49 protein-coding genes and 1 riboswitch (2 of these 50 cut by a window edge) are annotated in these 57,255 nt (G+C 66.5%); of the genes, 35 read left to right on the top strand and 14 right to left on the bottom strand.

The genetic code is table 11. The features are described from left to right. The 11 genes from rfaP to IB261_RS27235 all read left to right on the top strand — a co-directional run. Window positions 1-599 carry the 3' portion of a lipopolysaccharide core heptose(I) kinase RfaP gene (rfaP, locus tag IB261_RS27285; protein WP_192383715.1) on the top strand. It extends 208 nt beyond the left edge of the window, so only the last 599 of its 807 coding nucleotides appear in the window; the start codon falls outside the window, past its left edge; its stop codon occupies window positions 597-599. Beyond that, entirely contained in the window at window positions 599-1,333 is a 735-nt protein-coding gene (locus IB261_RS27280; protein WP_081515473.1) for a lipopolysaccharide kinase InaA family protein, read from the top strand. Before rfaP ends, IB261_RS27280 begins: the two co-directional genes overlap by 1 nt. Then, window positions 1,330-2,085 (top strand): lipopolysaccharide kinase InaA family protein, encoded by a 756-nt coding sequence (locus IB261_RS27275; protein WP_081515474.1) that lies wholly within the window; start codon window positions 1,330-1,332, stop codon window positions 2,083-2,085. Before IB261_RS27280 ends, IB261_RS27275 begins: the two co-directional genes overlap by 4 nt. Continuing rightward, window positions 2,082-3,569 carry a lipopolysaccharide kinase InaA family protein gene (locus IB261_RS27270; RefSeq protein ID WP_192383716.1) on the top strand — a complete coding sequence of 496 codons (1,488 nt, stop codon included), beginning with the start codon at window positions 2,082-2,084 and terminating at the stop codon, window positions 3,567-3,569. The genes IB261_RS27275 and IB261_RS27270 overlap by 4 nt, the downstream gene beginning before the upstream one ends. A 5-nt stretch (window positions 3,570-3,574) precedes the next feature. Continuing rightward, window positions 3,575-5,332 (top strand): carbamoyltransferase family protein, encoded by a 1,758-nt coding sequence (locus IB261_RS27265; protein ID WP_138213989.1) that lies wholly within the window; start codon window positions 3,575-3,577, stop codon window positions 5,330-5,332. Next, window positions 5,316-6,449 carry a glycosyltransferase gene (locus tag IB261_RS27260; RefSeq protein WP_192383717.1) on the top strand — a complete coding sequence of 378 codons (1,134 nt, stop codon included), beginning with the start codon at window positions 5,316-5,318 and terminating at the stop codon, window positions 6,447-6,449. The genes IB261_RS27265 and IB261_RS27260 overlap by 17 nt, the downstream gene beginning before the upstream one ends. Before the next feature lie 85 nt (window positions 6,450-6,534). Beyond that, entirely contained in the window at window positions 6,535-7,431 is an 897-nt protein-coding gene (locus tag IB261_RS27255) for a WaaZ-like lipopolysaccharide core biosynthesis protein (protein WP_192383718.1), read from the top strand. A gap of 33 nt (window positions 7,432-7,464) precedes the next feature. Further along, window positions 7,465-7,713, top strand: coding sequence for an LbetaH domain-containing protein (locus tag IB261_RS27250; protein WP_081515479.1), 249 nt, complete (start codon window positions 7,465-7,467; stop codon window positions 7,711-7,713). 142 nt (window positions 7,714-7,855) lie between these two features. Further along, window positions 7,856-8,812 (top strand): glycosyltransferase family protein, encoded by a 957-nt coding sequence (locus IB261_RS27245; RefSeq protein ID WP_192383719.1) that lies wholly within the window; start codon window positions 7,856-7,858, stop codon window positions 8,810-8,812. 35 nt (window positions 8,813-8,847) lie between these two features. Continuing rightward, window positions 8,848-9,714 (top strand): glycosyltransferase family 2 protein, encoded by an 867-nt coding sequence (locus IB261_RS27240; protein WP_318653093.1) that lies wholly within the window; start codon window positions 8,848-8,850, stop codon window positions 9,712-9,714. An 11-nt stretch (window positions 9,715-9,725) separates the two neighbouring features. Next, window positions 9,726-10,946: an O-antigen ligase family protein gene (locus IB261_RS27235; RefSeq protein WP_225606193.1), complete on the top strand. Its 1,221-nt coding sequence runs from the start codon at window positions 9,726-9,728 to the stop codon at window positions 10,944-10,946. Here IB261_RS27235 and IB261_RS27230 read toward each other — a convergent pair. Further along, on the bottom strand, window positions 10,930-11,580 hold the full coding sequence (locus tag IB261_RS27230; protein ID WP_192383720.1) for a lipopolysaccharide kinase InaA family protein: 651 nt from the start codon (window positions 11,578-11,580) through the stop codon (window positions 10,930-10,932). The genes IB261_RS27235 and IB261_RS27230 overlap by 17 nt on opposite strands. Before the next feature lie 100 nt (window positions 11,581-11,680). Between IB261_RS27230 and msbA the strand changes: the two genes are divergently transcribed. The 6 genes from msbA (at window position 11,681) to IB261_RS27200 (ending at window position 20,181) form a co-directional block, all read left to right on the top strand. Next, window positions 11,681-13,513, top strand: coding sequence for a lipid A export permease/ATP-binding protein MsbA (gene msbA, locus IB261_RS27225; RefSeq protein WP_192383721.1), 1,833 nt, complete (start codon window positions 11,681-11,683; stop codon window positions 13,511-13,513). A gap of 22 nt (window positions 13,514-13,535) precedes the next feature. Beyond that, window positions 13,536-14,432 carry a GNAT family N-acetyltransferase gene (locus IB261_RS27220; protein ID WP_081515485.1) on the top strand — a complete coding sequence of 299 codons (897 nt, stop codon included), beginning with the start codon at window positions 13,536-13,538 and terminating at the stop codon, window positions 14,430-14,432. 38 nt (window positions 14,433-14,470) lie between these two features. Next, on the top strand, window positions 14,471-15,883 hold the full coding sequence (locus IB261_RS27215; protein WP_192383722.1) for a PIG-L deacetylase family protein: 1,413 nt from the start codon (window positions 14,471-14,473) through the stop codon (window positions 15,881-15,883). A gap of 87 nt (window positions 15,884-15,970) precedes the next feature. Continuing rightward, complete coding sequence (gene hldE, locus IB261_RS27210; RefSeq protein WP_081515487.1) at window positions 15,971-17,395, top strand: bifunctional D-glycero-beta-D-manno-heptose-7-phosphate kinase/D-glycero-beta-D-manno-heptose 1-phosphate adenylyltransferase HldE; 1,425 nt, start codon at window positions 15,971-15,973, stop codon at window positions 17,393-17,395. Between the two features lie 286 nt (window positions 17,396-17,681). Next, window positions 17,682-18,965, top strand: a complete 1,284-nt coding sequence (locus IB261_RS27205) for an acyl-CoA dehydrogenase family protein (protein ID WP_192383723.1) — start codon at window positions 17,682-17,684, stop codon at window positions 18,963-18,965. 10 nt (window positions 18,966-18,975) lie between these two features. Further along, complete coding sequence (locus IB261_RS27200) at window positions 18,976-20,181, top strand: acyl-CoA dehydrogenase family protein (RefSeq protein ID WP_151188515.1); 1,206 nt, start codon at window positions 18,976-18,978, stop codon at window positions 20,179-20,181. 279 nt (window positions 20,182-20,460) lie between these two features. Here IB261_RS27200 and IB261_RS27195 read toward each other — a convergent pair whose 3' ends face one another. The 4 genes from IB261_RS27195 to IB261_RS27180 form a co-directional block, all read right to left on the bottom strand. Then, window positions 20,461-21,372, bottom strand: a complete 912-nt coding sequence (locus IB261_RS27195) for an NUDIX hydrolase (protein WP_081515490.1) — start codon at window positions 21,370-21,372, stop codon at window positions 20,461-20,463. Window positions 21,373-21,713: 341 nt separating this feature from the next. Next, the gene (locus tag IB261_RS27190; RefSeq protein WP_192383724.1) at window positions 21,714-22,517 is read right to left on the bottom strand and encodes an aldo/keto reductase; all 804 of its coding nucleotides are present in this window, start codon (window positions 22,515-22,517) and stop codon (window positions 21,714-21,716) included. Then, window positions 22,514-23,689 carry an NAD(P)/FAD-dependent oxidoreductase gene (locus tag IB261_RS27185; RefSeq protein ID WP_081515492.1) on the bottom strand — a complete coding sequence of 392 codons (1,176 nt, stop codon included), beginning with the start codon at window positions 23,687-23,689 and terminating at the stop codon, window positions 22,514-22,516. The genes IB261_RS27190 and IB261_RS27185 overlap by 4 nt, the downstream gene beginning before the upstream one ends. A 78-nt stretch (window positions 23,690-23,767) precedes the next feature. Further along, the gene (locus IB261_RS27180) at window positions 23,768-24,100 is read right to left on the bottom strand and encodes a DMT family transporter (protein ID WP_151188513.1); all 333 of its coding nucleotides are present in this window, start codon (window positions 24,098-24,100) and stop codon (window positions 23,768-23,770) included. 135 nt (window positions 24,101-24,235) lie between these two features. On the opposite strand from IB261_RS27180, the gene IB261_RS27175 reads away from it, so the two are divergent. Then, complete coding sequence (locus tag IB261_RS27175) at window positions 24,236-25,120, top strand: LysR family transcriptional regulator (RefSeq protein WP_081515494.1); 885 nt, start codon at window positions 24,236-24,238, stop codon at window positions 25,118-25,120. 127 nt (window positions 25,121-25,247) lie between these two features. Beyond that, window positions 25,248-26,528, top strand: a complete 1,281-nt coding sequence (gene waaA / locus IB261_RS27170) for a lipid IV(A) 3-deoxy-D-manno-octulosonic acid transferase (RefSeq protein WP_192383848.1) — start codon at window positions 25,248-25,250, stop codon at window positions 26,526-26,528. Here waaA and IB261_RS27165 read toward each other — a convergent pair. The 3 genes from IB261_RS27165 to IB261_RS27155 form a co-directional block, all read right to left on the bottom strand. Then, entirely contained in the window at window positions 26,509-27,102 is a 594-nt protein-coding gene (locus IB261_RS27165) for a helix-turn-helix domain-containing protein (RefSeq protein ID WP_192225214.1), read from the bottom strand. The genes waaA and IB261_RS27165 overlap by 20 nt on opposite strands. Window positions 27,103-27,210: 108 nt before the next feature. Beyond that, window positions 27,211-29,160 carry an oxidoreductase gene (locus tag IB261_RS27160; protein ID WP_081515497.1) on the bottom strand — a complete coding sequence of 650 codons (1,950 nt, stop codon included), beginning with the start codon at window positions 29,158-29,160 and terminating at the stop codon, window positions 27,211-27,213. 83 nt (window positions 29,161-29,243) lie between these two features. Next, the gene (locus IB261_RS27155; protein ID WP_081515498.1) at window positions 29,244-29,594 is read right to left on the bottom strand and encodes a EutQ-related cupin domain-containing protein; all 351 of its coding nucleotides are present in this window, start codon (window positions 29,592-29,594) and stop codon (window positions 29,244-29,246) included. 348 nt (window positions 29,595-29,942) lie between these two features. On the opposite strand from IB261_RS27155, the gene IB261_RS27150 reads away from it, so the two are divergent. After that, the gene (locus IB261_RS27150) at window positions 29,943-31,016 is read left to right on the top strand and encodes an ABC transporter substrate-binding protein (RefSeq protein WP_151188510.1); all 1,074 of its coding nucleotides are present in this window, start codon (window positions 29,943-29,945) and stop codon (window positions 31,014-31,016) included. Between the two features lie 65 nt (window positions 31,017-31,081). Continuing rightward, the gene (locus IB261_RS27145) at window positions 31,082-31,876 is read left to right on the top strand and encodes a class II aldolase/adducin family protein (protein ID WP_081515500.1); all 795 of its coding nucleotides are present in this window, start codon (window positions 31,082-31,084) and stop codon (window positions 31,874-31,876) included. Window positions 31,877-31,973: 97 nt separating this feature from the next. On the opposite strand, the gene IB261_RS27140 is transcribed toward IB261_RS27145, so the two are convergent. After that, window positions 31,974-33,428: a TolC family outer membrane protein gene (locus tag IB261_RS27140; protein ID WP_081515501.1), complete on the bottom strand. Its 1,455-nt coding sequence runs from the start codon at window positions 33,426-33,428 to the stop codon at window positions 31,974-31,976. A gap of 172 nt (window positions 33,429-33,600) precedes the next feature. Next, window positions 33,601-33,708: riboswitch (TPP riboswitch) on the top strand. A 113-nt stretch (window positions 33,709-33,821) separates the two neighbouring features. On the opposite strand from IB261_RS27140, the gene thiC reads away from it, so the two are divergent. Continuing rightward, window positions 33,822-35,702, top strand: coding sequence for a phosphomethylpyrimidine synthase ThiC (gene thiC, locus IB261_RS27135; protein ID WP_081515502.1), 1,881 nt, complete (start codon window positions 33,822-33,824; stop codon window positions 35,700-35,702). 89 nt (window positions 35,703-35,791) lie between these two features. Then, a complete protein-coding gene (gene cytX, locus IB261_RS27130; protein ID WP_192383725.1) occupies window positions 35,792-37,078 on the top strand; it encodes a putative hydroxymethylpyrimidine transporter CytX in 1,287 nt (428 codons plus the stop codon). A 155-nt stretch (window positions 37,079-37,233) separates the two neighbouring features. Here the strand turns inward: cytX and IB261_RS27125 are convergent, their stop codons facing one another. After that, window positions 37,234-37,986, bottom strand: coding sequence for an RsiV family protein (locus IB261_RS27125; protein ID WP_192383726.1), 753 nt, complete (start codon window positions 37,984-37,986; stop codon window positions 37,234-37,236). Between the two features lie 228 nt (window positions 37,987-38,214). Between IB261_RS27125 and IB261_RS27120 the strand changes: the two genes are divergently transcribed. From IB261_RS27120 to IB261_RS27070, 11 genes are all read left to right on the top strand, one after another. Further along, window positions 38,215-38,832, top strand: coding sequence for an NUDIX domain-containing protein (locus IB261_RS27120; protein WP_017520423.1), 618 nt, complete (start codon window positions 38,215-38,217; stop codon window positions 38,830-38,832). Next, window positions 38,823-39,281 carry a DUF1249 domain-containing protein gene (locus IB261_RS27115; protein ID WP_045216166.1) on the top strand — a complete coding sequence of 153 codons (459 nt, stop codon included), beginning with the start codon at window positions 38,823-38,825 and terminating at the stop codon, window positions 39,279-39,281. The genes IB261_RS27120 and IB261_RS27115 overlap by 10 nt, the downstream gene beginning before the upstream one ends. 169 nt (window positions 39,282-39,450) lie before the next feature. Next, the gene (gene cpdA, locus IB261_RS27110; RefSeq protein WP_151188506.1) at window positions 39,451-40,260 is read left to right on the top strand and encodes a 3',5'-cyclic-AMP phosphodiesterase; all 810 of its coding nucleotides are present in this window, start codon (window positions 39,451-39,453) and stop codon (window positions 40,258-40,260) included. Window positions 40,261-40,335: 75 nt separating this feature from the next. Further along, entirely contained in the window at window positions 40,336-40,965 is a 630-nt protein-coding gene (locus IB261_RS27105) for a YqiA/YcfP family alpha/beta fold hydrolase (protein ID WP_081515507.1), read from the top strand. Between the two features lie 11 nt (window positions 40,966-40,976). Further along, a complete protein-coding gene (parE, locus tag IB261_RS27100) occupies window positions 40,977-42,872 on the top strand; it encodes a DNA topoisomerase IV subunit B (protein ID WP_081515508.1) in 1,896 nt (631 codons plus the stop codon). After that, a complete protein-coding gene (locus tag IB261_RS27095) occupies window positions 42,872-43,924 on the top strand; it encodes an esterase-like activity of phytase family protein (RefSeq protein ID WP_151188504.1) in 1,053 nt (350 codons plus the stop codon). Before parE ends, IB261_RS27095 begins: the two co-directional genes overlap by 1 nt. Next, the gene (locus IB261_RS27090; RefSeq protein ID WP_081515510.1) at window positions 43,921-44,445 is read left to right on the top strand and encodes a retropepsin-like aspartic protease family protein; all 525 of its coding nucleotides are present in this window, start codon (window positions 43,921-43,923) and stop codon (window positions 44,443-44,445) included. The genes IB261_RS27095 and IB261_RS27090 overlap by 4 nt, the downstream gene beginning before the upstream one ends. 7 nt (window positions 44,446-44,452) lie before the next feature. Next, complete coding sequence (gene parC / locus IB261_RS27085; RefSeq protein ID WP_081515511.1) at window positions 44,453-46,717, top strand: DNA topoisomerase IV subunit A; 2,265 nt, start codon at window positions 44,453-44,455, stop codon at window positions 46,715-46,717. A 151-nt stretch (window positions 46,718-46,868) separates the two neighbouring features. After that, a complete protein-coding gene (locus IB261_RS27080; protein WP_081515787.1) occupies window positions 46,869-47,591 on the top strand; it encodes a PqiC family protein in 723 nt (240 codons plus the stop codon). A gap of 245 nt (window positions 47,592-47,836) precedes the next feature. Then, a complete protein-coding gene (locus IB261_RS27075) occupies window positions 47,837-49,393 on the top strand; it encodes an ArnT family glycosyltransferase (RefSeq protein ID WP_192383849.1) in 1,557 nt (518 codons plus the stop codon). Then, entirely contained in the window at window positions 49,393-50,631 is a 1,239-nt protein-coding gene (locus IB261_RS27070) for a metallophosphoesterase family protein (protein ID WP_192225220.1), read from the top strand. The genes IB261_RS27075 and IB261_RS27070 overlap by 1 nt, the downstream gene beginning before the upstream one ends. Window position 50,632: 1 nt before the next feature. On the opposite strand, the gene IB261_RS27065 is transcribed toward IB261_RS27070, so the two are convergent. Further along, window positions 50,633-51,169, bottom strand: coding sequence for a metal-dependent hydrolase (locus IB261_RS27065; protein WP_151188502.1), 537 nt, complete (start codon window positions 51,167-51,169; stop codon window positions 50,633-50,635). A gap of 33 nt (window positions 51,170-51,202) precedes the next feature. Beyond that, complete coding sequence (locus IB261_RS27060; RefSeq protein WP_081515515.1) at window positions 51,203-52,768, bottom strand: AhpA/YtjB family protein; 1,566 nt, start codon at window positions 52,766-52,768, stop codon at window positions 51,203-51,205. A 234-nt stretch (window positions 52,769-53,002) separates the two neighbouring features. Here IB261_RS27060 and serB point away from each other — a divergent pair, with 234 nt between their 5' ends. Further along, window positions 53,003-54,214 (top strand): phosphoserine phosphatase SerB, encoded by a 1,212-nt coding sequence (serB, locus tag IB261_RS27055; protein WP_138524114.1) that lies wholly within the window; start codon window positions 53,003-53,005, stop codon window positions 54,212-54,214. Window positions 54,215-54,284: 70 nt separating this feature from the next. Here the strand turns inward: serB and IB261_RS27050 are convergent, their stop codons facing one another. Then, entirely contained in the window at window positions 54,285-56,357 is a 2,073-nt protein-coding gene (locus IB261_RS27050) for an EAL domain-containing response regulator (protein WP_192383727.1), read from the bottom strand. Between the two features lie 65 nt (window positions 56,358-56,422). Then, window positions 56,423-57,255, bottom strand: the final stretch of a protein-coding gene (locus IB261_RS27045) for a cyclic-di-GMP receptor FimW-related protein (RefSeq protein ID WP_192383728.1). It continues 988 nt past the right edge of the window; the window shows 833 of its 1,821 coding nt (coding positions 989-1,821); its start codon lies off the right edge, out of view; the stop codon is at window positions 56,423-56,425.

The raw sequence follows: 57,255 nt of genomic DNA, 5'->3' as shown, positions 1-57,255 counted from the left end.
TTCCCGTGCTCGGTGCGGGCCAGGAGCAGTGCGCGCTGGAGCGCCTGCACCAGGCCGGCGTGGCGACCATGACCTCGGTGGCCTATGGCGAGCGCGGCGGTAATCCGGCCGCGCAGCATTCCTTCATCATCACCGAGGAACTGGCGCCGACCACCGACCTGGAAGTGCTCTCGCTGGACTGGCTGCAGACACCGCCCGAGCCGCGCCTGAAGCGCGCGCTGATCGCCGAAGTGGCGAAGATGGTCGGCACCATGCACCGCGCCGGGGTAAATCATCGCGACTGCTACATCTGCCATTTCCTGCTGCATACCGACCGCCCGATCAGCGCCGATGACCTGCGCCTGTCGGTGATCGACCTGCACCGCGCCCAGACCCGGGCCGCCACCCCGCGCCGCTGGCGCGACAAGGACCTGGCGGCGCTGTACTTCTCCGCGCTGGACATCGGCCTTACGCGCCGTGACAAATTGCGCTTCCTGCGCGGTTACTTCCTGCGCCCGCTGCGTGACATCCTCCGCGAGGAAGCCGCGCTGCTGGCGTGGATGGAGCGCAAGGCGGCCAAGCTCTACGACCGCAAACAACGATACGGAGACCTGCTCTGATGGCCGGCTGGGTACTCGAAGCCGACTACCAGCATCTCGCCGCCGATTTCGGCAGCCTGGATGCCGTGTTCGCCCTCGAAGGCGAGCGCATCACCAAGGATGCGATGTCCGACGTCGTGCGCATCGAGCGCGACGGCGTGCGCTACTACGTCAAGCGCTACCGCAAGCCGGGCAAGGGCTTTCGCCGCTACCTGCCGCGCCCGCGGGTGAAGGCCGAGTGGCAGAACCTCAAGCAGTTCGCCAAGTGGGGCATACCGACCGCGAAGGTGGTGGCCTACGGCCTGGAGCGCGTCAACGGCGCCTTCGCCCGTGGCGCGATCATCACCCGCGAGCTGGTCGGCACCGAAGACCTGCACGCCCTGGCCAAGCAGGACGATCCGCGTCTGAAGGATCGCGCCTGGGTCGAGCACGTCATGCGCCAGTTGGCCGGCTACACGCGGACCATGCACGACCACCACTTCACCCACAACGACCTGAAGTGGCGCAACATCCTGGTGGACGGCGAGGGTACGGTGTACTTCATCGACTGCCCGATCGGTGATTTCTGGGTCAGCTTCATGCTGCGCTACCGCATCACCAAGGACCTGGCCACCCTCGACAAGGTCGCCAAGTACCACCTCTCCTACACGCAGCGCCTGCAGTTCTACCTGCTGTACCGTCGCCGCGAGCGACTGAACGCGTCGGACAAGAAGCGTGTCCGGCAGATCGTCCATTTCTTCGAGGGACGCGAGTGAAGGATTTCATTGCCGAGGGCGACCAGGCCCTGCTGGAAAACAACGCCCTGGCCGATTTCGACGCCCTCTGGGCCCTGCAGCTGGAAGCCGTGGACGAGCCCAACACCGAGCGTGGCGGCTGGAGCAGCGTGTACCGCCTGGAGCTGGACGGCACCGCCTACTACCTCAAGCGCCAGAGCAACCACCTGACCCGCAGCCTGAAGCGTCCACTCGGCGAGCCGACCTTCAGTCGCGAGTTCCGCAACATCCAGCGCTACCACCAGCTCGGCATTCCGTCGATGCAGGCGGCCTTCTTCGGCGCGCGGCAGGTCGGCGGCGAGCGCCGGGCGATCCTGATGACCCGCGCCCTGGACGGCTGGCGTGACCTCGACAGCCTGCTGCAGGGCTGGTCGAACCTGCCCGCCGAGCGCCGCCAGGCCATCCTGCGCGCCTGCGGCATGCTCGCCCGCCGCCTGCACGAGGCCGGGCAGATGCATGGCTGCTTCTATCCCAAGCACATCTTCCTGCGCGAAACCGACGACGCCTTCGAGGCGACCCTGATCGACCTGGAGAAGACCCGCCCGCTGTGGTTCGGCCAGCGCGACCGCGTGCGCGACCTGGAGCCGCTGCTGCGCCGCGCGCCGGACTGGAACGAAACCGACGTGCGCAACCTGCTGGCGGCCTACCTGGGCACCGCTTCCGGCGGCCCGGAGGTCGACGACTGGTATCGCCGCCTGGGTGCGCGCCGCAAGAAGAAGGAAAACCGCGCATGAGGCTGTCTGCCCTGCGCGATGCCGGCCGCGCTCCGGCGCTGCCCCTGCGCATCGAGCTGGAAGACGGCGCCGGCCCGGCCGAGCTGCGCCTGGACAGCCTGCTGCGCGTCCTGCCCGGCCAACGCTACGTCGGTGCGGCCAATTGGCGCGGCCGCCCGGTGCTGGCCAAGCTGCTGGTGGGCGGTCGTGCGGCAAAGCAGTTCCAGCGCGAACGCGACGGTGTGCGACTGCTCGCCGAACAGGGCCTGACCACGCCGCAGTTGCTGGCCGACGGCCTGAAGGACGGCGAGGGTGGCTGGCTGCTCTTCGAGTTCCTCGACAACGCCGAGAGCCTCTGGGATGCCTGGCGCGCCGTGGAGGGCGAGCCGCTGCTCTCCGACGGCCAGACCGCTGTCATCGCCGAGGCGCTGACGGCCATCGCCCGGATGCACGCCAAGGGCCTGTGGCAGGAAGACCTGCACCTGGACAACCTGCTGCGCCACGCCGGCCAGCTGTACCTGATCGACGGCGCCGGCATCCGTGCGGAAACCGCCGGTCAGCCGCTGTCGCGCAAGCACGTGCTGGAAAACCTCGGGGTGTTCTTCGCTCAGTTGCCAGCGAGCCTCGATCCGTATCTGGAAGAACTGCTGATTCACTACCTGCTGGCCAACGGCGAGCACGCACTGCCGCTGGAGGCCTTGCAGAAGGAAATCGCCAGGGTTCGACGCTGGCGGGTCGGCGACCTGATGAAGAAGATCGCTCGCGACTGCAGCCTGTTCAGCGTGTTCAAGGGGCCGTTCGGCCTGCGCGCGGTGCGCCGCGAGGAAGAGGAGGGCCTGCAGCCCCTGCTGGCCGATCCGGATTCCTACATAAATCGCGGACACCTCTACAAGACCGGCGGCGCCGCGACTGTTGCCCGCGTAGAGCTGAATGGCCGGCCTCTGGTGGTCAAGCGCTACAACATCAAGAACCTGCTGCACTGGTTCAAGCGCTTCTGGCGCCCCAGTCGCGCCTGGGCTTCCTGGCGCGAAGGCAACCGCCTGGACTTCCTCGGCATCGCCACGCCCAAGCCGCTGGCGGTGATCGAGCGGCGCTGGCTGTGGCTGCGCGGCCCGGCCTTCCTGATTACCGATTACCTGGCGGGTCAGGATATAATCGCCCGTTTCAAACCCTACCTGGACCATCCGGAGGGGGGCGGCCTGCCGCCGGAATCGGATCTTGTGGCCCTGGACAGACTGTTCGCGGCGCTGGTGCGCGAGCGCATCAGCCACGGCGACCTGAAAGGGCACAACCTGTTCTGGCAGGAGCAGGGCGAAGGCGGGCAGTGGTCGTTGATCGACCTCGATGCCATGCAGCGCCACTCGCGAGAAGCGAGCTTCGCCCGCGCCTATGCCCGCGACCGTGCGCGCTTCCTGCGCAACTGGCCAGAGGGCAGCGCACTGCATCGGCTGCTCGACGAACGTTTACCGCGGGTGCCTGGCACCCGCCCAGATGAAAGAGGCTAGACCCTGTGGCATTGACCATCCTCGGCCTGTCCGGCGCCGTAAGCCATGACCCTTCCGCCGCCCTGTACATCGACGGCAAGCTGGTCGCGGCCGTCGAAGAAGAGCGCTTCGTCCGCGACAAGCACGCGAAGAACCGCATGCCCTACGAGTCGGCCAAGTTCTGCCTGGAGCAGGCCGGGATCAAGCCGTCGGACGTTGACGTGGTGGCCATTCCCTTTGCCCCCATCAGCATCTTCGACAAGGCCCGCTGGCACTACGCCAAGCGCTACGCCTACGCACCGGACCGCGCGCTGGACGCCATCCTGCTCGGCAACCGCCGCTACAAGCGCTACTACAAGCGCATCGAGTGGTGCCTGCAGCAGTTGGGCTTCGACCTGAAGAAGACCAAGATCCAGCCGGTCGAGCACCACCTGGCCCACGCCTCCAGCGCCTACCACTGCTCGGGCTTCAAGGAGAAGACGGCGATCCTCGGGATCGACGGCAAGGGCGAGTACGCCACCACCTTCTTCGGCTACGGCGAGAACGGCAAGATCCACAAGATCAAGGAGTTCTACGATCCGGACTCCCTGGGCGGCCTGTACGGGGCGCTGACCGAGTACCTCGGCTTCGACATGCTCGACGGCGAGTTCAAGGTCATGGGCATGGCGCCTTACGGCGATGCCAGCAAGTACGATTTCTCCCGTCTGGCCAAGTTCGAGAACGGCGAGCTGATCATCAACACCGAGTACGCCAACGTCATCGGCTTCCGTCGCTACAAGGAAAAGGGCAAGGGCTACTACTTCTCGCCCAAGCTGATCGAGTGGCTCGGTCCGAAGCGTGAAGGCGACATCGCCGACGATCCGTATATCCATTACGCCGCCAGCATCCAGGCCCTGTTCGAGAAGCTGTCGCTGGAGATGATGGATTACTACCTGGGCGACATCATCCGCGAGACCGGCAAGATCGCCTTCGCCGGCGGCTGCGCGCTGAACGTCAAGCTCAACCAGAAGATCATCGCTCGCCCCGAGGTCAAGGAACTGTATGTGCAGCCCGCGGCCAGCGACGCCGGCACCGCTGTTGGCGCCGCCGCGTACGTGTCCTGGGAGCGTGGTGTGCCGGTCGAGAAGATGGAACACGTCTACCTCGGCCCGGAATACAGCAACGAAGACGTCATCGCCGCCTGCGCCCGCCACGAGGCCAAGCCGACCTGGCGCAAGATCGACAACCTGTCCGAGCTGATCGCCAAGGTGCTGGTGGACGGCAACCCGGTGGCCTGGTTCCAGGGGCGCCTGGAGTTCGGCCCGCGCGCACTCGGTGGCCGTTCGATCATCGGCTGCCCGAGCGTTCCCGGCGTGGCTGACCGCATCAACGCGCAGATCAAGTTCCGCGAGCGCTGGAGGCCCTTCTGCCCGTCGATGCTCGATACCGTCGGCCCGCAGATGTTCAAGATCGACCATCCGGCGCCTTTCATGACCTTCACCTTCGAGGTCAACGAAGAGTGGAAGACCCGCGTGCCGGAAGTCGTCCATGAAGACGGTACCTCCCGCGCCCAGGTGCTCAAGCGCGAATTCAACCCGCGCTACTACGACATGATGAAGGAGCTGGAGCGGCTCACCGGCAACGGCGTGGCGCTCAACACCTCGCTGAACCGCCGTGGTGAGCCGATGGTCTGCTCGCCGACTGATGCCCTGAACATGTTCTACGGCTCGGACCTGCAGTACCTGATCATGCAGGACATCCTGGTGGTCAAGGATGGCGCGGAGCCCTATGACTCGCTCGGCTGAACCGCGCGTCCTGCAGTTCTGCCACGGCTATGACGGGCCGTTCCTCGACTGTGCCCGTCAGTACGCCAGCCTGTTCGCCGGCACCGGTTACCGGGTTACCACGGTGTTCCTCACCGGTGCGCCCGATCCGGAAGTCGTGGCCGGTTGCGCCAGCGACGAGGTGCTTTTCCTCGACTACAGCTCGCGGGACATCCGCGGGCTGAAGCTCAAGGCAATCCGCGACCTGCGCGAGATCGCCCGTTCCCGCGATTTCCGCTTCTGCATCGCGCACCGTTTCAAGCCGACCTGGATCGCCATGCTCGGCACCAGGCTGCCGATCATCGGTGTGCACCATGGCTTCGGTGACTTCCAGCGCCTGGGGCGCAAGCTGTTCGCGCGCCTCTTCGCCGAACGCCTGAGCCTGCTGGGCGTTTCCAACGCGGTGCGCGACGAAATCCGTGCCTGCCTGCCGGCCTGGCCGCAGGATCGCATCGAGACGCTGTACAACCGGGTCGACGTCGACGCCCTCATGGACCAGCAGGTCGAGCGCTATCCGGCCCGCCAGCACCTGGGGCTGGCGGACAACGCCTGGGTGGTCGGCAACGTCGGTCGCCTGCATCCGGACAAGGACCAGGCCACCCTGCTGCGCGGCTTCGCCCGCGCTCTGCCGCGTCTGCCGCACAACAGCCTGCTGGCGATCCTCGGCAAGGGGCGGCTGGAGGAGGACCTCAAGGACCTCGCGCGCGAACTGGGCATCGCCGACCGCGTGCTGTTCCTCGGCCAGGTCCCGGATGCCAGGCGCTACTTCAAGGCCTTCGACGTATTCGCCCTGACTTCCGACCACGAGCCATTCGGCATGGTCCTGCTGGAAGCGATGGTGGCGGGTGTGCCGCTGATCTCGACTTCTGGCGGTGGTGCCGGGGAAATCGTCGAGGGGTTGGGCATTCTCTTCCCGCTGGGCGACGATGCCGCGCTGGCCGAAGGGCTGCGCCATCTGTCGGTGCTGGACCGCGAGCAGCGGGTGATGTGCGCGCAGCAGATGGAGCAGCGTCTGCAGACGCGCTTCTGCGATGAGGCGGTGCGCCGGGAGTTCTGGAGTCTGCCGCTGGTGAAGGCGTTACTCGCCCCATCCCGCTGACGGCCCTGCGTTTCTCCCTTCATTTTTACTGGCCTGGACGCTGGATGCGCCCTTGGGCGATTCATTGACGAGCGCGCGATTGCAAATGCTGGAACTCAAACAGGAAGGTGGTCGACGCTGGCTGGGCGATGGGAGCATGCAGGTTCCCCTAGCCGAGTTTGGGGAGTGCCGTGGGCGATACCAGGGGAGTGTGTTCCTGCTCGCTTCCGGACCTTCCGCCGGGGAGTTCCCGCTGGCGCGCTATGCGGACTGGCCGTTCATCGCGATGAACGGCTCCATCGTTCGCTGCGTCGACCAGAAGATCACGCCGTTCTTCTATATCTGCGATGACCCCGGGTTCGTGCGTGATCGCCCTGACCTCGCCTGTCTCGGCGCGCGCAGCGCTACGCACCTGGCAATGAGCCTGAACTGCTTCCAGGCGCTGCATCGTCATGACCCGACCTTGCTGCCGGGCAGGGCGAATGTCTTTTTGCTGGAGAGGGTCAACCGCCGGCATGGCATGGCGGTGCTGTCGGATCGTTCCTATGCCTGGTCCGTCCGCCGTGATCCCGACCTGATCTGCGGGTTCTCGCTGTTGCGCAGGAAGACCAATCGGATCGGCTTCAGTCGCAACATGAGCAAGGGCTATTTCGGTGGGCGCACCATCCCCTACGCCGCGACGCAACTGGCCTGTCACCTGGGCTTCAGCCAGGTGTTCATCATCGGGATGGACCTGAACAAGAGTATCGGGCGCTTCTACGAAACAGGGACGGCTGCTCTGCCCAGCAGCCTCGACGAAGATTTCGAGGATTACATCCTGCCCAGCTTCCGGATCGTCGCCGAGAAGGTTTCGCCGCGTTTCCCGCTGAGGCTGTTCAATCTGTCGCCAGACAGTCGGTTGCCGGCCAGTGTGGTGCCAAAAGTCGAACCTACCCAACTCGATGCATTGCTCGAAGCAGAAATGGCAGCGACGGGTGGGAAACACCTGCGAGTGAGCTCGTGATGGCTCTGCCGCAACATCCGGCAGAGCTCCACGGTGGGTATCAAGACATTGGGGCTGTCGCGTTATTCGCTGGTGATCGGTGACGATTTGAGCCTTGGTGCGCACAGCTGCAACATCGCCGATGAACTCGAGATTGGCAGTGGTGTCACCATTGGGGCGATGCCGTTGGTCATCAAGGACCTCCCCGCGGGTTGCACCTATTACAACGTCCGTCAGAGCCAACTCCTGCTTCTGCATCCTGAGACGGCCATCGTCTTGACCGGGTTGTTCAGCGTCCCCTAATCTTCGCGGCGCATTGTCCTTGTCGCCGCTTTCCTTGTGGAGGGTGACGGGGCGGGGCGCATGGAAGCTGGGCGATTGCCGTATCCGGCCCAGGATGCACGTTAATTCGATTGCCCGCACTCTGCGATGCAAAAGGTGAGTCTTGAAAGTTCTGTTCCTGGTCCAGAAAGAACAACGCGCCATCCTCGATCGCCTGTACGACGGAATCGCCGAGCATTGCGAGTGTGACCTGCGCTGGCTGTCCAGTGACGAGCAGGCCAACCTGCGCCGTTACTTCCGTGAGCACGTGGATGTGTCGAAGTACGATCGCATCCTGTTCTTCCTGCGCTTCAAGAAGGAAATGCGCCAGGCAGCCTTCATCCGCAGCGTGCCCAACCTGGTCATTCTCGAGCACGACGCCTACCAGAACTATATTTCCTGCAAGTACACCGGGAAGTTCAGCGCGCATTATCGTCGCCTGCCCTGGGCGCGGGTGATCAGCTCGGGCTACATGGTCAGCGAGCGCCTGCGCCAGGAAGGCTTCGATGCGGTCTTCGTGCCCAAGGGCTATGACCAGAACCTGCTGCATGACCTGGGGCGGGGGCGGGATATCGAACTGGCCTTCGTCGGCAGCACCGGTAGCGTGGCCTACAGCGGCCGCAAGGCACTGCTGGATGAACTGGGACAGGTGGAAAACCTGCTGGTGACCAAGACCAACTCCGGCGAGGACTACCTGAATACGCTCAACCGTATCCGCTTCTTCGTCAGTGCCGATGTCGGCATGGGCGAGTACATGATCAAGAATTTCGAGGCCATGGCCTGCGGCTGCGTGCTGCTGGCCTATGACCAGGGTGAGGCGGAGAATCGCGCGCTGGGGTTGCAGGACATGCACAACGTGGTGCTTTACCGCGATGTCACCCAACTGCGCAGCAAACTGCAGCAGTTGCGGGATGACCCGCAGCGCGCGTCGCGCATTGCCGAGGCCGGCCGGATGCTGGCCGTGGAAGGTTTCGGGTTCAGCCAGATCGGGGCAAGGATTGTCCAGGCCATGGCGGCCCCGCTGCGTGAGAGGCCGCAGCCCGGTATGCTGGAGCGCTGGCGACTGGCTTTGGGGTTCTGACCTGTGGCCACTATCTGCCGGTTATTGAGGTGTCTGTGGAAAACCCGCTGATTTCCGTGCTGGTGCCTTGCTATAACCGCGAGCGTTATATCGAAGAGACACTGCTGAGCATTCTTGGGCAGGACTATCCCAACTTCGAGTTGATCGTGGTGGATGACGGGTCCCAGGATCGCAGTGCGGAGAAGATCCAGGTGCTCCAGCAGGAGCATGGCTTCCAGTTCTACCGCCAGGCCAACCAGGGCGTCAGTGCCGCGCTCAACACGGCGTTGAGCCATGCGCGGGGCGAACTGGTGGCCACGCCGGACTCCGACGACATCATGATGCCGGGGCGTCTGCGCCTGCAGGCGAACTACCTGCGCGAGCACCCGGAGGTCGGTTGCCTCGGCGGGCGCGCCGTCTATATCGACGCCGACGGCAAACACCTGAAGGGCGGGCCGGGCAATGCCGTGCGCCAGTACAGCTTCGACGAGTTGCTGGGGCAGGCCATCGCCGTCGGCGCGACCGTCGCGATGTACCGGCGCGAGGCCATGGACCGGGTTGGCGGCTACGATCCGCAGATCCGTATCCAGGACTTCCAGATGACCCTGAAGATCGCCCACCTGGGCTACCGGGTCGAAGTCCTGCCGGAAGTAGTCAGCGGCTACCGCCGCCACGAAGGCAACCTGTCGCGGACGGCCTACAAGAACCAGCTGAATTATGATCGGATGGCGGTCGCTCCTTACCGTGACCACCCGGCGTACGGCGCTGGCATGACCTGTATCCTCAACAAGGCGCTCAAGCAATCCGTGGTCGGTGACAAGGGCTACGCCTGGTCGCTGCTCTTGCAGCTTCCGCCATGGCGGTGGAATCGCATCACCCTGCGGCGGATTCGCCATCTGCTGTTCAAGTTCGGGCGGGAATAAGACGTTTGCCGATGAAAGATGTAATTGCTTCCGCCTGGAAGTCCTGGTGCCCCACTGTGACCCCCACTGGCGTGTCGCAGCGCCGGGGAAGCCGGATAGCCGAGGCGATGCTGGGCATTGGCGTGCTGTGGAGCATCGCCGGGGTGATGCTGACACCCAGCATGAAGTTCTATTTCCAGATGGTCGCGCTGTTTGTCTACCTGCCATCGTTGTGGTTGTGCATCACCCGCCGGCAGGAGCTCGGCCACCTGCTTCGGGCTCACCGGGAGTTGTGGCTTCTGCTGGCGCTGTTTGGCTGGGCGGTGCTTTCTCTGCTGTGGTCCAAGACGGGCAAGCCGGCGGGCAACCTCAAGAGTGTTTCGTTGTTCATGCTGTTCATCTTCGGCTGGGTGCTCTGGGCCCGCGCGGATGAGCGTCGGCTGCGCCTGACGATGCTGTCGCTGGCTCTGGTGGTCGGCCTCTACAGCGTGGCGGCACTCCTGTTTGCCCCTGCTTATGGGATGGGGCGCCTGAACGGGTTTGGCGGCTTCCTGGATAACCCCAACGCGGCGGCTTACTCGATCGCCTTCGTCACGGTGTTGTGCGTGCCGTTGCTGCCGCGCCGCGGCTGGTCGCAACTGCCCTGGGTGCTCCTGCTGGCCGCATCGCTGATCTACGTGGTGCTTTGCGGAAGCCGGGGGGCATTGCTGGCGCTGATGGTTACCGCCATCTTCAGCTTGAGTCTGGTGCCGGGCCGGATCGCCAAGCTGCTGCCTCTGTTGCTTCTGGTCGGTGGCGCAACGCTGGTTGTCGTCGAGCCGGGGCTTATGGAACGCGGCGACGCCGAGCGTTTCGAGCTGCTGCGCAATGCCTGGCCGCAGATTCAGCAGCATTTCTGGTTCGGCGTTGGGCTGGGGGGCGATTATTCGGTGACCAGCGGGCGTTCCGTATACGAGAACGGGGCGCACAACTTCCCTGTGCACACGGCGATCCAGTACGGCGTGCCAGCCTTGCTGGCGTTCCTGGTGCTGTGGGGCTCGATTGGCTACAACGCCTGGCGAAGCCGCTCGCGGGCGCTGGGCCTGTCGGTGATGCTGCTGTGGGTGTTCTCCAGCGTCGCCATGCAGTTCGATGTGTTCAGCCTGTGGGAGCGCACGCGCGCAATGTGGCTGATGCCCTGGGTGGTGATCCTGCTGGGGCTCAGCCTGGAGCGCTGGCCTCAGGTGCGGCCGGCGGTCATGGAGCCGAACTGAGGAACTGTCTCAGCTCGGCCAGCGGCCAGCGTACCGGGCTGTGGGAAAGGTAGGCTTGTGAAAGGCTGTCGGTATTGCCGGCCAGCAGCCACTGGCGATCCTGGGTATAGCGCAGCATGTGGGCGAAGTTGCGTTTGCGCTGCTGGCGCGACAGTGCCCGGCGCTGCTTCTTCATGTCCGCGAGGTCGATCAGGCCCAGGGTGCCTTCGGGGGTCTTCACCACGTTGCCCAGGTGCAGCGAGCGGAAGTACACGCCCTGGTCATGCAGCCCGGCGATCAGTTCGCCCAGTTGCGCCGCCAGTTGCGTGTCCGCCTCGCCGGCTTCGATCACCTGGCGCAGCGTGTCGCCCGGCAGGGGGCGGTAGTGCACCGCGTCGCGGGCGATATCGGCAATGCGGTACACCGCGATGATCTGCGGGCAGGGCACCGCCAGGCGCTGCAGCGTCTGGGTGTTGTCGGCGAAACGCTGCGCATAGGGATAGAGCGCCGCCGAGGAAATCAGCCGCTTGCGTCGGAACAGTTTCAGGAAGTTGCCATCGGCCAGGCGCAGGACCTTGTCGCCATGCTTGTCGGCTTCCAGCACCTGGGCGCCGGTGCGCAGCGCTTCGTAGGCGGAGAGAGCGAGGTCTTGCATAACGGGTCCCTGAATCGATAGCCGGCTATAGTAGCCCAGCCGCCGGGCAAACGAGAGCGCTGTGTTATAATCGCCGACCTTTTAAGCGTGCGATTCCTACATGTCCGGTAAAGAACCCCAGGCTCCTTCGAGCCTGAAGATCTACTTCCGACTGCTGTCCTATGTGCGTCCGTACATCGGGATGTTCCTGCTCAGCATCATCGGCTTCCTGATCTTCGCCGCGACCCAGCCGATGCTGGCGGGCATCCTCAAGTATTTCGTCGATGGCCTGGCCCATCCGGATGCCAAGCTGTTCCCCAACTCCTCCGTGGCCTGGCTCCGTGACCTGTCGCTGCTCTACGCAGTGCCGCTGCTGGTGGTGCTGATCGCCGTCTGGCAAGGCGTCGGCTCCTTCCTTGGCAACTACTTCATCGCCAAGGTTTCCCTGGGGTTGGTGCAGGACCTGCGTATCGCGCTGTTCAACAACCTGCTGACCCTGCCCAACCGCTATTTCGACAGCAACAACTCCGGCCACCTGATCTCGCGCATCACCTTCAACGTGACCATGGTCACTGGCGCCGCCACCGACGCCATCAAGGTGGTGATCCGCGAAGGCATGACCGTGGTTTTCCTGTTCCTCTCGCTGCTGTGGATGAACTGGAAACTGACCCTGGTGATGCTGGCGATCCTGCCGATCATCGCGGTGATGGTGACGACCGCCAGCCGCAAGTTCCGCAAGCAGAGCAAGAAGATCCAGGTCGCCATGGGCGATGTGACCCATGTGTCGTCCGAGACCATCCAGGGCTATCGCGTGGTTCGCAGCTTCGGCGGCGAGCCCTATGAGCGCGCACGCTTCCGCCACGTGACCAACGAGAACACCAGCAAGAACCTGCGCATGAACAAGACCTCGGCGATCTACACGCCGATGCTGCAGCTGGTGATCTACAGCGCCATGGCGGTGCTGCTGTACCTCGTGCTGCTGCTGCGTGGCGATGCCACCGTAGGCGACCTGGTGGCCTACATCTCCATGGCCGGCCTGCTGCCCAAGCCGATCCGCCAGCTGTCCGAAGTCAGCTCGACCATCCAGAAGGGCGTGGCCGGCGCGGAAAGCATCTTCGAGCAGCTCGACGAGCAGCCCGAGGTGGACAACGGCACAGTCGAGCGTGAACGCGTACAGGGCCGCCTCGAAGTGAAGAACCTCAGCTTCACCTACCCTGGCACCCAGAAGACGGTCCTCAACGATCTGAACTTCAGCGTCGAGCCAGGCCAGATGGTGGCGCTGGTCGGCCGCTCCGGCAGCGGCAAGTCGACCCTGGCCAACCTGATCCCGCGCTTCTACGACCACAGCGACGGGCAGATCCTGCTCGACGGTACCGATGTCGAAGACTACAAACTGAGCAACCTGCGCCGGCACATCGCGCTGGTGACCCAGCAGGTCAACCTGTTCAACGACAGCGTGCTCAACAACATCGCCTACGGCGACCTCGCCAGCAAACCGCGCGAGGCCGTTGAGAAGGCTGCCGACGACGCCTTCGCCCGCGAGTTCATCGACCGCCTGCCCGAAGGTTTCGAGACCGAGGTCGGCGAGAACGGCGTGATGCTTTCCGGTGGCCAGCGCCAGCGCCTGGCGATTGCCCGCGCGCTGCTCAAGGACGCTCCGGTGCTGATCCTCGACGAGGCTACCTCGGCGCTGGACACCGAGTCCGAGCGGCACATCCAGGCCGCCCTGGAGAAGGTCATGGAAGGCCGCACCACCCTGGTCATCGCCCACCGCCTGAGCACCATCGAGGCAGCGGACCTGATCCTGGTGATGGACCAGGGCCACATCGTCGAGCGTGGCACCCACGACCAGCTGATCACCCAGAACGGCTACTACGCCCGCCTGCACGCCCGCCAGTTCGCCGACGACCCGGTCGGTGGCAGCGAAGAAGCGCCCGTCGAGCAGCCGGTATGATGCAGGTGCGGAATCCCCTGGCATGCTGAACCGTCTGCGAGTCTTCCGCGAACGCGGCTGGACGCCCATCGCGGCGGCCGACTATGCCGCCGCCTGGCAGCGCTTCGGCGGCAGCGTCGCCACCCATCCGGATGTGGTTGAGCGTCTCGCCCATCTGGCCGGCATTCCGGTGCGTTACCTGGGCTGGTTCGAGGGCGATGAACTGCGCGCCGCCGTGCCGACCTGGGGGCGCAACCTGGCGTTGTCCAAGGATGTGCTCAAGCGCGAGGGCAAGAAGGCGCTGTTCGACCTGGGCAACGCCGAGATCATCCTGCCCATCGCCGAAGGTGCGCGCATCGAGCTGCGCCATCAGGTGCGCTATCTCTCCGAGCTCAACCGCGAGCAGGTCAGCGACGCCCGCGAGCAGCCCGAGCAACTGGCGATGAACCGCGCGCCGGCCGACTTCTCGAAGAAATTCCGCTACAACCAGCGCCGCGAACAGCGCCTGCTGGAAGAGGCGGGCGGCGTGCTGCAGCCGATGAGCGAGCTGAGCTCCGAGGAGCAGGCGAGCATCTATGCCGACCTGTTCCAGCGTCGCTGGGAGTTCGAAGTGCCGGGCAAGGCACGGCTGGCCGAAGTCTTCGGCCTGATGCGCGACTTCATGCGGGGTTCGCTGGTGCGCCTGGACGGCGAGCCGGTGGCGATCCAGATTCTCTACCGGGTCGAAGCGCCCAAATGGGTCAGCGTCGAGTACATCAACGGCGGCGTCGCTCCGGAGAACCGCGAGTTCAGCCCCGGTAGCGTGCTCAGCTTCGTCAATACGCAAGAGGCCTGGGCCGAGGCCGAGGCGCTGGGCAAGCCGCTGCGCTATTCCTTCGGCCGCGCCGACCGCGAGTACAAGGACCGCTGGTGCCACCGCGTGCCGGTGTTCCAGGTCTGACGCCCCGCCCGCGACAGCGGGCTTGATGGAGAGTCGCCATGAGCGCCCGCAAGCAGCACCTGCTCAAACAGCACCGCCGCAAGAAGCGCGCGGTCCTGCTCGTCGCCCTGCTGGCGCTGATCCTGCTGGGCATCTTCGCGCCTTGGTGGAGCGTGCCGCTGGCCGTGTTGCTCGGCTGGGTCGCCCATGAAGCGTGGTTCGCCGATCACCTGTTCTATTCGCCGCGCGACGACTACCGCTACGACTTCCCCGAGGGCTCCATCGCCCTGCCGGTATCCCTCGGCCCGCACGGCCTGCACGTCGCCACCGGTGCGCTGCCGGCGGGCGAGGAGACGCTGGTGCTGGAGATCGAGGTCAAAGCCTCGCTGCTCGGCCGCTGGCTCGACCCGCAGGTGCTGATCGAAGGCGTCGAGCCCGATCGCCAGGACTTCGAGCGTGGCGTCAGCGGCAAGCGCTACATCAACCTCTCCGGCCAGGGCGAAGCACTGCGTTCCGGGCATCTGCGCATCCGCAGCCGCCATTGCCGACTGGCGCAACAGGGCGTGCTGCACGCCTTCGACAATCCGGACTACGCCCGACAGCGCCTGCTGATCATCGCGCCCCACGCGGACGATGCCGAACTGGCCGCCTTCGGCCAGTACAGCCGTTGCCCGGAAGCCTGGATCGCCACCCTGACGCAAGGCGAGATCGAGGCCGAACACTACCAGCGTCTCGGGCTGGGCAAGGCCGAGGCTGCGCGGCTCAAGGGCCGCCTGCGCACCTGGGACAGCATTGCCGCACCGCTCTGGGGTGGCGTGCCGGCCGAGCGCTGCGTGCAACTGGGCTACTACTGCCTGCAATTGCCGGCCATGGCCGCCGAGCCGAGCCAGGCGTTCGGCTCGCGGGAGTCCGGCGAGATCGACATCCGCAGCGTGCGCGGCTTCAACCCCTTCGCGCTGCCGGGTGACAGCGACGGCGCACCGACCTGGCTCAACCTGGTGGCCGACCTCACCGCGCTGATCGAGCACATCCGCCCGGAAGTGATCCTCACCGCGCACCCGGAACTGGACCCCCACGCCGACCACGTTCACGCCACCCAGGCGACGCTGGAGGCGATTTCGCGCAGCAGCTGGAAACCGCAGACGCTGCTGCTCTACGCCAACCACCTGCACGACAACGACCGCTGGCCCATGGGCCCGGCCGACGGTGGCATTGCCCTGCCGCCTTGTATCGAGGCATTGCCGGCCGACCCGCTGTGGAGCCCGGTGCTGGACGCCGAGACCCGCATCGACAAGGCCCAGGCCCTGGCCCTGCAGCACGATCTGCAGACTCCGCTCACCGGCAAGAAACGCCTGCGCCGGCTGATCCAGCGCGTGCTCGCCGGCCGTCGGTGGCCGGCCACTGGCGACGACGAGTTCTTCCGCAAGGCGGTGCGTCGCCACGAGCTGTTCTGGGTTCGCAAAGTCCCCTAGGCATTGCCGTGACCGCCCGGTGTTCGGCGCAAGTCGCACTGGGCGGCTATGGTATTATCCGCGGCGATTTCGACCTGCGGAGTTCCCATGAAATTGACCATGCCCCGATTCGATCAGGCCCCCGTGCTGGTGGTAGGCGACGTGATGCTCGACCGCTACTGGCACGGCGCGACCTCGCGCATCTCGCCCGAGGCGCCGGTGCCCGTGGTGCGGGTCGAGCAGCATGAGGACCGCCCCGGCGGCGCCGCCAACGTCGCGCTGAACCTTGCCGCCCTCGGTGCCCCGGCTTTCCTGGTCGGCGTCACCGGCGTCGACGAAGCGGCCGACAGCCTGAGCGACAGCCTGCAGGCAGTGGGCGTGACCACCCGCTTCCAGCGCATCGCCGGCCAGCCGACCATCGTCAAGCTGCGGGTCATGAGCCGCCACCAGCAACTGCTGCGCGTGGACTTCGAGGAAGCCTTCCGTACCGACGCCGTGGCCCTGTCCGCCGACGTCGAGGCGCTGCTGGACCAGGTTCGCGTGCTGGTGCTCTCCGACTACGGCAAGGGTGCGCTGAAGAACCACCAGCAACTGATCCAGGCTGCCCGCCAGCGCGGCATCCCGGTGCTGGCCGATCCCAAGGGCAAGGATTTCGCCATCTACCGTGGCGCCAGCCTGATCACTCCGAACCTCTCCGAATTCGAAGCCATCGTCGGTCGCTGCACGGATGAGGCCGATCTGGTCGCCAAGGGTCAGAAACTGATGACCGAGCTGGAGCTCGGCGCGCTGCTGGTCACCCGCGGCGAACACGGCATGACCCTGCTGCGCCCGGGCCACAGCGCCCTGCACCTGCCGGCCCGTGCCCGCGAAGTATTCGACGTCACTGGCGCCGGCGACACGGTGATTTCCACGCTGGCCGGCGCCATCGCCGCCGGTGAAGACCTGCCGCAGGCCGTGGCCCTGGCCAACCTCGCGGCCGGTATCGTCGTCGGCAAGCTCGGCACCGCCGCCATCAGCGCCCCGGAACTGCGCCGCGCCGTGCAGCGCGAGCAGGGCTCCGAGCGTGGCGTACTGAGCCTCGAGCAACTGCTGCTGGCCATCGAGGACGCCCGCGCCCATGGCGAGAAGATCGTCTTCACCAACGGCTGCTTCGATATCCTTCATGCCGGCCACGTGACCTACCTGGAGCAGGCGCGCGCGCAGGGCGACCGCCTGATCGTCGCCACCAACGACGACGCCTCGGTGACCCGCCTGAAAGGCCCGGGCCGCCCGATCAACAGCGTCGACCGTCGCATGGCCGTGCTTGCGGGCCTCGGCGCCGTAGATTGGGTTGTCAGCTTTGCCGAGGACACCCCCGAGCGCCTGCTCACCGAAGTCCGCCCTGACGTACTGGTGAAGGGCGGCGACTACGGCGTCGAGCAGGTGGTCGGTGCCGACATCGTCAAGGCCTACGGCGGCGAAGTGCGCGTGCTGGGTCTGGTGGAGAACAGCTCCACCACCGCCATCGTCGAGAAGATTCGCCACCAGGGCTGATCCTTCTTTCCCGTGGCTTCCCCTCACCCTAACCCTCTCCCAGGGGGAGAGGGGCACCGTTCGGTGCAGGATGAAACCATGACGCCAGCCGGCACGATCTGCCCCCTCTCCCTGAGGGAGAGGGCTGGGGTGAGGGGGAAGCCCAGGCACACTCTCTCCGGTTGCCCCCGCTGCCCCCGCTGCCCCCACTGACCGCTCTGCCAGTCACCGGCGGCAAAGCGGTCATGGTCCCTGCGGCATTTTGCAGCGCATGATCGGGCATCCACCCTCCGCGGAGCGAGATGCCATGACCACCGACGTGCAGGGCCGCGCCCTGGCCGTGCTGAACCGTGTCGCCCAGGCCGACTGGCCGGACCGACTGAAGCTGCGCAAGCCCTTCGAAAGACTCCTCTACAGCGGTAGCCGCACCGGTTTCCGGCTGGCCAGCGAGCGTGCCGCCAAACAGCCCAAGACCCCACGCAAGGCCGACCCGGACGGGCTGTTCGACCTGTCCCTGTCCGACGAGCAGCAGATGCTTGTGGAGATGCTCGAAGGCTTCGCCGCCGAAGTGCTGCGCCCGGCCGCCCATGAGGCCGACGCCAAGGCCAGCCTGAGCCTGGAGTTGCTTGCCCAGGCGCAGGAACTGGGCCTGACCCATTACGGCGTCAGCGAGGTGCACGGCGGCATGGCCGGCGAGCGCACCGTGGTGACCAACGCGCTGATCGCCGAGTCCCTTGCCCGTGGCGACTTGAGCCTGGCTGCCGCGCTGCTGGTGCCGCTGTCGGCGGCCAACTGCATTCGCCGCTGGGCTTCGCCGCAACAACAGGCGCGCTGGCTGCCGGCGTTCGTTGGCGAAGAGGCTGCGCCGCTGATCGCCATCGCGGTGAACGAACCGCAGTTGCTGGCCGATCCGCTGCGCTTGTCCACCAAGGCGCGCAAGCGGGGTTCGAGTTACACGCTGACCGGCGAAAAATGCCTGGTCGTGCGCGGCGTGGATGCGCAGAAGCTGATCGTGGCGGCGGATGCCGGCGACGGCCCGGCGCTGTTCCTCATCGACACCCGCGCCAAGGGCGTCGAAGTGCGTGCCGAACCGGCCATGGGCCTGAAGGCCACCGGCACCGCTCGAGTTCGCTTGAAGGGCGTGAAGGTCCCGGCCGAGCAGCGGCTGGCGGCGGAGCGCTTCGACTACCAGGCTTTCCTCGATCACACCGCGCTGGCCTGGTGCGCGCTGGCCGTGGGCACCGGGCAGGCGGCGCTGGACTACGTGATCACCTACTGCAACGAGCGCGAGGCCTTCGGTGAGCCGATCAGCCATCGCCAGGGCGTGGCCTTCATGGTCGCCGACATCGCTGTCGAGCTGGATGCCATGCGCCTGATTGTCTGGCGCGCCTGCGCACTGGCTGAGCGCGGCCAGGCGTTCCACCGCGAGGCTTACCTGGCGAAGCTGCTCTGCGCCGAGAAGGCGATGAAGATCGGCACCGACGCGGTGCAACTGCTCGGTGGCCACGGTTTCACCCAGGAACACCCGGCCGAGCGCTGGTACCGCGACCTGCGCGCCGTCAGCCTGATGGCTGGCGGCCTGCACCTGTAAGGAGCTTTGCATGTACCTCGAGACGCCGAAGAAATTCCGCACCTTGCAGAACCAGGCCCGCCAGGTGGCAGAGAACTACCTGCGACCGATCTCACGCAAGTATGACAAGGCCGAGCACGCCTACCCCAAGGAGCTGGACCTGCTGGCCGCGCTGCTGGACGGCATGAACGCCGGCTCGCCGGACGCCGTCGGCGCCACCTCGGCCAGCAAGCGCAAGGCCGGGGCGGAGGAGGGCGTGAAGAACGGCGGCAACCTGTCCGCCTGCCTGGGCGTGATGGAGATGTGCTGGGGCGACACCGGCCTGCTGCTGGCCATGCCGCGCCAGGGGCTGGGCAACGCCGCCATCGCTGCGGTGGCCAACGAGGAGCAGCTCAAGCGCTTCTCCGGGACCTGGGCGGCCATGGCCATCACCGAGCCGGGCTGCGGCTCGGACTCGGCGGCGATCCGCACCACCGCCACCCGCGATGGTGATGACTACCTGCTCAACGGCGAGAAGATCTTCGTCACTTCCGGTGCCCGCGCCGACGCGGTGGTGGTCTGGGCGACCCTGGACAAGAGCCTCGGCCGCGCGGCGATCAAGTCCTTCGTGGTGGAGAAGGGCACGCCGGGCATGACCGTCACCCGCCTGGAGAAGAAGCTCGGCATCAAGGCATCGGACACCGCGTCCATCAGCTTCAGCGACTGCCGGGTGCCGGCCGCCAACCTGCTGGGTAACGCCGAGATCGACGTGCAGAAAGGTTTTGCCGGGGTGATGGAAACCTTCGACAACACCCGTCCGCTGGTGGCTGCCATGGCCGTCGGCGTGGCCAAGGCCTCGCTGGATCGCACCCGCGAGCTGCTGAAGAAGGCCGGCTGCCGCTTCGACTATCGCCAGCCGCTGCTCAGCGCCAGCCATGCCGAGGCCACGTTGTATCGCCTGGAAGCAGAATGGGAGGCCGCACGCCTGTTGACCCTGAAGGCCGCCTGGATGGCTGACAACCGCTTGCCCAACTCCAGGGAGGCTTCCATCGCCAAGGCCAAGGCCGGGCGAGTGGCCAACGAGGTGACGCTGAAATGCGTCGAGCTGGCCGGCGCGCTGGGCTACGGGGAAGAGGAGTTGCTGGAGAAGTGGGCGCGGGATTCGAAGATCCTCGACATCTTCGAGGGCACCCAGCAGATCCAGTTGCTGATCGTGGCGCGGCGGCTGCTGGGCAAGAGTTCCAGTCAGTTGAAGTAAACGGTCTTCGACCGCTGCTACTGGATATCTCTGCGCTCGGATCGGCCCTCACCCTAACCCTCTCCCAGGGGGAGAGGGGATCGTTCGGTGCAGGATCAAACCGTGGCGTCAGCCGGTATGGACAGCTCCCTCTCCCTCTGGGAGAGGGCTGGGGTGAGGGAATACCCAGGCACACTATTTCCTGAATCAGACAGTTGCTCCTACAAAAGCGACTTCTCCTGTAGGAGCGGGCCATGCCCGCGAACCGGCCGTCAGGCCGGAGTGATCATGTCGGCGGAATCAGGCTGTGCGCCGCCCGCTGCCGGCATTGCCGGCGGCGGGCGGCCACTGCTCCATCCATTCGCGGAAGCGGATGCGTTCCTCGCGCACCAGCCAGCCATCCTGCTCGGCGAAACTCTCCGACAGCCAAAGGCCGCGAGTGCTGGCCTTGCACAGCTCGCCCTTGCTCAGGGTAAGCAGCTCGCCGGTCGGCTGCCCATGCTCCAGCGGCAGCAGGTAGATATCCGGGCGACGGCGGTCCAGCCGCGCCACCAGCGGGCCGCTTTCGAGTTTCTCGTCGACGTGGAACAGGCTCACCTCGCGGGCATCCTTGGGCAGCTCCATGCGCAGGTCATAAACCAACTGCAGCGAGGCCGTCGGCAGGTGCACATAGGCCTGCGGGCGCTCCAGCAAGCGCAGCGCGCCGGCCTGCACCGGGCGCGAGGCGCCGGACAGCGGGGTCAGGGAGAAGTGGCTGGTTTCGCGATAGCGCAGGATGCCCTCGTAGGGCGTCGGCAGCCAGGTGTCGCCGAAGCGCCCGCCCAGCCAGCCGTCGGCGGTTTCCACCAGGCATTCCTCGGCGACTTCCTGGATCGCGGTGAGCAGCGGCAGGTTCAATTCGTGGGCCGGCACGTAGCCGGAAATCAGCTTGAGCACCGTGTCACCACGGTCCAGGCGGCGCTGGCGCACCAGGATCCAGTGGTCGCGTCCCTGGTAGTTCAGGGTCAGGCGCACCGAAACGCCGAGGTTGGCCAGTTCAGTGACGAAGCGCTCGGTCTCGTTGATCTCGATGGGGCGGCGTTTTTCCAGGACCTGGGCGAAGTTCAGGGGCTTGCCGAGGGTCTGGTAGATGAGACCTTCCGGGCTGGCTTCCACCAGCAGCGGCAGGGTCTTGAAGGCGGTCGGGTCCTTGCGGGCGAGCGTACGGGGCATAGGGTCTTCCTTCTCGTACAGGGCGTCGTACAGGGCGCCGGGTTGCGCTGACGCATCCTCTTCCAGTGATAACTGGCAGGCGACGCCGACGCGAACGCTGACCGTCTGCTGGGGACGGTCCGGCCGATCGTTCAATTACGGGGTCGCTACAACCTAGACAGCCTGACACCGCTCCTGGTGTCATCGAAAATCCAAAGGATTTCCGGATTTTTCCCTGAAAGACTTGTCGATTCCGAGGCTTTTGCGTGGGAATCGCTGGTTGGCGACAGTTTCTGTGCCCGCGGTTTTCGCCGGGGGAGTTGGAGCATGGCACAGGAATGCGTAATCCACATGACCGCCGATCAGCGGTCGAGGACCTCGGCGGCAATGTCCACGTTGTGCGCGAGATGCAGTGGATTGATGGTGCCGACGATGGCGCTGGCGACGCCGGGATGCCCCAGCACCAGTTCGAAGCTGGCGCGCACCGGGTTGACGCCGGGGGTGAGGGTGGCGTGGCCGCTGGCCAGGGCCTTCTTGATCAGGATGCCGCGGCCATGGGCCTGGGCGTGGTCGATCACCGGCTTTTCCGCCTGCTCGTTGAGGTTGTAGGTGACCATCGCGCAGTCACCGCGCTCCAGGGCCAGCAGGCCGCCGTCGGCAGTCTTGCCGGAGAAGCCGAAGCCGCGGATCAGCCCTTCGTCCTTCAGGCGCTCAAGGGTCGCGTAGACCTCGGTGCCGCGCAGGATGTCCAGGTCATTGCCGTCGGAATGCACCAGCACCAGGTCGATGTAGTCGGTCTCCAGTCGCTGCAGGCTGCGTTCCACCGAGCGGCGCGTGTGGGCGGCGCTGAAGTCGAACTGCGACTGGCCGCCGACGAATTCCTCGCCGGTCTTGCTGACGATCACCCACTGGTGGCGCTGGCCGCGCAGCAGCGGGCCGAGGCGCTCTTCGCTGCGGCCGTAGGCCGGCGCGGTGTCGATCAGGTTGATGCCCAGTTCGCGGGCCAGTGCGATCAGGTCGGCGGCCTCGCGGTCATCGGGGATGCGGAAGCCTTCGGGGTACTTCACGCCCTGGTCGCGGCCGAGCTTCACGGTACCCAGGCCCAGTGGCGAGACGTTCAGGCCGGTGCTGCCCAGCGGGCGATGCAGGTGATGCAGGGTCTTCATCCGAGCAGTTCCTCCCATACCGGGCGGGCCATGGCCGGGCGCGGCAGGTCCGGCAGGGCGGCGTTGGCCTGCGGGCGGATGCCGCTTTTCTCCAGCGACTCCAGCACGCGGTCGGCGAAGTTCGGCGCCAGGGCCAGCTTGGTCGGCCAGCCGACCAGCAGGGCGCCGTCCTCGGCGAGGAAGGCGCTGTCCGGGCGCAGCAGGTTGTTCTGCGAGGGTTCGGCGCGGTCCACGCGCAGGGTCGCCCAGCGAGCGGCGGAGAGGTCGATCCACGGCACCAGCTTGTGCAGCTCGCGCTGCGCCTCGGCGATCTGCTCGGCCTCGTTGCGCGCCACGCCGCCGGCTTCGGCGATGTCGCCGCCCAGGTACCAGACCCAGTCGCCATTGCTCAGCGGGTGGGTGGTGACAGTGACGCGCGGTTTTGGCCCGCCGCCGAGGCAGTGGGCGTACAGCGGCTTCAGGGTGGGTGCGGTGACCAGCACCATGTGCAGCGGGCGACGCTGCATCTCCGGGCGCTCCAGGCCCAGCTCGCGCAGCAGCGCCTCGTTGCCGGCGCCGGCGCTGAGCACGACGCGCTGGGCGCGGATTTCGCGGCCGTCCACCCGCAGGCCTGCCAGCTTGTCGCCGTCGCGCAGGGCTTCGATGCGTTCGCCGGCCAGCAGGCTGTCACCGGCCAGTTCGGCGAGGCGGGCGACCAGGCTGGGTACGTCCAGCACCAGTTCGGTGAGGCGGTAGGCCTTGCCCTTGAAGGCCTTGTCCTGCAGGGCTGGCGGCAGGTCGCTGCCCTTCACCTGGGCTACGCGGCTGCGCACCGCCTTGCTGGCGAAGAAGCTGGTGAGGTTGCCGGCCAGGCCGCCGGGCGACCACAGGTAATGGGCGTCGGAGAGCAGGCGCACGCCGCGCAGGTCTACCTCGCCGGTGCCGGCCAGGCAATCGCGCCACAGTGCCGGCATGTCGGCGATGGCTTCGGAGGCGCCAGTCAGCGCGCCGTGCAGGGCGTATTTGGTGCCGCCATGGATGATCCCCTGCGAGCGCATGCTCTGCACGCCGCCCAGCGCAGTGTTCTCCACCAGCACGCTGGAAAAGCCGGCGCGCCGCAGGCGGGCATTGAGCCAGAGACCGGCGATGCCGCCGCCGACGATAAGGATGTCGGTGCTCAGGGATTCGGACATGAAAGCGCCTCGAGGGAAAAACGAAGCGCGCAGTATAACCCGATGGCGCGCGGCGACAGGCCGCGCACCATGGCCTCATCAGTGACCGGCGTTGCCGGAGAACAGCTGGATCACCACCACGCCGCTGACGATCAGGCCCATGCCGAGCAGGGCGGCGGTATCGAGCTTCTGCTGGTAGAGCACCAGCGCCGCGATGCTGACCAGCACGATGCCCAGGCCCGCCCAGATGGCGTAGGCGATGCCGACCGGAATGCTGCGCACCACCAAGGTGAGCATCCAGAAGGAAATGGCGTAGCCGACGATCACCAGCACCAGCGGCAGGGGCGTGGAGAAGCCCTTCACTGATTTCAGCGAAGCGGTGGCGATGACTTCGGCGACGATGGCAATGGCGAGGTAGAGATAGCCGGGCATGGTGGGTGCTCCCCGGAACGACACGCCGCTCGGTATGAGCGACACGCAGCTGACGTTCGAATCTGCCGGGCATTCTAGTCCCCCGGATGATGGGATAAAGTCATTACCTATCTGGATTGGAGATAGGTGGCGGCGATGCAGTGGAACCTGGACCAGTTGCGACTCTTCGTCAGCGTCGCCGATCAGTCGTCCTTCTCGGCGGCGGCGCGGCAGCTGCAGCGTGTGCAGTCGGCGGTGAGTTCGTCCATCGCGCTGCTGGAGAGCGACCTGGGCGTCACCCTGTTCGAACGCAGCAGCGGCCGCCAGCCGGTGCTGACCGGCGAGGGAAGGGCGCTGCTGGATGAAGCCCGTGAGGTGCTGCGCCAGTGCGAGCGCCTGGAAAGCCGGGCGCTGGCGCTGGTGCGCGGTACCGAGCCGTTGCTGCGCCTCGCGCAGGACGAGGCGATGCCCTACCAGCCGGTGCTTTCCGGGCTGCAGGCGCTGGCGCAGGAATTCCCCACCCTGGAGGTGCAGCTGGCCAGCGGCGCCCAGGGCGACGTGGCGCGCAAGCTGCTGGAGCGCCGCGCCGACCTCGGCCTGCTGTTTCATCATGAGGGCATGCCCGAGCAACTGGAGCGGCAGCGGCTGGGCACCATCGAAATGGTCACCGTGTGCGGCGCCGGGCATGAGCTGGCCAGGCTGGACTACGCCGACCGCCGTGAGCTGGCGCGGCATCGCCAGTTGCTGATGGCCCCGCAGGACAGCCACTACCCCGGCGGCGAGCAGATCAGCCCGCTGGTCTGGCGCGCCGACAGCTTCTACGCCATGGCCGAACTGCTGATGCGCGACCTCGGCTGGGCCTGGCTGCCGACCCACGTGGCGCAGTACCCGGCTTACCAGCCGCTGCTGGTGGAACTGGCCAGCGACTGGACGCCACCACCGCTGGTGGTTGAGCTGGTCTGGCGCCGCGACGAGCCGCTGGGGCCGGCGGCGCAGTGGTTGGGCGAGTGCTTTGCCGAGCACCTCGCTTCGCCGGTCTGAAGAGCTTTTCGTAGGGCGGATAACCTGGAACCGGTTATCCGCCGGCTCTTGCTCGACGGATAGCGCTGGCGCGGCTCTGATGGATTCTGCGGCGGGGGATGAGGGGAATTTGCTACTCTCCGCCGCCATGAACCGGACCCTCTATACCCTGCTGTTCCACCTGGGCCTGCCGCTGGTCGCGCTGCGCCTGTTCCTGCGCTCGCGCAAGGCGCCGGCCTATGCCCAGCGCGTCGGCGAGCGCTTCGCCCTCGGCCTGCCGGCGCTCAAGCCCGGCGGCATCTGGGTGCATGCGGTGTCGGTGGGCGAGAGCATCGCTGCCGCGCCGATGATCCGCGCGCTGATGCAGCGCCACCCCGGCCTGCCGATCACCGTCACCTGCATGACGCCCACCGGCTCCGAGCGCATCCGCGCGCTGTTCGGCGACCAGGTGCAGCACTGCTACCTGCCCTACGATTTGCCCTGGGCGGCGGCGCGCTTCCTCGACCGTGCGCAGCCGGTGCTGGGCGTGATCATGGAAACCGAGCTGTGGCCAAACCATATCCACCAGTGCGCCAAGCGCGGCATTCCGGTGGCTCTGGCCAATGCGCGGCTGTCTGAGCGCTCGGCGCGCGGTTATGCGCGCTTCGCCGGGCTGACCCGGCCGATGCTGGAAGAGATGAGCTGGATCGCCGTGCAGACCGAGACCGAAGCCGAACGCTTCCGCCAGCTTGGTGCGCGCCCGGACTGCGTGAGCGTGACCGGTTCGATCAAGTTCGACCTGACCATCGATCCCGAGCTGCTGGCGCGCGCCAGTGACCTGCGCGGCCAGTGGCAGGCGCAGCAGCGGCCGGTCTGGATTGCCGCCAGCACCCATGCCGGGGAAGACGAAATTATCCTCGCTGCGCACCGCCAGCTGCTGGAGAAACACCCGGACGCATTGCTGATCCTGGTGCCGCGTCACCCGGAACGCTTCAACCCGATGTTCGAGCTGTGCAGCCGCGAAGGCTTGCGCACCCTGCGCCGCTCCACCGGTGAGCAGGTCACGGCGGACACCCAGGTGCTGCTGGGCGACACCATGGGCGAGCTGCTGTTCCTCTATGCGCTGGCCGATGTCGCCTTCGTCGGCGGCAGCCTGGTGCCCAATGGCGGACATAACCTGCTGGAGCCGGCGGCGCTGGGCAAGCCGGTGCTGTCCGGCCCGCACCTGTTCAACTTCCTGGAAATCGCTGCGCAACTGCGCGAAGTCGGCGCGCTGCGCGAAGTGGTCGATGCGCCTTCGCTGGCCGTCGCCGTAGCGGCCCTGTGGGACGAGCCGACTTCGGCTGAGCGCATGGCCGAAGCGGGATTGGGCGTGATGAAGGCCAACCAGGGGGCGCTGGGGCGGTTGCTGGATGGCCTCGGGCGACTGATCAGAAAGTCGGCGGCGTAATCACCCAGAGCACCACGGCATCCACATCGCCGGGGTTGCCGTAGCGGTGTGGCTCCTGGCTGGAATAGCTGAAGCTGTCGCCTTCGTTGAGCACGAAATGCCGCTCGCCCACCCAGAGCTCGAAGGTGCCGCTGAGCAGGTAGCCGGCTTCCTCGCCGTCGTGGCTGTAGCTCTGCTGGCTGTAGGTGCCGGGCGGAAACTTCGAGTGGAGGATTTCCAGCTGGCGGCTGGGCTGCGGGCTGAGCAGTTCGTCGACGATGCCGTCTTCGTAATGCACGCTGGTGCGGGCGTTGCGCCGTACCACGTAGCCGGCGTCGGCCGGGTCGACCTGCACTTCGCTGGCGAAGAACCACTGGATGGTCACCCCCAGGCTGCGGGCGATGTTGAACAGCGCCGGGATCGACGGATAGGCCAGGTTGCGTTCCAGCTGGCTGATGTAGCCGGCGGTCAGCCCGCTCTGCTCGGCCAGCTCCGCCAGGGTCATGCCGCGCCGCTTGCGCAGGCCGCGGATGCGGGTGCCGAGGAACTGCGCTTCGGCGTTGGCGGGGGCTTCCTGCGGGGCTTTGCGGCTCATGCGAAGGGGGTCCGGGAAAGAAAGGCTACAGGCTACAGGCTTCAGGCGGCAGGCTGAAGCGGCTCTTGCTCTCACCTGCCGCCTTCAGCCTGCTGCTTGCCGCCGCTGTTAAATCGCCCACCCCGCCTTGAGGCCTTCGTAGATCGCTTCCTCCGCCGTGCGCGGTGCCAGGCAGTCGCCGATGCGGCGAACCTCCGCGAGGTCGGCGATTGCGTCGGCCAGTTCGTCCACCGGCTGGTGGCCCTGGCAGAGCACCAGGGTGTCGATGTTTTCCACCAGCATCGGCTCGCCGCTGGCGGTGTGTTGCAGGTACACGGTGCTGTCGTCGACGCCGTACAGGCGCGCATAAGGGGTGATGGTGATGCCCAGGCGGTGCAGCTCGCCGGCCATGTGGTCGCGCACGTAGAGCGGCAGGCTTTCGCCGGCGTGGGTGCCGTTCACCGCCAGGTGGACCTGGTGGCCGTCGCGCACCAGGCGCTCGGCGATGCCGGGAGCGATCCAGTCGGCGCGCCAGTCGGTGACCAGCACCGAGCGGCCCAGCTTCACTTCGCCACGCAGTACCTGCCAGGCGTCCACCACCTGCAGTTCGCCGGCTTCCTCGTAGGGCGGGCGATAGGGTGTGGCGCCGGTGGCGACGATGACCACGTCGGGGCGTTCCTGTTCGACCAATGCACGGTCGACGCGGGTGTTGCGGCGCACTTCGACGCCGGCCAGCTGCATCTCGCGTTGCAAGTTGGTGGAGGCGCCGCCGAACTCCGCCCGGCGTGGCAGCAACTGGGCAAGATTGACCTGCCCGCCGAGCTGGCCGGTGGCTTCGCAGAGGGTGACCTGATGGCCGCGCTGTGCCGCGACGGCGGCGGCCTTCATGCCGGCCGGCCCGCCGCCGACCACCAGCACGCGCTTGCGCTGGGCGGCCATCTTGCGTTCGGCGTAGATCAGCTCGCGGCCGGTTTCCGGGTGCTGGATGCAGGAGATCGGGTAGCCGCGGTGGAAGTGGCCGATGCACGCCTGGTTGCAGGCGATGCAGGCGCGCACGTCCTCGACGTGGCCGCTTTCGGTCTTGCCCGGCATCTGCGGGTCGCAGATCAGCGCGCGGGTCATGCCGCAGACGTCGGCCTGGCCGCGGGCGAGGATCAGCTCGGCTTCCTGCGGCTGGTTGATGCGCCCGGTGACGAACAGCGGGATCTCCAGGTTGCGCTTGAAGGTGCCGGCTTCGTTCGCCAGGTAAGCCGCTTCGACGGCCATCGGCGGAACGATATGGATGGCACCGCCCAGCGAGGCGGAGGTGCCAGCGACTATGTGCACGTAGTCCAGCGAGTCCTGCAGGCCCTTCACGCCCTGCAGCGATTCGTCTTCGGTGAGGCCTTCCGGGTCGCGCTCGTCGGCGGAGATGCGCAGGCCGATGATGAACTCCGGGTCGGTGGCGGCGCGCACGGCGGCGATCACTTCGCGGGTGAAGCGCAGGCGCGCGTCGAGGTCGCCGTTGTAGCCGTCGGTGCGGCGGTTCACCCGTGGGTTGAGGAACTGCGCCGGCAGGTAGCCGTGGCTGGCGACCACTTCCACGCCGTCGATGCCGGCGGCATGCAGGCGGCGAGCGGCGTCGGCGTAGCCCTGGACGATCTCGTCGATCATCGCCTGGCTCAGCTCGCGGGGCATCACCCGGAAGCGTTCGTTGGGCGAGGCGGACGGCGCGTAGGCCACGGCCAGCAGGCCGTCGCTGGATTCCATGATCTCGCGGCCAGGGTGGAACACCTGCGACAGCACCACGGTGCCCTCGGCGTGGCAGGCCTCGGCGATGCGCCGGTAGCCGGGGATGCACTCGTCATCGGTGGCCATCAGCACGTGGGAGGTGTAGCGGGCGCTGTCGTGCACGCCGGCGACCTGCAGCACGATCAGGCCGACGCCGCCCTTGGCGCGGGCGGTGTGGTAGGCCACCAACTGGTCATTGACCAAGTTGTCGGTGGGCATCGAGGTGTCGTGCCCGGTGGACATGATGCGGTTCTTCAGCTCCTTGCCGCGGATGCGCAGCGGGCTGAACAGGTGGGGAAACTGGCTCATCGGGCAACTCCGGATTCTTGTTGTGGTGCAGCTTGGGGTGCAGCGTTGAAACGCCGGCCGCGTCGGGCGGCGGGGGAGCGGGCTCAGGCGTTGCGCGCCTGCCAGTCAACCGGATAGAGCGCGTAGAACACGCAGGCTTTCTCGCCTTCGTAGGCCAGCGGCGTGCGTTCGGGGACCCAGATCACGTCGCCCGGTTTGGCGTCGATCACCTGGTCGGCCAGGCGCAGGCGGAAATTGCCTTCCAGCACCACGATCAGCTCGTCGTAGAGCACCGTCCACTCGATGGACACGCCGTCGAAGCGCGCCAGGCCCGCGCCCATGGTTTCGCTGTCCGCCGGGCCGATCAGCCGGCAGATGGCGGCGCGTTCGATGTCTTGCCCACCGTAGGGTTGGAATTGCAGGGCGGACTGCTGGAAGTGACGGACCTGGGACACGGCGGCTTCTCCTCGAACGGACAATGTTGTCTAGGCAAGTGTTATTTAAGTTGTATCTATGGAAATTTACCGCCAGTAAAAAATCAACTTGTTTTTTTAAAAGTGACTGGGTAGTTTCAATCTCGCCCCGGACGCCCCGGGGTCACCGCGACGTGCTCCACAACAACTACAAGAGGAGAGGCGCATGAACCGTCCCGTACGGTCCCCCCTCGCATGGCGGGCCCACCCGCTGGCAATCGATTTCTCACTGCCCTGCCTTTCCTGCAACGTTGTTTCGGCGCGCCCGTCCAGCGTGTGCGCGGCCATCCCGGCTGCGCCCATTGCCACCTACGACTGGGGGTATGCTCGATGACTTTCCACCGCAACACCTGCCACAAGCGCTCCTTCCTCAAAACCGCCGTCTCGCCGCTGCTGCTTGCACTCGGGCTCTGCTGCGGCGCCGCCCAGGCCGCCGAGAACATGGTGGTAGTGGGCTACGGCGGCGCCGGCCAGAAGGCCCAGGACGCAGCCTTCTTCCAGCCCTTCAGCAAGCAGTCCGGGGTCGGCGTGACCCAGACCGAGTACAACGGCGAGATGGCGCGCATCAAGGTGATGGCCGACACCGGCCATGCCGACTGGGATGTGGTGCAGATCGAAGGGCCGGACCTGGCCCGGGGCTGCGACGAAGGCCTGTTCGTGCCGCTGGACTGGCAGCAGATCGGCGGCAAGGACCAGCTGATTTCCAATGCCGCGAAGGACTGTGGTTCCGCTGCGCTGGTCTGGGGCGTGGCCATCGCCTACGACGCCGACAAGCTCAAGCCGGCGCCGCAATCCTGGGCGGATTTCTGGGACGTGAAGAAATTCCCCGGCAAGCGTGGCCTGCGCAAGCGCGCCATCTACAACCTGGAGTTCGCCCTGATGGCCGACGGCGTGAAGCCCGCGGACGTCTACAAGGAACTGGGCACCAAGGCCGGCGTCGACCGTGCCTTCGCCAAGCTCGACCAGATCAAGCCCTACGTGCAGTGGTGGGAGGCTGGCGCGCAACCGCCGCAGTGGCTGGCCGCCGGTGATGTGGTGATGACCACCACCTACACCGGGCGTATCGCCGATGCCTTCAAGGCCGGGCGCAACCTGCAACTGGTCTGGCCGGGCAGCCTGTACGGCATGGACTACTGGGCGATCATCAAGGGCTCCACGCACGTCGATGCGGCCAAGCGCTTCATCGCCTTCGCCAACGGCGCCGATGCGCAAGTCGACTACGTGAAGCACATTGCGTATGGTCCGACCAACACGCAGGCCGCCGAACGCCTGCCTGCCGACCTCGCTGGCTGGGTGCCGACCTCGAAGCAGAACCTGCCCGTGGGCCTGGCGATGGACGACGAGTTCTGGGTTGACCACGGCGAGGAGCTGGAAGAACGCTTCAACGCCTGGGCCGCGCAATGACCGGATCGTGACCGTGACGCCGGGGCAATCGCCCCGGCGCCTTTTGCCTTGAGGAGGAGAGCACCATGACGTCGCTGCAGGCGCCGGCCCCGAGCCGCGCCACCTGTTCGCCCGAAGAATGGACACTGCGTGAGGAGCTGGCGGCCTGCTACCGCCTGATCGCGCACTACCGCATGACCGACCTGATCTTCACCCACATCTCGGTGCGCATCCCCGGTCCCGAACACCATTTCCTGATCAACCCCTATGGCCTGATGTTCGACGAGATCACCGCCTCCAGCCTGGTGAAGATCGACCTGTCCGGCCATGCGGTGGAGCCGTCGCCATACAAGGTCAACCCGGCCGGCTTCGTGATCCACAGCGCCATCCACGGCGCCCGCGAAGACGCGCAGTGCGTGCTGCATACCCACACCCGCGCCGGCTGCGCGGTGGCGGCACAGGCCTGCGGTTTGCTGCCGCTGAACCAGATATCCCTGGAGTTCTACGGACGCCTCGGCTACCACGACTACGAGGGCATCGCCTTGTCGATGGACGAGCAGGAGCGCCTGGTGCGCGACCTGGGCGACCACTACGGCCTGATGCTGCGCAACCACGGCCTGCTGACCGTAGGGCAGACGGTGCAGCAGGCGTTCCTGCGCATGTACTACCTGGAGAAAGCCTGCGACATCCAGCTGGCGGCCCAGGCGGGCGGTGAGCTGGTGATCCCGCCGGAGGAGGTGTGCCGTCACACCGAGCAGCAATTCAACGCCCCGGCGCGGCCGCTGGCGGAAGGGGAGTTGAGCGACCCGGATGGTTACGACCTGGCGTGGTCGGCATTGCTGCGCATGCTGGACCGGGTGTCGCCGGGGTATCGCGACTGACCGGCGCCGTCGTTTCAGTCCGCTTCTGCGATCAATGCCAGGGCGATTGTCCGGCAAGAAAAAGCCCCGCGATGCGGGGCTTTTTCTTGGGGCTGGGTCAGTACTTCGCGCCAGCCTTGAGTTGCGCCTCGGCGGCCTTGGCCAGGTCCGGCGGGAGGAAGTCCTTGTCCGGGTTGTAGTCCGGCTTCAGGTATGCCCCCAGTGCCTCCAGGTCGCTCGGCGCGAGGGTGCCGGCGGTCTGCTTGAGGCTCAGGTTGTCGAGGATGTAGTCGTAGCGGGTGTTGTTGTAGTCGCGCACCGAGTTGTACAGCGAACGCTGGGCGTCCAGTACGTCGACGATGTTGCGGGTACCGACCTGGTAACCGATCTCGGTGGCTTCCAGCGAGCTCTGGTTGGAGATGATCGCCTGGCGACGCGCCTTTACCTGCTCCACGTCTGTGTTCACCGCGCGGTGCTGGTTGCGGGCGTCCTGAACCACCTGGCGGCGCTGGCTTTCGCGCAGCTGTTCGCTCTGGTTCAGGCGCTGGTAGGCCTCGCGGACCTGGGAGCTGGTCAGGCCGCCGCTGTAGATCGGCACGTTGAGCTGCAGGCCGATGCTGCTCTGGTCGACATACTTGCCGTAGTGCGGCTCACCCGGCAAACCGGAGTTGGAGAAGCCCAGGGCATCGTTGTCGCCCTTCTGGTACTGGGCCACGGCGTCCACGGTCGGCAGGTGGCCGGCCTTGCGCTGGCGCAGGGTCTCTTCGGCGGCGTCGACCGCGTAGTTGCTGGCCTGCAGGCGCAGGTTCTGCTGGACCGAGGTGTCCACCCAGGCCTTGGCGTCGTTGGGGATCGGCGCGACGACCGGCAGCGAGTGGAGGATGCCCTCGATGGAGCTGTACTCGCGGTTGGTCAGGGTCACCAAGGCCTGGAAGGCGTCATCCACCTGCTGCTCGGCCACCAGGCGGTTGGCCCGCGCAGTGTCGTAGCTGGCCTGGGATTCGAGCACGTCGGTCTTGTCGGAGAGGCCGACGTCGAAGCGTTCGTTGGACTGGTCGAGCTGGCGCTTGAACGCCGCTTCCTCGGCCTTGCTGGCGGCCAGGTTGTCCTGGGCGCGGAGTACGCCGAAGTAGGTCTGGGCGGTCTGCAGGATCAGTTGCTGCTGGGTCGCGGAGAATTCCAGCTGGGCCTGTTCGGTGGTGTTTTCCGCGGCCTTGAGCTGGAACCAGCGGTCCGCGCGGAACAGCGGCTGGCTCAGGCTCGCCTGGACCAGCTGGGTGTTGCGGTTCAGCGTAGCGCTGGGGGTGTCCAGCGAAGTGCGGGTGCTGCCCGTGCTGGCGCCGGCATTGATCTGTGGCAGCAGGCCGGAGCGTGCCTGGGGCACGGCTTCCTTGCGCGCCAGGTAGTCGGCCTGGGCGGCGGCGAGATCGGCGTTGTTGTCGACGGCATCCTTGTAGACGTTGATCAGGTCCGTCTTGGTGGGCAGCGAGGGAGCGGCCGGAGCGGGCTGTGCAGCCCAGGCAAAGCCTGTCGTTGCGGCTACAGCGACAGCCAGAGAGAGTCTGCGCAGCATTCGTTCATCCTGGAAAGTGATGCGAGGTGGGGCAAGGCTACGGTCGCCGCCGGTGGCGGTCAAGGCACGTTCGTACGAGCCTTCCGAGGCAGGAGTGTAGCCGCGTGTAGGCAATCGCGCGTTTTCGGCCGGGCGGCGTTGGCTTATCCGTGCGCACTTGATTAGACTGCGGGCGTTCTTGTCGGGGTGCCCCATTGCGAGGGGCTGAGATCGGATAGTTCCGGATCCCGTTGAACCTGATCGGGTTAGCACCCGCGTAGGGAACAAGAAGTACGCATCCCGCGGCGCATTCCGCCCCGGCCCCAGCCCTCTCCGGGATGCGTCCCTTCGCTGCAGCTAGCAGCTCCTCTCGTCCCAGGTTCTCCCCCGGCAATCAACCCCAGGAGAGCCAGGATGAGCACCCAGAAAAACAACGTCACCCGCCTTGAACAGCTGGACCGCCAGTCGACCCAGCCCTTTCCGAATTCGAAGAAGGTCTACCTGACCGGCTCGCGCCCGGACATCCGCGTCCCGGTGCGGGAAATCTCCCTCGCCGACACTCCGACCGCCTTCGGTGGCGAGAAGAACGCCCCGGTGATGGTCTACGACACCTCCGGTCCCTACACCGACCCGGACGTACGCATCGACCTGCGCAAGGGCCTGCCGGATGTGCGCTCGCGCTGGATCGACGAGCGCGGCGACACTGAAATCCTTCCCGGCCTGACCTCCGAGTTCGGCCAGTCGCGCCTGGCCGATGCCAGCCTCGACGCCCTGCGCTTCGCCCACGTGCGCACCCCGCGCCGCGCCAAGGCCGGCGGCAACGTCACGCAGATGCACTACGCGCGCCAGGGCATCATCACGCCGGAGATGGAATACATCGCCATCCGCGAGAACATGAAGCTGCAGGAAGCCCGCGCCGCCGGCCTGCTGGACGCCCAGCATCCGGGGCAGAGCTTCGGGGCGAGCATTCCCAAGGAAATCACCCCCGAGTTCGTCCGCGAGGAAGTGGCCCGCGGCCGCGCGATCATCCCGGCGAACATCAACCACATCGAACTGGAACCGATGATCATCGGCCGCAACTTCCTGGTGAAGATCAACGGCAACATCGGCAACAGCGCGCTGGGTTCCTCCATCGAGGAAGAAGTGGAGAAGCTCACCTGGGGTATCCGCTGGGGCGCCGACACGGTGATGGACCTGTCCACCGGCAAGCACATCCACGAGACCCGCGAGTGGATCCTGCGCAACAGCCCGGTACCCATCGGCACCGTGCCGATCTACCAGGCGCTGGAGAAGGTCAACGGCGTCGCCGAGGACCTGACCTGGGAAATATTCCGTGACACCCTGATCGAACAGGCCGAGCAGGGCGTGGACTATTTCACCATTCACGCTGGCGTGCTGCTGCGCTACGTGCCGCTGACCGCCAAGCGCGTCACCGGCATCGTCTCCCGTGGCGGCTCGATCATGGCCAAGTGGTGCCTGGCCCATCACCAGGAGAATTTCCTCTACACCCACTTCGAGGAAATCTGCCAGATCATGAAGGCCTACGACGTCAGCTTCTCGCTGGGCGACGGCCTGCGTCCGGGCTCGGTGGCCGATGCCAACGACGCCGCGCAGTTCGGCGAGCTGGAGACCTTGGGCGAGCTGACCCGGATCGCCTGGAAGCATGACGTCCAGGTGCTGATCGAGGGTCCCGGCCACGTGCCGATGCACCTGATCAAGGAGAACATGGACAAGCAGCTGGAGTGCTGCGACGAGGCGCCGTTCTACACCCTCGGCCCGCTGACCACCGACATCGCGCCGGGCTACGACCACATCACCTCGGGCATCGGTGCGGCGATGATCGGCTGGTTCGGCTGCGCCATGCTCTGCTACGTCACGCCCAAGGAGCACCTGGGCCTGCCGAACAAGGATGACGTGAAGACCGGCATCATCACCTACAAGATCGCCGCGCACGCCGCCGACCTTGCCAAGGGCCATCCGGGCGCGCAGATCCGCGACAACGCGCTGTCCAAGGCGCGCTTCGAGTTCCGCTGGGAGGACCAGTTCAACCTCGGCCTGGACCCGGACACTGCCCGCGCCTTCCACGACGAGACCCTGCCCAAGGACTCGGCCAAGGTGGCGCACTTCTGCTCCATGTGCGGGCCGAAGTTCTGCTCCATGAAGATCACCCAGGAAGTCCGCGACTACGCCAAGGAAAACGGCCTCACCGATGAGCAGAAAGCCATCGAGGCCGGCTTCCAGGAGCAGGCCGCGCGCTTCAAGGACGAAGGTTCGGTGATCTACAAGCAGGTGTGACACCCGCGCCCGGCTCTTCGCGGAGCCGGGCGTTTTCGCTCCATCCCAAGAACAAGACCCACTCAACCACACTGAGCCCTGCACGCATCGTGACCACTACCGCCATCGACTATTCACCGACCTCCGCCGTGGGCAGCGCCCAGCGCGTGCTCGGCCTGCGCGACCTGTTTTCCCTCTGGTTCTCCCTGGGCATCGGCCTGATGGTGCTGCAGACCGGCGCCCTGCTGGCGCCGGGCCTGGGCCTGGCCGGCGCACTCGGTGCAATCCTGCTCGGCACCCTGGTCGGCGTGCTGCTGCTGGCCAGCGCCGGGGTGATCGGCACCGACACCGGCCTGTCCGCCATGGCGTCGCTCAAGCTCAGCCTGGGCAGCCACGGCGCCGCGCTGCCAGCGCTGCTGAACCTGATGCAGCTGATCGGCTGGGGCGCCTTCGAGATCATCGTCATGCGCGACGCCGCCAGCCTGCTGGCGACCCGTGCCTTCGGCGAAGGCAGCCTGTGGACCAATCCGGCCCTCTGGACGCTGGTATTCGGTGCGCTGGCGACCCTGCTGGCGGTTGCCGGCCCGCTCGCCTTCGTGCGCAAGGTGCTGCGCCGCTGGGGCATCTGGCTGCTGCTCGCGGCGTGCGTCTGGCTGACCGTCGACCTGTTCCAGCGCGCCGACCTGGCCGCACTCTGGGCCAAGGCCGGCGACGGCTCGCTGTCCTTCGCCGTGGGTTTCGACATCGCCATCGCCATGCCGCTGTCGTGGCTACCGCTGATCGCCGACTACTCGCGCTTCGGCAAGCGCGCCGGGCAGACCTTCACCGGCGCTGCGCTGGGCTTCTTCATCGGCTGCTTCTGGCTGATGGGGCTGGGCGTGGCCTACACCCTGGCGTTCGCCCAGGGCACTGACGCCAATGCGCTGCTGCTGGCTCTGGCCGGCGCCGGCATGGGCATCCCGCTGCTGCTGATCCTGCTGGACGAGTCGGAAAAGGCCTTCGCCGACATCCACTCGGCGGCGGTTTCCAGCGGCATCCTGCTGCCGCTCAAGGTCGAGCTGCTGGCCCTGGCCATCGGCGTGATCTGCACCCTGATCGCCTGGTTCGCACCGCTTGCGCAATACCAGAACTTCCTGCTGCTGATCGGCTCGGTGTTCGCCCCGCTGTTCGGCGTAGTGCTGATCGACCACTTCGTCCTGCGCCGCCGCGCGCCGGCCGCGATTGCCCATGGCCTGCGCTGGGGTTCGCTGGTCGCCTGGGGCGGTGGCGTGGTGGTGTATCACCTGCTGGCGAACTACCAGCCGGACCTGGGCGCGACCCTGCCGGCGCTGGTCGTGGCCGGTGTGCTGCAGCTGCTGCTGGGGCGCGTTGGTGCCAGGGTGCCGGCTTCGGCGTGATGCTGTTCGCGGGCATGGCCCGCTCCTACAAAAGCTGAGCCATTGCTCCGCGGCCAACTGTAGGAGCGGGCCATGCCCGCGACCTGGAACGCTCCTGAGCAGTCGGTGAATCGCGGACGAATCCGCGATGGCTCTCAGACTACTCTGATCGAGAGTTACTGCGCCCCACGCCCCGGGAAGTAGTAGGTCTTCACGATGCCATTCAGGCGCGGATACGGAATCTTCAGCTCCGGGTGCCCGACCGAATGCGGGGCGATGCGGTCGATGTCGTACTTGAGCGTCATCGCGCCGAAGGTCAGGGCGAAGTGCTCGGTCGGCTGGAACGGCCAGTCCTTCGAGAAGTTCGGGTCCTGCTCGTCCAGCTTGTTCTGCAGGATCCACGCCTGGTGCGCCATGCGCGCCACCTTCCAGAAGTTGTCCTCCTGGCCGGGCAGAAGAATGTCCTGGAGGGTGAGCACCTTGTGGATGCGTCGATCATAATTGATGAACGCGCGGCCGGGCTGGCCGTACTCGCCGCCGGTGAAGCGATAGCTGGACAGCTCGATGATCACCAGACCGTCATGCTGTTCGCGGATCTTCGCTTGCAGGTAGGAGCTCCAGCCGGGCTGGGCCGAATCGAGGAAGCGCTTCTCGTAGACGTCCAGGCTGGCGGGCGCCGCGCCGTCGCCGTCGCGGGCCAGTTGCAGCAGTTGCGTGTTGATCGCCTCGTTGAGCGCCGGCTCGTCGTCGAAGCTGAGGGTGTCGAGGTTGAACAGCGGGCACTGCTCGCCCTGGCAACCGGGTTTGGGGTGTTCGAAGGCGGTGTGCTGCGCGGCCAGCGGTTCGTCGAGCGCGGGCTTGAACAGACCCTGGCATGCCCCCAATAACAGGCTGATGCCGCACAGGGCTGCTAGTTTCAGAAGTCGCATGGGATTCCTTGTCGTGGACTTTCGCCGGCAATGGAGTGGTTCGACCGCCATCGGCGCTGCCGGTTCGGCGGTTGATTATGAACCACTTTGCGAACCCCGGCTGCGTGCGGCGGTCACAGCCAATCTGGCCGTCCGGCCGCCCGCGAAAGAGGCTGCGTCGCCTTCGGCGGCGCGATAGGATGGCGCGAAGTTCAATGCACTGTCAGTAGGAACGGGAGTAGGAACGGGATGTCGGAAACGTTCAAACCAGGCCCCCAGGACATCGAGATCCAGAAGCGCGAGCAGTGCTTCAAGGGCTTCTACAAGGTCGACCGCCTGCACCTGCGGCATCGCCAGTTCGCCGGCGGTATGGGCCCGGTGCTCAAGCGCGAGTTGTTCGTGCGCCACGATGCCGTGTGTGTGCTGCCCTACGATCCGCAGCGCGATGAAGTGGTGCTGATCGAGCAGTTCCGCGTCGGCGCCATGGACGCCGGGGTCAATCCCTGGCTGATGGAACTGGTGGCAGGGCTGATCGACAAGGACGAGGAGCCCGAGGAAGTCGCCCGCCGCGAAGCGGTGGAAGAGGCTGGCCTGACCCTCGGCGCGCTCTGGCCGATTGCCCAGTACCTGCCGTCGCCCGGTGGCAGCAACGAACTGGTGCACCTGTTCGTCGGCCGCTGCGACAGCAGCAATGCCTCGGGCATCCACGGGCTGGAGGAAGAGGGCGAGGACATCCGCGTCCATGTCATGCCGTTCGAGGAAGCACTGCAGGCCGTACGTGACGGCCGCATCAACAACGCGGCGAGCATGCTCGCCCTGCAATGGCTGGCGCTCAATCGCGCCGAGGTAAGGGGGTTATGGGTGTGAATCTGTTGCGCGAGCGCTATCGCGTCGACCTGGCGGGTCTGCAGGCGACCTGCGAGGCGAACTACTTGCGCCTGATGCGCCTGTTGCCGGAAATGCGCGAGGCCCAGGTCTCGCGCCGCGTGGCGCTCAGCGAAGGCGAGCGCCTGCTCGGCGTGCTGGCGCTGGACGTGATCGAAGCCTGCCCCTACACCACCGTGCTGCAGGTGCGCCAGGAGCTGGGCCTGCCCTGGCTGCCGGCGCCCAAGCTGGAAGTGCGGGTGTACCACGATGCACGCATGGCCGAAGTGGTCGGCGCCGAGCAGGCGCGCCGCCTGCTGGCGATCTACCCCTACCCGAACCAGGCGATGCACCAGCCGGACGAGAAGAACCAGCTCAACCAGTTCCTCGGCGAATGGCTGAGCCACTGCCTGTCCTGCGGTCACGAGCTGGAACCGGTGCTGCAACGCTGAAATCACGATGATGGCCATGTGATATGGTTGTGCGTGATATCCTGCCCGCCCATCGCAGACTCGTGTCCCTAACTGTGATCTGTGACGCTTTCCCGGTTTGCTCAGGGGGGCGCCTGTCACCATACTTCGTCACGAATTCCCGCACGCCCGCCTCACAGGAGAAGGCGTTTTGCCCACCCAGCCCACCGCTTCCGATTCCGTCCTGGTCGTCCAGCTTTCCGACAGCCACCTGTTCGCGCAGGAGAATGGCCGGCTGCTGGGCATGGATACCGCCGACAGCCTGACCCAGGTGGTTCGCCTGGTGGGCGAGGAGCAACCGGTAATCGACCTGGTGCTGGCCACGGGTGATCTCTCCCAGGATGGCTCGGTCGAGTCCTACCAGCGCTTCCGCGACATCACCGCGCCGATCGACGCAGCGACCCGCTGGTTCCCCGGCAATCACGACGAAATGGAGCCGATGCGCGAAGCCGCCGCCGGCACCGACCTGCTCGACCCGGTGATCGACCTGGGCGCCTGGCGGGTGATCCTGCTGGACTCCACCATTCCCGGCGCGGTGCCGGGGCAGATGACCGTCGAGCAGATACAACTGCTGGAGTGCGCCATCCAGGCCGCGCCGGACAAGCACCTGCTGATCAGCTTCCACCACCACCCGGTGTCCATCGGCAGCCAGTGGATGGACCGCATCGGCATCTACAACCCGGAACGGTTGTTCGCCGTAATCGACCGCTATCCGAACGTGCGCTGCCTGCTCTGGGGGCATGTGCACCAGGAGATCGATCGCATGCGCGGCGACGTGCGCCTGCTGGCCTCGCCGTCGACCTGTGTGCAGTTCACCCCGGGCAGCGAGGACTTCTGCGTCGACAGCCCGGCGCCGGGCTACCGCTGGTTGCGGCTGATGGCGGATGGCGAAGTGCAGACCGGCGTTTCGCGAGTGACCGACATCGAGTTTGAAGTCGACTACAGCATCAAGGGCTATTGATCGGTCACGCTTCGAACGCCTTGCGACGCTGACCCACTTGCGGCATGCCACTTGCAGCTTGTAGCCTCCCGGCCCATGACCGCATTCCTCTATATCCACGGCTTCAACAGTTCGCCCGGCTCGCAGAAGGCGCGCCAGTTCACGGCCGCCATGGAGCGCCTGGGCCTGGCCGAGCAACTGCGCGTGCCCGCGCTGCATCACCATCCGCGCAAGGCTTTGGCGCAACTGGAAGCCGCCATCGCCGAACTGGGCCAGCCGCTGCTGATCGGCAGCTCCCTGGGCGGTTACTACGCGACGTACCTGGCCGAGCGCCATGGACTGAAGGCTGTGCTGATCAACCCGGCGGTGGCACCGCACCGGCTGTTCGACGGCCAGCTCGGCCCGCAGACCAACTATTACAGCGGCGAGACCTGGGAACTGACCCTGGACCACGTCGCCGCGCTGGCGGAACTGGAAGTCCCCGCGCCCGCCGACGGCTCGCGCTACCAGGTGTGGCTGCAGACCGCCGACGAAACCCTCGACTACCGCGCCGCCGAGCGCTACTACCGCGCCGGCGCGTTGCGCATCGAGTCCGGCGGCGACCACGGCTTCCAGCGCTTCGTCAGCCATCTGCCGGCGCTCCTGGCCTTTGCCGGGGTGCCGTCCAGCCAATGGCGCGACGTGGATTTCTCCGACTTTGAAGCCATCACCTCTTCGACTGATTAAGCAGGAACCCCATGGCCCAGCAGAACGCCTATAACGCAGACGCCATCGAGGTTCTCTCCGGCCTCGACCCGGTGCGCAAGCGCCCGGGCATGTATACCGACACCTCGCGGCCCAACCACCTGGCCCAGGAAGTCATCGACAACAGCGTCGACGAAGCCCTCGCCGGCCACGCCAAGAGCGTGCAGGTGATCCTCCACGAGGACAACTCGCTGGAAGTGATCGACGACGGCCGCGGCATGCCGGTGGATATCCACCCTGAAGAGGGCGTGCCCGGCGTCGAGCTGATCCTCACCAAGCTGCACGCCGGCGGCAAGTTCTCCAACAAGAACTACCAGTTCTCCGGCGGCCTGCACGGCGTGGGCATCTCGGTGGTGAACGCGCTGTCGACCCTGGTCGAGGTGCGGGTCAAGCGTGACGGCAACGAATACCGCATGACCTTCGCCGACGGCTTCAAGTCCAGCGACCTCGAGGTCGTCGGCACCGTCGGCAAGCGCAACACCGGCACCAGCGTGCATTTCTGGCCGGACGCCAAGTACTTCGACTCGCACAAGTTCTCCGTCAGCCGCCTCAAGCACGTGCTCAAGGCCAAGGCCGTGCTGTGCCCGGGCCTGCTGGTCAGCTTCGAGGACAAGTCCACCGGCGAACGCATCGAGTGGCACTACGAGGACGGCCTGCGCTCCTACCTGGTCGACTCGGTTTCCGAGAACCTGCGCCTGCCCGACGAGCCGTTCTGCGGCTCGCTGGCCGGCAACAAGGAAGCGGTGGACTGGGCCCTGCTGTGGCTGCCCGAGGGCGGCGAATCTCTGCAGGAAAGCTACGTCAACCTGATCCCCACTGCCCAGGGCGGCACCCACGTCAACGGCCTGCGCCAGGGCCTGCTGGACGCGATGCGCGAGTTCTGCGAATTCCGCAACCTGCTGCCGCGCGGCGTGAAGCTGGCCCCGGAAGACGTCTGGGAGCGTATCGCCTTCGTCCTCTCGATGAAGATGCAGGAGCCGCAGTTCTCCGGCCAGACCAAGGAGCGCCTGTCCTCCCGCGAGGCCGCCGCGTTCGTCTCCGGAGTGGTCAAGGATGCCTTCAGCCTGTGGCTCAACGCCCACCCCGAGCTGGGCCTGCAGCTGGCCGAGCTGGCTATCAGCAACGCCGGCCGTCGCCTCAAGGCGGGCAAGAAGGTCGAGCGCAAGAAGATCACCCAGGGCCCGGCGCTGCCCGGCAAGCTTGCTGACTGCGCGGGGCAGGACCCGATGCGTTCCGAGCTGTTCCTGGTGGAGGGCGACTCCGCCGGCGGCTCGGCCAAGCAGGCGCGGGACAAGGAATTCCAGGCGATCATGCCGCTGCGCGGGAAGATCCTGAACACCTGGGAGGTGGACGGCGGCGAAGTGCTCGCCAGCCAGGAAGTCCACGACATCGCCGTGGCCATCGGCGTCGATCCGGGGGCGGCCGACCTGAGCCAGCTGCGCTACGGCAAGATCTGCATCCTCGCCGACGCCGACTCCGACGGCCTGCACATCGCCACCCTGCTGTGCGCGCTGTTCGTCCGTCACTTCCGCCCGCTGGTGGAAGCCGGCCACGTCTACGTCGCCATGCCGCCGCTGTTCCGTATCGACCTGGGCAAGGAAGTCTTCTACGCCCTGGACGAAGCCGAGCGCGATGGCATCCTCGACCGCCTTGCCGCCGAGAAGCGCCGTGGCAAGCCGCAGGTCACCCGATTCAAGGGCCTGGGCGAGATGAACCCGCCGCAGCTGCGCGAAACCACCATGGACCCGAACACCCGTCGCCTGGTCCAGCTGACCCTGGAAGACACCGAGGGCACCGTGGAAATGATGGACATGCTGCTGGCCAAGAAACGCGCCGGCGACCGCAAGTCCTGGCTGGAAACCAAGGGCAACCTGGCGGACATCGCCTGATGCGCTGGTTGTTGGCCTGCTCCTGTCTGATCGCGGGCCTTTGCGCCGGCCCCGCCGTGGCCGCCCAGGCACCCGAACAGGCTGCCAAGGCTGCCGCGCCGCTCGCCACGCCCATGGCGCCAGCGTCGCTGCAGTTCGTCGCGGAACATCCGGTGGAAGGCATGCCCAGCGGCAACCTCTCCGGGCTCGCGCTGTGCGGCAACGAGATGTGGACGGTCTCCGACCGCGATGACGACCGCCTCTATCGCCTGCTGATCGACGAAACGCCGGGCAAGGCCTGGCAGGCCACCGCCGAACCCTTCGTGGTGCCGGGCACGCCGGAAAGCGGCCTGTCCTGGGGCACACGCGCGCGGGTCAGCATTGGCGGCCTGTTGCGCGGCGGCGCCATGGACTTCGAAGGCATCAGCTGCGACCAGGCGGGCAACCGCTATGTGGTCAGCGAGGGCTATGCCGCCGTCCTGCTGCTGCCCGCCGTTGGCGAGCCGAGCTGGCTGCCGTTGCCGCAGAACCTGCTGCGCCAGGCTCGCGCCAGTGGCCTGCTGATGGAATTCAATGCGCTCTACGAAGGCATCGCCATCAGCGCCGACGGCAAGCAGCTGTGGCTGGCCGCCGAGCGTCAGCGTCGCGGCCTACTCAAGGTGCATAACGAGAACGGCACCTGGAAGTGCGATGGCAACTGCGTGATGCTCAGCGAAGGCGGCACCGCGCTGCCGCCGCCGGAGCTGGGCGCCGAGCGCGCGCTGCCGATCGATTTCTCCGATCTCGCGCTGTACAAGGACAAGCTGTTCACCCTGGAACGCCTGGCGCACCAGATCTGCCGCCGCGATGCCAAGACCGGCGCGCAGGAGCTTTGCTGGTCCTTCGCCGCCGGTGCGCTGGCCCCGGAACGGCGCTACGACCTGCCTTACGGCGTGGCCGAAGCGCTGATCCTCGACGACCAGGGTGCCTGGATCGGCCTGGACAACGGCGAGCACGCCCGCGCCGACGGTGACGGACGCCCCTACGTGCTGCGCTTCGCGGCGCCGGCCGGCGGCTGGCTCGGTGGCAAATGAACGACGCGGCGCCGGGCAAGCGGATCGGCAAGATCATGATGTTCCTCGCCTGGGGCGCGGGCATCCTGCTGGCCACCCGCTATTTCGGTGCCTGGGAAACCCGTCAGCACAACCCCAATCCGCAGCCGCAGTCGACCCGCGGCGACGGCTACGTGGAAGTGCGGCTGATCGGCAATCGCGCCGGCCACTATGTGGTGGACGGCAGGATCGGCAGCGAGACGGTGACCTTCATGCTCGACACCGGCGCCACCCAGGTGGCCCTGCCGCAGCGCCTGGCCGATCGCCTCGGCCTGCCGCGTGGCTTGCCGGTGACCCTGGACACCGCCAACGGCCGCAGTCAGGGCTGGCGCACGCGCCTGCCCAGCCTGCAGCTTGGCGACATCCGCCTGACCGATGTGCCGGCGCTGATTGCGCCGGGCATGGAGGGCGACGAGGTGCTGCTCGGCATGAGCGCACTCAGACAACTGGATTTCACCCAGCAGGACGGCACCCTGGTGCTGCGCCAGCGATCTACACCGTGAGGCACGCATGAGCGAAACCCTCGATCTGAGTCTGGAGGGCGTGGAGCGCCGGTCACTGGCCGACTTCACCGAACAGGCTTACCTGAACTACTCCATGTACGTGATCATGGACCGCGCCCTGCCGCACATCGGCGACGGTCTCAAGCCCGTGCAGCGGCGCATAGTCTACGCCATGAGCGAACTGGGCCTGGACGCCGACTCCAAGCACAAGAAGTCGGCGCGTACCGTCGGTGACGTGCTGGGTAAATACCACCCCCATGGCGACTCGGCGTGCTACGAAGCCATGGTGCTGATGGCGCAGCCGTTCTCCTACCGCTACCCGCTGGTGGACGGCCAGGGCAACTGGGGTGCGCCGGACGATCCGAAGTCCTTCGCCGCCATGCGCTACACCGAGGCCCGGCTGTCGCGCTACGCCGAGACCCTGCTGTCCGAACTGGGCCAGGGCACCGCGGACTGGGTGCCGAACTTCGACGGCACCCTGGACGAGCCGGCCGTGCTGCCGGCGCGCCTGCCGAACCTGCTGCTCAACGGCACCACCGGCATCGCCGTGGGCATGGCCACCGACATTCCGCCGCACAACCTGCGCGAAGTGGCCGCTGCCTGCATCCGCCTGCTGGATGAGCCGCAGGCGACCATCGTCGACCTGATGGAACATGTGCAGGGCCCGGATTTCCCCACCGAAGCGGAAATCATCACCCCGCGCGCCGACCTGCAGAAGATCTACGAAACCGGCCGTGGCTCGGTGCGCATGCGCGCCGTATACCGCGTCGAGGACGGCGATATCGTGGTCACCGCGCTGCCGCACCAGGTCTCCGGGGCCAAGGTGCTGGAGCAGATCGCAGGGCAGATGCAGGCCAAGAAGCTGCCGATGGTGGCCGACCTGCGCGACGAGTCGGACCACGAGAACCCGACCCGCATCGTCATCATCCCGCGCTCCAACCGCGTGGACGCCGAAGAGCTGATGACCCACCTGTTCGCCACCACCGACCTGGAAAGCTCGTACCGGGTGAACATGAACGTCATCGGCCTGGACGGCAAACCCCAGGTCAAGGACCTGCGCCAGGTGCTGAGCGAGTGGCTGACCTACCGCACCGACACCGTGCGCCGCCGCCTGCAGTTCCGCCTGGACAAGGTCGAGAAGCGCCTGCACCTGTTGGAAGGCTTGCTGGTCGCCTTCCTCAACCTCGACGAAGTCATCCACATCATCCGTACCGAGGACCAGCCCAAGCCGGTCCTGATGCAGCGCTTCGAGCTCTCCGAGCTGCAGGCCGACTACATCCTCGACACTCGCCTGCGTCAGCTGGCACGCCTGGAAGAGATGAAGATCCGCGGCGAGCAGGACGAGCTGGCCAAGGAGCGCGCCAAGCTACTGGCCATCCTGGGTTCCAACGCCAAGCTGCGCAAACTGGTGCGCGACGAACTGCTGGCCGACGCCGAGACCTACGGTGACAACCGCCGTTCGCCCATCGTCGCCCGCGCCGAAGCCCGCGCCCTGTCGGAAACCGAGCTGATGCCGACCGAGCCGGTGACCGTGGTGCTGTCCGAGAAAGGCTGGGTGCGTTGCGCCAAGGGCCACGACATCGACGCCACCGGCCTGTCCTACAAGGCCGGCGACGGCTTCAAGGTGGCCGCGCCGGGCCGTTCGAACCAGTACGCGGTGTTCATCGACTCCACCGGCCGCAGCTATTCGCTGGCGGCCCACAGCCTGCCGTCCGCCCGTGGCCAGGGTGAGCCGCTCACCGGTCGCCTGACGCCGCCGCCGGGTGCCAGCTTCGACCGTGTGCTGCTGCCAGAGGACAGCGCGCTGTACGTGCTGGCCTCCGACGCCGGCTACGGCTTCGTCGCCAAGGGCGAGGACATGCAGGCCAAGAACAAGGCCGGCAAGGCGCTGCTCAGCCTGCCCAACGGCGCGCAGGTCATGGCGCCGCGCCCGGTAAATGACCTGGAACAGGACTGGATCGCCGCGGTCACCACTGAAGGCCGCCTGTTGCTGTTCAAGGTCTCCGACCTGCCGCAGCTGGCCAAGGGCAAGGGCAACAAGATCATCAGCGTGCCGGGCGACCGCGTGGCCAGCCGCGAGGAGTACCTCACCGACCTCGCCGTTCTTCCGACGGGCGCGACTCTGGTGCTGCAGGCCGGCAAGCGGACGCTCTCGCTCAAGGGTGACGACCTGGAGCACTACAAGGGCGAAAGGGGCCGTCGGGGCAACAAACTGCCACGCGGTTTCCAGCGAGTGGACGCCTTGCTGGTAGAATCGCTGTCTCAGGATTGAAACGCGGCTCGATACATTCTGCCTCTGGAGCTGAGGCGCCGGTTAAGGGATGATACGTCCCTTTGGGTAACCGGCGCCGCGGCGCGTTGCCTGAAGTAATATTGGTTTTGTTGGAAGTAGCGCCGATATTCGGCGAATGACGGTGATCCAGATGAGCGCTTTGCGCGCCTTGGCCTATCTTTCCCTCGTCAGCCTCCTCGGGCTGGCGGGTTGTACGGTGAATCGACCGACCCAGCTGTACCAGCTGGATGCGGGTGCCGTTCCGGTTCCGGAGCGGGACAACGGTGTCGCCGTGCTCCTCGGTCCGGTCTCCCTGGCCGATTACCTGAAACGCGAGACCATGGTCCAGCGTCAGGCTGACGGAATCCTCAACCTGTCTACCGAAGCCCGCTGGGCCGGCAGTCTCGAGACCAACGTCAGCCAGCAGCTGATGCGCCTGCTCTCGGGCGAGCTGGACAGCACCCGCCTGGCGCTGTTCCCGGAGAAGCCCGGCTTCACCCCGCAGGTCCAGGTCATGCTGACCATCAGCCGCCTGGACTCCGGCCCCAAGGAGCCGGCGGTGCTGGAGGCGCGCTGGCGTCTGCTCGACCCGAAGGGTGAACTGCGCGACAGCCGTGTCTTCCGCGAGGAAGAGGCGCATTCGGGTAGCGTGCAGGACCAGGTGCGCGCGCAGGGCGACCTGCTGCGCAAGCTGTCCGTGCAACTGGCCCGAGACGTGCGTCCGGTCGCCGCAGCGGTTGCCGAGCAGCAGGCCGCGCCGCCGCGCAAGCCGGCAGTGGCCAATACCGAGCAGGCGGCCAAGCCCAAGGAAGAAGGTCCGAAGATCCCGCTGGTGGTACCGATCCGCACCGATGTCGAGGTCTACCGCTTCTAGGTCGATCCTCGTGATCGCAGCATTCACGGCCCGCCGAGCATAGCTTTGCGGGCCGTTTTGCTTCTGCCGTGGCCGGTTTTGACATCTTCTTGACGGCCCCTGTGGTATCTACGGGCGCTTGTGCAGGTTAATGGCGCCCGGACGTTTTCCGCGCGGAACCTGCGAGAGACTCGCGCGTGTCGTCACTCCCTCAACTTTCCGGTGTTCAGGCGGAATCCGCCCTGAGTCGTCAGACGCTTTGCGTGATGCTGGCGGCGCTGGTGCTGTTCCTGCTCGGTGTGCAGGGCGATGCCTTCGTCGGCTTCGACTCGCGTTTCGTGTTGTTTGCGCGCGAAATGCTGCGCCACGGGCCGGGCTGGTTCCCGACCACCTACGGCGCGCCCTATCCGGACTATCCGGCCACCTCGACCTTCCTGACCTACCTGCTCTCGCTGCCACTGGGGCGGGTCACCGAATTCACCGCCTGGCTGCCCACCGCGCTGGCCGGGGCGGTCTGCACCGGCGTTGTGTATCGCCTGGTGGCTCCGTTCTCGCGCTCCTGGGCGCTGGTCAGCGTGGCGATGCTGCTGCTGACGGCCACCTTCGTCAGCGAAACGCGGGCCGTGTCCCTTGACCTGATGGTGGCTGCCGTCGGCCTGCTGGCTTTCTACGTTGCCTTCCATGCCGAGCGCCATGGCCTGCCGGGCCTGCTGCTGCGCCTGCTGCCGTTGCTGCTGGCCGGTTTCGCGTTGCGCGGCCCATTGGGGCTGGTGGTGCCGGCGGGCATGGTGTGTAGCCAGTTGCTGCTGGACCGGCGCTGGAAGCCACTATTCGCCTTCTCGGCGAGCGCGCTGGCGCTGCTGATCCTATGCGTCTTCGCGCTGGTTGCCCTGGCGCGCTCGGCGGGTGGCGAAGCCTTCGTCCAGGACGTCCTGCAGATGCAGGTGATCGGTCGTCTGGACGGCTCCGCCGGCTCCAGCGATGCGCTGTATTACTTCCGCAGTTCCCTGGGCAACTACGCACTGGCCTTCCCGTTGGCGCTGCCGGCGCTAGCGCTGCTCTGGCAGCGTCGCCGCGAGCCGGCGTTCCGCCTGGTAGCGGGCTGCGCCCTGGCGGCGCTGGTGGTCGTGGCCGGGCTGTCGGTGCCGCAGGCCAAGAAGGCCCGCTACATCATCGCGCTGGCGCCGCTGGCCGCCATTATTGCCAGCTACCCGTTCATGGTCGCCGGCAGCCGCCTGGCGCAGGTGCTGCGCGGCTTGCTGCGAGTGCTGTGGCTGGCCTTGCCGGTCCTGTTGCTGGCGGGGTTGTGGCTGGCCTGGAAGCGTTATCCGCAGGACCTTGCCGCGCTGGGCTGGCGTCTGCCGGCCTGCATCGCGGCGCTCGCCGCGCTGCTGGTTTTCGGTGCACTGCGCTGGCGACGTCCGCCAGCACTGGCACTGGGTGCCGCGCTCGCGCTTTGGGCCGGCTACATCCTGGTCTTCGAACCGATGGAGCACCGTCTGTACGACAGCCAGGCGTTTTCCCGCGAGGTGCTGCGCCAGCTCGACGCACAGCCCGCACCCCTGGCGCTCTATGGCATGGCGCCGGACGCGCAGGCGATCAAGCTGATGGTCAACCTCGACCGCGACCTGAAGCCGCTGTTCCTCGACCGCCCTGAGCAGTTGGCGGCGCAGGGCGGCCCGTTCTACCTGATGATCCAGGCGCGCGATGCCGAGCGCGTAGCCGCCACCCTGCCGGCGGCCTCCCAGCTGTTGTTCGAAGGCAGTTTCGACAAGGAAACCTTCCGCCTGCTGCGCCTTCCCGGAGTGGGCTCCAAGCCGTGATGAAAGCACTGACACCCTTGCTTGCCGGCTGCCTGTTGCTGGGCGGCTGCGGCGATTCCGATACCCAGGATGTGGTCGAGCGGGACCAGGCGTTCTTCCGCCAGCACCCCTTGCCAGCGCTGGAGATCGCCTCCGGCGGCGGCAGCTTCGTGCTGCCCTTGTTGCCCGATACCCAGTTCTACGCGGAGAACAATCACCGCAAGCGTCACCTGTTCCGCAGCGAACAGCGCTTCCCCGACCTGCCGTACCAGCCGGCGCTGGCGTTCTTCGCGCAGACTTTCTGGCTGGCCAAGTACGCCGAGGTACTGCAGGTCCCGCTGGTGGTGCACCTGGGCGACGTGGTGGAAAACGCCGGTGTCGCCACCCAGTGGCAGACCGCCAGCGGCGCCATGCGCACGCTGGAGGAGCGCGGCGTGCCCTATAGCATCGCCACGGGCGAACGTGACGTACACGAAGAGGCCAGCACGGATGACCGTCGCTCCTTCCTCGACCGCTTCGCGGATCACTTCGGTCCCGAGCGCGCCGCCTGGCAGAGTACCTACGTCGGCAGCGACCCCAAGGGCCTGAGCCAGGTGCACCTGTTCCAGCGCTACGGCCAGTCGTTCCTGCTGCTGGCGCTGGACTGGAGCCCCTCCGAGGCCACCCTGACGTGGGCGCAGAAGGTCATCGACGAGCATCCCCATGTGCCGGTGATTCTCGCCTCGCACAGCATCCTGCGGCGCAGCGCCGGAGGCGTGGCGGAGCTGTCCCGCGAAGACAACGCCAGCGGCGCACTGCTGTGGGACCGGCTGATTCGCCGTAACGATCAGGTCTTCCTCACCCTGAACGCCCATGCCGACGGCGCAGCGCACACGCGGATGCTCAACGACCTGGGGCACAGCGTGGACATGGTGATGGTCGACTACCAGCACCAGTACCTGGGCGGTAACGGCCTGCTGCAGCTGCTGGAGCTGGACCTGCGGCGCAACAGCCTCGCCGGTTTGTCGCTGTCGCCCTGGGTGCTGTGGAAGCGTCAGGTCTACCCGCAGGCCTACAAGCCCTGCGCGACACCGCAGGCCCTGCAGGATTGCGATCAACTGATGCCGGAGGACTCTCCCGGTTGGGACAACCGCTTCCACATCGAGCTGGATTACCAGGCGCGGTTCAGCAGCTTCCAGGGCTACACCGCGCAGCTGCCTTTGCCGAGCACGCAGGCGCCGTTACTGGAGCAGCTTCAGGTGCAGCTGGGCAAGCGCTGAGTCAGTCGTTGCGCCGCAGGGCGTGGCGCAGGCCGATACCGCCCAGCGCCACGCCCAGGCAGGGCAGCCAGACCCAGCGCGCCTCCGAGATCAGTACCTCCAGCCCGCGTGGGCTGAGGAAGCGCGACAGGCCGATGGGCGAGACTTCGATGGGGTGCAGCGGCAGGAAGTAGCGCTGATCGCTCCACGGCCAGAACCAGGCGACGCCCAGGCCGCCGTCGGTCATCGCATCCAGCACACTGTGCGACGCGGTGGCGAGTCCCACCCACAGGCCGGCCTTCAGCGGGCCGCTGCCCAGCAGGCGGCAGCACAGCGCCCCGAGCACCCCCATGCACGCCGCGAACAGCAGGGAATGGCTGAAGCCGCGATGGCCGAAGGCGTCGTTGTAGGCAATGCCCAGCTTGAAGGCGACCACATCGAGGTCGGGCAGGCAGGCGGCGAGCATGCCGGCCAGCAGCAGGCGCGGCGGGATGAAGCGCGAGCCGAGCGCAAGACCCACGGCGAGTGCGGGCAGGGGGTGGGTAATCAGGGTGGTCATGGAATCCTTTCCACGAGGGGCCTGGCGTGGGGGTCAGGTGGTGCGCAGGGCGCGCATGCGCGACAGCTGGCGTTCGAGCATGGAAGGATAAGGTTCCTTCAGCCATTCCACGCAGCAGGCATTTTCCGGACTGGCGATAGGACGAATACGTGCGCGCTCGCGGACTTTTTCATCGTCGCCGATGGATTTCTCCACCAGCAGCAGGTTGCGGCTGTGCTGGCTCAGGGCCAGGGCATCCTGGGCGGAAGCGTCCTGCAGCAGCTCGGCCTGTTCCAGGTCGGCGACGTCCTCGCCCAGCACCAGGCCCAGTTGCAGTTGCAGGGTGATGCCGCTGTCGGCCACCTCGATCTGCAGGGCATGGCCCAGGGCACGCATCAGCTCGCCGCAGCACAGGGCATTGGTGAGGAATTCCTCGTCCTGGTCGCGACTGTGGAAGAGGATCAGGCTGCCACCGTCGCTGAGGGTGTAGAGCGTGCCCTTGTACAGGCGCGCGGCCTGCTCCAGGCAGTCGCGGTAGCGCTGCAGCAGGTCGACCAGACGGGCACGCGGCAGGCGGCGCAGCTGTTCCTGGGCGCCCAGTTGCACGGCCAGCACGGCGCTGGTGCCGGCGGAAACCGGCTCCGGCTCGGCTTCAGGTTCTTCTTCGACGCCGATCTCGTCTTCGGCTTCCTCCTCCGTCGCCGCCTCGAACTCTTCCTCGGGGAAGTCCTCATCCGTGTCAGCCTTGCGGCGCGCGGCGGGGGCGAGCAGTTCGTCGTCGGAGAAGATGTTCTCGTCGAATTCGTGTTCTTCGGCGGTGCCGGCGGCTTCCAGAGACGGCTCCTTGGCGGCGGGCTTGGCAGCCTTGGCCGGCGCTTTCGGGCGCGGCGCAGGGGCACTGACCACCGGCTCGGGGGCCGGCGGCTTCTCCGGCGCCAGGCGAGCTTGCAGCTGGCGGGCAAGGTCGCCGATCTCGTTCTGCAGGCCGGCACCCGGCGCGCTGTCGTCCGGGTCGCGCAGCCAGACGCGAAGTTGTAACAGTGGTGTGGAAATCTGCCGGCCCAGGCGCAGACCGAAGGTCAGGGTGAGCAGCAACAGGATCAGGCTGATCAGCCCCATGCTCTGCAGGCTGACCGTCATCGGCTGCTCGAACTGGTGCATGTCGAGGCTGATGCGCAGGTGGCCGGCGATCACTTCCTGGAAGGTGATGGGCGTGGAGTACAGGCCTTCGGCGTCTCCCAGCAGGCCCTGCTTGGGCCGCGTGCCGGATTCGGCAAGGATGCGGTTGTCCACGCTGTAGATGGCCGCGTGGGCCACCAGCGGGTTCTTGGTCAGGTTGTTGAGCAGCACGTTGAGGCTGAGGATGTCGTTGGACACCAGCAACTCGGTGGCTGACTGCGCGGTCTGCGTGGTCAGGCTCTGGCCAAGGGCGTCGGCCTGCTGCTGCATGGCCTGCTTGAACTGCAGGCCCATCACGCAGGCGTAGATCACCAGGGCCGTGGCCACCAGCAGCAAGCTGTGGACAGCGATGCGCAGGGCAATCGGCACGCGGCGCTGGCGCAGGGCGTGGAAGAGCAGCAGGAAGAAATTGTCGGGCTTGACGGAGGTGGGCCGGGTCACAGCGGGCTCGGTCTTCTTTAGGGCAGATGCGGGGCAGTATAACGAGGCCCTACCGGGGGGCAAAGCGCCGCAGGCGCTGTCAAGGCGGCGAAAGTCGGCGCGGCGCGTCGATCTGTGGTGCATTCCGATCGGTGGTGCCGTCTGCTGATCAGTGGGCAGGCGGGCGAGCGGAGCATCCGCAGGCAGTGAAAGCAGGTAGAATGACCGCCTTTTTTCCATGGCGGAGACAGCGCCTTGCGCGAGATCGTCCTGATCAACATCACCGGGGAAGACCGCCCCGGCCTCACCGCGGCCATTACCGGCGTCCTGGCGCAGGGTGGCGTGAACATCCTCGATATCGGCCAGGCGGTGATCCACGACACCCTGTCCTTCGGCATCCTGGTGGAAATCCCGGATAACGAGCGGGCCTCGTCGGTGCTCAAGGACGTGCTGTTCACGGCCTACAAGCTCGACCAGCAGGTGCGCTTCACGCCGGTCTCCGAAGACGACTACCGCCAGTGGGTCGGTGGCCAGGGCAAGCCCCGCCACATCGTCACCCTGCTGACTCGCCGGGTGACCGCCGAGCAGTTGCAGCGGGTCAGCTCGATCACCGCCAAGTACGGCCTGAACATCGACCAGATCGATCGCCTGTCCGGGCGCATGCCGCTGGATATGCCGGCCGACGAGGGCAAGGGCTGCATCGAATTCTCCGTGCGTGGCGAGCCTGCCGATCCGGCTGCCCTGCGCGCCGAGTTCCTCAGCGTGGCCCAGGAGCTGAACGTCGACATCGCCTTCCAGCAGGACTCGGTGTTCCGCCGCAATCGTCGGCTGGCGGTGTTCGATATGGACTCGACGCTGATCGAGGCCGAAGTGATCGACGAGCTGGCCAAGGCTGCCGGTGTCGGCGAGCAGGTGTCCGAGATCACCGAGCGTGCCATGCGTGGTGAGCTGGACTTCCGTGCCAGCTTCAAGGAGCGCCTGGCGCTGCTGCAGGGCCTCTCCGAGGATGTGCTGGAAGAGATCGGTGCCTCGCTGCGCCTGACGGAGGGCGCCGAAACCCTGTTCGCCGAACTCAAGCGCCTGGGTTACAAGACGGCCATTCTTTCCGGTGGCTTCAGCTACTTCGCCAAGCAGCTGCAGGCGAAGCTGGGCATCGACTATGTATTCGCCAACGAGCTGCAGATCGTCGACGGCAAACTGACCGGCGTGGCCATCGAGCCCATCGTCGACGCTCAGCGCAAGGCCGACCTGCTGCGCGAACTGGCGGCGAAGGAAGGACTGCAACTGGAGCAGACGATTGCCGTGGGCGACGGCGCCAACGACCTGCCGATGCTTGGCCTGGCCGGCCTGGGCGTGGCGTTCCGCGCCAAGCCGCTGGTCAAGCAGTCGGCCAAGCAGGCGATCTCCACCCTCGGGTTGGATGGCATCCTGTACCTGCTCGGCTTCCGTGACCGCGAAGGCGCCTGACCTGCGCTGATCGACGTCGGAATGAAAAAGCCGCCCCTTGGGGCGGCTTTCTTGTTTCTGCCGGTCGGAATCACTCGTCCGAAGCGAAGTCGTAGTCCATCGCCTGGCTCGGCCCCTGCAGGTAGCGGCCCTGGATGTAGTTGGCGCCGGCCTGCCATAGGGTGGCCAGCGCGGTGGCGCTTTCCACCATGGGCACGATGGTCAGCTTGGCCTGGGCGTGCAGGCTGGCCATCAGGGTCTTCAGGTTTTCCTGGTTCTCCGGGACGTTCAGGTCCTGCACGTAGGAGCCGTCGACCTTCACGAAGTCGACGTTCATGTGCTTGAGCGTGTTGAACGGGTTGAGCGCACAGCCGAACTGGCACAGCGCGATCTGGCAGTGCAGCTCGGCCAGGCCCTGGCTCAGCACCTTGGCCTGGCGCAGGAAGGCGATGGCGTCCGGTTCGCTGATCTGGATGATCAGGGCGTCGGCCGGCAGGCGCGAAGCCTTGAGTGCCACGCTCAGCCACGGGAGCAGCTCAGGGTCCTGCAGGCTGGAACTGGAGAGGTGCACGAAGAGTTTGGTCTCGTGTCCCTTGGCGCGGTGCTCGGAGAGCAGCTTGATGGAGTTGAGCAGCACCCAGCGGTCGATCTTCTCGGCCAGGCCGCTGGCCTTGGCGGCGTTGAGGAAGTCAGCTGGTGGCACTTCCTCGCCCTGCGGGTTGAGCAGGCGCAGCAGCACTTCATAGTGTTCGTGGGTGTCGCCGCGCAGGCTGATGATCGGCTGGAACAGCAGGCGGAAGCTGTTCTGCTCCAGCGCCTGGCGGATGATCGCGCTGATATCGCCACGGTAGGCGGCGGCGGCCAGTTCATCGGCCGGGTTGAAGACCTTCAGACCGTTGCCGTTCTTCTGCGCGACCTCGTCGGCGCCGCGGTGGGCGCGTTCGATGACTTCCTGGGCGCGGGTGGTCTTCTCGTCCAGCCCGGCCGTGCCGATGGACAGGGTGACCTGGGCGCTGCGGCCATGGATGTCGAACAGGTGGCCTTCGATTTTCTTCAGCAGCGCGTTGAAGCGCGGTGCGGAGTGCTCCGGGGCTTCGCCGGGCAGCAGCACGGCGAATACATCATCGCTCAGGCGCGCCAGTTGGGCCGGTTCGGGGAACTGCCCGCGCAACAGGTTGCCCAGGTCCGCCAGCAGCAGGTCGATGCTGGCGACGCCCAGGTCCAATTGCAGCGCCTGGGCGCGGTCGAGCTGCATGTAGGCGAAGGTGGCCGGCTGGCCGGCGGTCACCGCGCGCTCCACGGCGCTGTCCATCAGGTCGAGGAAGTGGGCGCGGTTGTACAGGCCGGTGACCAGGTCCTGGCTGCTGACTTCGCGGAGTTTTTCCTCGAGCTGGGCGTTGTCGGACTCGGCGCGGATCACCACCTGGATGCACGGCTCGCCGTCGTAGGTGGCGGGCGAGAAGGTCATGCGCGCGGCGAAGGCCTGGCCGTCGCTGCGGATGCCGCTGCAGGCGAGATCGGCGTTGTCCTCGGTGGTCTGATAGCCCTTGAGGAAATCCTTGAAGTTGGCCTGGTCGCAGCCGGCGATCAGGTCGATCATCGGCATGCCTTCGAGTTCCTCGGCGTCCTCGTAGCCGAACAGGCCGACATAGGCGCGGTTGGCGTAGATGTGCATGCCGTCGTGGACGTAGGTGATGGCATCCACCGAACTGTCCAGCAGCAGCTGGCAGCGCTTCTCCGCTTCGCGCAGGGCGACTTCGGCGGAGCGGCGGGCGCGGCGTTCCTCGAGGTTGGCCAGCTCGCGGTTGGCGACCAGGATCAGGCGCTCGTCCTCGCCTTGCGGCAGGGCATCCTGAGCGCCGAGGGCCAGGGCTTCGGTCACGGCGTCGGAGTCATTGCCGTTGACCAGTTGGATGAAGGGAATGTCCTTGGCCTGGCGGCGAATGGCGCCCAGCGCTTCGCTCGGGTCCAGCGCCTCGGCTTCGGGGGCTGCGATCAGCAGGTCCCAGCCCTGCGGCAGGATGTCCGTCAGGTCTTCGCTGGAGGTGATGCGGTGGACGCGGGTCGCACGACCGGCGTTGCGGAACAGGCTGACCAGGCGCTCGGCTTCGTTCTGCGAGTCTTCCAGGATCAGCAGGCGGATGGTTTTCTTTTCATTGGCCATGAGGAAGGCTGCTTATACCGCGCTGGACGGCAGCAAAAAGGCGACGAAAGGGAAGTCCCCGGAATCTACAGAGACTTCCACAGCGAGTCAAAGTCTTCCTCCCCGCCAGGGCCGCGAGCGTTCGGGGCTGTGATGGGCTTATCGCTCGGTGCGCCGGCTGCATCCTGTGCCTGGTATTCGAACTGCGTGAAGCTGGCGGTGGCGGTGACCTTGCGCGTCAGCGTAGCGCGGCGTTCCTCCCCGTGCAGGTTGAGCTGCACGCGGTTGCCTTCCTGGAAGGGCAGGCGCGGGGTGATGACGGTGGCCGGACGGGAAATCGCAGCGATCTCCGGCAATAGCAGGGCGCGCAGGTACTGGCTGCCCTGTTCGGTCTTGCGCAGCAGTTGCAGGCCGCAGGGCTGGGCGAGCGGGGCAATCAGTTCGATACCCATCTGCGTGCCGCCGCCGCGGACCTGGCGGATCCAGCGCACCACGGCGACGCTCCAGCTGTGCTCCGGGGTGTCCTGGATGCCAAGCAACTCGCCGGCCTGCAGTTGGCTGGGAATGTCTTTGGGCCAGGTCAGGCAGTAGCCGCCGGGGCTGTGGTTGACGATGCTCAGGGTGTACACCGGATAGTCGTCGCGGGGGATTTCCGCGGTGCCCCCCAGGCCGAGGCCCAGGCTGGCGTCGTCGGTGGTACGCGGCGCGGTGTACTCGATTTCCTCCAGTGGCATGCCGGGCTGCCAGTCGTTGACCTTCTGCGCATCGAAGGCGCCGGACCAGGCGTCTTTCACATCGGCCTTGAAGGTCGGTATCTGCTCCTGCACCTGGATTTTCAGCAGGTCATTGAAGTTCTTGCGACCGGCGAGGAAGTAGTGCAGGGCGCTCATGCCAATGCACAGGGTCAGCTGGCCCTGGC

It is taken from the genome of Pseudomonas sp. PDM20, assembly GCF_014852575.3.
Taxonomy (GTDB): domain Bacteria; phylum Pseudomonadota; class Gammaproteobacteria; order Pseudomonadales; family Pseudomonadaceae; genus Pseudomonas.
Note: the sequence above shows the minus strand (reverse complement) of the source record. Positions and strands in the feature narration are given on the sequence as shown.

Excerpts from the sequence above, each read along its gene's own strand:
- IB261_RS27280 (WP_081515473.1), top strand. The coding sequence starts at position 599 with ATGGCCGGCTGGGTACTCGAAGCCGACTACCAGCATCTCGCCGCCGAT.
- IB261_RS27230 (WP_192383720.1), bottom strand. The coding sequence starts at position 11,580 with ATGCAAGACCTCGCTCTCTCCGCCTACGAAGCGCTGCGCACCGGCGCC.
- IB261_RS27220 (WP_081515485.1), top strand. The coding sequence starts at position 13,536 with ATGCTGAACCGTCTGCGAGTCTTCCGCGAACGCGGCTGGACGCCCATC.
- IB261_RS27205 (WP_192383723.1), top strand. The coding sequence starts at position 17,682 with ATGACCACCGACGTGCAGGGCCGCGCCCTGGCCGTGCTGAACCGTGTC.
- IB261_RS27270 (WP_192383716.1), top strand. The coding sequence starts at position 2,082 with ATGAGGCTGTCTGCCCTGCGCGATGCCGGCCGCGCTCCGGCGCTGCCC.
- IB261_RS27200 (WP_151188515.1), top strand. The coding sequence starts at position 18,976 with ATGTACCTCGAGACGCCGAAGAAATTCCGCACCTTGCAGAACCAGGCC.
- hldE (WP_081515487.1), top strand. The coding sequence starts at position 15,971 with ATGAAATTGACCATGCCCCGATTCGATCAGGCCCCCGTGCTGGTGGTA.
- IB261_RS27050 (WP_192383727.1), bottom strand. The coding sequence starts at position 56,357 with ATGGCCAATGAAAAGAAAACCATCCGCCTGCTGATCCTGGAAGACTCG.
- IB261_RS27185 (WP_081515492.1), bottom strand. The coding sequence starts at position 23,689 with ATGTCCGAATCCCTGAGCACCGACATCCTTATCGTCGGCGGCGGCATC.
- thiC (WP_081515502.1), top strand. The coding sequence starts at position 33,822 with ATGAGCACCCAGAAAAACAACGTCACCCGCCTTGAACAGCTGGACCGC.
- IB261_RS27090 (WP_081515510.1), top strand. The coding sequence starts at position 43,921 with ATGAACGACGCGGCGCCGGGCAAGCGGATCGGCAAGATCATGATGTTC.
- IB261_RS27070 (WP_192225220.1), top strand. The coding sequence starts at position 49,393 with ATGAAAGCACTGACACCCTTGCTTGCCGGCTGCCTGTTGCTGGGCGGC.
- IB261_RS27080 (WP_081515787.1), top strand. The coding sequence starts at position 46,869 with ATGAGCGCTTTGCGCGCCTTGGCCTATCTTTCCCTCGTCAGCCTCCTC.
- msbA (WP_192383721.1), top strand. The coding sequence starts at position 11,681 with ATGTCCGGTAAAGAACCCCAGGCTCCTTCGAGCCTGAAGATCTACTTC.
- IB261_RS27150 (WP_151188510.1), top strand. The coding sequence starts at position 29,943 with ATGACTTTCCACCGCAACACCTGCCACAAGCGCTCCTTCCTCAAAACC.
- waaA (WP_192383848.1), top strand. The coding sequence starts at position 25,248 with ATGAACCGGACCCTCTATACCCTGCTGTTCCACCTGGGCCTGCCGCTG.
- parE (WP_081515508.1), top strand. The coding sequence starts at position 40,977 with ATGGCCCAGCAGAACGCCTATAACGCAGACGCCATCGAGGTTCTCTCC.
- IB261_RS27235 (WP_225606193.1), top strand. The coding sequence starts at position 9,726 with ATGAAAGATGTAATTGCTTCCGCCTGGAAGTCCTGGTGCCCCACTGTG.
- IB261_RS27065 (WP_151188502.1), bottom strand. The coding sequence starts at position 51,169 with ATGACCACCCTGATTACCCACCCCCTGCCCGCACTCGCCGTGGGTCTT.
- IB261_RS27075 (WP_192383849.1), top strand. The coding sequence starts at position 47,837 with ATGCTGGCGGCGCTGGTGCTGTTCCTGCTCGGTGTGCAGGGCGATGCC.
- IB261_RS27215 (WP_192383722.1), top strand. The coding sequence starts at position 14,471 with ATGAGCGCCCGCAAGCAGCACCTGCTCAAACAGCACCGCCGCAAGAAG.
- IB261_RS27260 (WP_192383717.1), top strand. The coding sequence starts at position 5,316 with ATGACTCGCTCGGCTGAACCGCGCGTCCTGCAGTTCTGCCACGGCTAT.
- IB261_RS27125 (WP_192383726.1), bottom strand. The coding sequence starts at position 37,986 with ATGCGACTTCTGAAACTAGCAGCCCTGTGCGGCATCAGCCTGTTATTG.
- IB261_RS27120 (WP_017520423.1), top strand. The coding sequence starts at position 38,215 with ATGTCGGAAACGTTCAAACCAGGCCCCCAGGACATCGAGATCCAGAAG.
- IB261_RS27105 (WP_081515507.1), top strand. The coding sequence starts at position 40,336 with ATGACCGCATTCCTCTATATCCACGGCTTCAACAGTTCGCCCGGCTCG.
- parC (WP_081515511.1), top strand. The coding sequence starts at position 44,453 with ATGAGCGAAACCCTCGATCTGAGTCTGGAGGGCGTGGAGCGCCGGTCA.
- IB261_RS27195 (WP_081515490.1), bottom strand. The coding sequence starts at position 21,372 with ATGCCCCGTACGCTCGCCCGCAAGGACCCGACCGCCTTCAAGACCCTG.
- IB261_RS27140 (WP_081515501.1), bottom strand. The coding sequence starts at position 33,428 with ATGCTGCGCAGACTCTCTCTGGCTGTCGCTGTAGCCGCAACGACAGGC.
- IB261_RS27160 (WP_081515497.1), bottom strand. The coding sequence starts at position 29,160 with ATGAGCCAGTTTCCCCACCTGTTCAGCCCGCTGCGCATCCGCGGCAAG.
- IB261_RS27165 (WP_192225214.1), bottom strand. The coding sequence starts at position 27,102 with ATGAGCCGCAAAGCCCCGCAGGAAGCCCCCGCCAACGCCGAAGCGCAG.
- IB261_RS27115 (WP_045216166.1), top strand. The coding sequence starts at position 38,823 with ATGGGTGTGAATCTGTTGCGCGAGCGCTATCGCGTCGACCTGGCGGGT.
- IB261_RS27145 (WP_081515500.1), top strand. The coding sequence starts at position 31,082 with ATGACGTCGCTGCAGGCGCCGGCCCCGAGCCGCGCCACCTGTTCGCCC.
- IB261_RS27095 (WP_151188504.1), top strand. The coding sequence starts at position 42,872 with ATGCGCTGGTTGTTGGCCTGCTCCTGTCTGATCGCGGGCCTTTGCGCC.
- IB261_RS27190 (WP_192383724.1), bottom strand. The coding sequence starts at position 22,517 with ATGAAGACCCTGCATCACCTGCATCGCCCGCTGGGCAGCACCGGCCTG.
- IB261_RS27175 (WP_081515494.1), top strand. The coding sequence starts at position 24,236 with ATGCAGTGGAACCTGGACCAGTTGCGACTCTTCGTCAGCGTCGCCGAT.
- IB261_RS27255 (WP_192383718.1), top strand. The coding sequence starts at position 6,535 with ATGCTGGAACTCAAACAGGAAGGTGGTCGACGCTGGCTGGGCGATGGG.
- IB261_RS27180 (WP_151188513.1), bottom strand. The coding sequence starts at position 24,100 with ATGCCCGGCTATCTCTACCTCGCCATTGCCATCGTCGCCGAAGTCATC.